Below are 56,275 nucleotides of genomic sequence, written 5' to 3' on the forward strand. Positions count from 1 at the left end.
AGGCTGCCGGCTTCCTCGAAGACAGCAAGGCCAGCCTGACCCTGCGCAACTTCTACATCAACAGTGACAACCGCAACGGCACTGCCGAACCGAGCCGCCAGGAAGAGTGGGGCCAGGGTTTCATCCTCAACTATGCCTCGGGCTACACCCAGGGCACCGTGGGGGTGGGCGTCGACGCCATCGGACTGCTCGGCGTCCGGCTGGACAGTGGCGGCGGCACCCACTACGAATCCGCCAGTCAGCAGGCCGGCACCGTGTTCCCGTCGAAAAGAAACGGCGAGGCGGTGAACGATTTCAGCAGCTTCGGTCCGACCCTCAAGGCGAAGATTTCCAGCACCGAACTGCGCTACGGCACCCTGATGCCCAAGCTGCCGGTGGTGACCTACAACGACGGTCGCCTGCTGCCCGGCACCTTCGAGGGCGGGCAGGTGACCAGCGCCGACATCGACAACCTGAGCCTGGTGGCCGGCAAGCTGGAACACACCCGCGGGCGCAACTCCAGCGACTGGCGCGGCCTGTCGATCCAGGGCGCCAACAGCGGCGCGACGGCCCGCGACAGCAACGAGTTCTACTATGCCGGCGGCGACTACAAGCTGAGCAAGGACCTGACGCTGCAGTACTACTACGGCCAGCTCAGCGAGTTCTACCAGCAGCACTTCCTCGGCCTGCAACACAGCCTGAACCTCGGCCCCGGTGTGCTGAAGACCGACCTGCGCGCCTTCGACAGCGATTCCGATGGCAAGAACGGCAGCACCTCAGGGCGAGCCGACGGCTATCTTTCCAGCGGCTACTACGGTAACCGGGTGACCAAGGGCGAGGTGGACAATCGCACCTACAGCGGAATGTTCACCTACAGCCTGTCCGGCCACAGCTTCGGTGCCGGCTATCAGGTCATGAACGGTGACAGCGATTTCCCGTACCTGAACCGGGGCGACGGTGCCAGCGGCAGCGCCTACCTGATCACCGACGTGCAGATCGGCAAGTTCCTGCATGCCGGCGAGCGAACCTGGGTGGCGCGCTACGGCTACGACTTCGCCCAGGCCGGCCTGCCGGGCCTGACCTTCGCGGCGATCTACCTCAAGGGCGACGACGTGAAGACCGCCAGCGGCGACGAGGGCGAGTGGGAGCGCGACCTGACGCTGTCCTATGTGATCCCCGAGGGCAGCTTCAAGGGACTGGGCTTCTCCTGGCGCAACGCCATGCTGCGCAGCGGCCTGCCCGCCAGCGGCTCCGGCACGCCGACCCAGCGCGACCAGGACGAGAATCGCCTGATCGTCAGCTACACCTTGCCGTTGTTCTGACCGCTCCTACAGACCGTAGGGCGGATAACGCTGGCGCGTTATGCACCCTACGGGGCGGAAGATGGACTCACACACTGGCGCCGATCTGCAGGAGCGAGCTTGCTCGCGAACGGCCTGACGCCGGGTATGCCTGCAGGATCGCGCGGGGCAGTAAGCGCTGGCCCAAAAAAGCCCCTCCGGCGAGGGAGGGGCTTGGGGCTGTTCGCGAGCAAGCTCGCTCCTACGAGAAGCCTGTCAGCCGCGCGAGGCTTTCCAGCGGCGGATCACCAGTTTTTCCAGTTCCACCGCGAAGAACACCGCGATGCCGATGCCCAGCGAGATCAGCCAGCCGCTGAAGGGCAGGGCGACGGTATGGAAGGCGGTCTGCATGAAGGGCACGTAGATCACGAAGCACTGCAGCAGGATCAGCGCCAGGGTCACGGTGAGCAGCGCGCCGTTGCGCAGCAGCGCCGTGTTCAGCGAGAACTCTTCCTGCAACCGGCAGTTGAACAGGTAGGCCCACTGCGCGGTAACCAGGGTGTGCAGGATCATGGTGCGGATGTGGTCGGTGTCCTGGCCGTTGCTGACCATCCAGGCTTCCAGCAGGAAGGCCGCGGCGGTGAGCAGGCCGCCCACATAGAGCACCCGCCAGACCGCGAAGCCGTTGAGGATCGATTCCTTCGCGTTGCGCGGCGGCCGACGCATCATCCCCGGCTCGCCGGGCTCGAAGGCCAGGGCGAAGGACAAGGTGGTGGAGGTCGCCATGTTCATCCAGAGAATCTGCAGCGGCGCCAGCGGGATCACCGCGCCGGCGAGGATCGCCATGACGATCAGCAGGCCCTGGGCCATGTTGGTCGGCAGGATGAACAGCACGGTCTTCTTCAGGTTGTCGTAGACCCGGCGGCCCTCGCGCACGGCGCCGGCGATGGTGGAGAAGTTGTCGTCGGTGAGCACCATGTCGGCGGCTTCCTTGGTCACCTCGGTGCCCTTGATGCCCATGGCGATGCCGACGTCGGCCTGTTTCAGCGCCGGGGCGTCGTTGACCCCGTCGCCGGTCATGCCGACCACTTCCTCGTTGGCCTGCAGTGCACGCACCAGGCGCAGCTTGTGCTCGGGGCTGGTGCGGGCGAACACCGAGTACTGCATGGCGAGGGATTTCAGCTGGGTATCATTGGCCTGTTCCAGCTCCTGGCCGGTCATGGCACGCAGGTCGTTGCCCATGCCGAGCATGCCGGCGATGGCCACGGCGGTGTCCGGGTGGTCGCCAGTGATCATCTTCACCTGGATGCCGGCGCGCTTGCACAGCGCGATGGCCTCGATGGCTTCCGGGCGCGGCGGGTCGAGCAGGCCGGCAACGCCGAGGAAGATCATGCCGTCCTGCACGTCCTCGTGGTCGATCACGCCGTCATCGGGCTGTACCGGCTTGTAGGCGGCGGCGAGCATGCGCAGGCCTTGCCCGGCGATGAAGCTCATCTCGCGCTCCCAGTACTCGCGGTCCAGCGGCTCCACGCCGTTGGCACCGAGTTGCTGTTGGCACATGCGCAGCAGCACGTCGGGCGCGCCCTTGAGGTAGATCAGGCTCTGGCCGGCAACGTCGCAACGGCGCGCCATGTACTTGTAGGCGGAGTCGAAGGGAATCTTGCCGAACTTCTGGAACTCGATCTCCGGCAGGTCCGCCTTGCGCGCCAGGACTTTCAGCGCGCCCTCGGTGGGGCCGCCGACCACGCCCCAGCGCCCTTCGTCATTGAGTTGCAGGCTGCTGTCGTTGCAGATGTCCACCGCGCGGATGAAGGCATCCAGCGCACCGTGCTGCGACCAGTCGAGCTCGTCGCTGGTACCGCCGAAGGTGATGCGGCCCTTGGGCTCGTAGCTCTGGCCTTCGACGCCGTAGAGACCGTTGGCGAGCAGCACGCTCTTCACGGTCATCTCGTTCATGGTCAGGGTGCCGGTCTTGTCCGAGCAGATCACGCTCATGGCGCCCAGGGTTTCCACGGTCGGCAGCTTGCGGATGATCGCCTTGTTCTGCGCCATGCGTTGCACGCCCAGCGACAGGATGATCGAGACGATGGCCGGCAGGCCCTCGGGGACCGAGGCCACGGCCAGGCTGATCAGCGACAGCAGCAGTTCGCCGAACGGGTAGTCGTGCCAGAAGAAGCCAATGATGAACAGCGCCACCATCATGCCGATGATCAGCTGGAAGATGCGTTTGCCCAGCTCGGCGATCTGCCGCAGCAGCGGGGTTTCGCTTTCGTCGACGTTGGCGATCAGCTTGTTGATGCGGCCCAGTTCGGTATTGCCGCCGGTCTCGATCACCACGCCGCGGGCGTTGCCGGCGCTGACGTTGGTGCCGGAGAAGCCGAGGTTCAGGCGGTCGGCCAGCAGCGCTTCGGTGTCCAGCGCGTCGGCCTGCTTGCCGACGGTGAGTGATTCGCCGGTGAGCATGGACTCTTCGACCTGCAGGTGGTGCACGTCGAACAGGCGCACGTCGGCGGGAATCTTGTCTCCGGGGCGCAGGATGACGATGTCGCCGGGTACCAGCTGGCTGGCGTCCAGTTCGATCTTCTTGCCGTTGCGCACCACGTGGGCGGTGCTGCTGAGCATGCCGCGCAGGGCAGCGAGGGATTTCTCCGCCTTGTTCTCCTGGAAGAAGCCGATGCCGGCGTTGATCACTGCCACCAGCAGGATGACGATGGTGTCGGTCCAGTGGCCCATCAGCGCGGTGGCCACGGCGGCGGCCAGGAGGATGTAGATCAGCACGTCGTTGAAGTGCCGGGCGAAGCGCAGCCAGAGTGGGTCGACGTCCTTGGCCGGCAAGGCGTTGGGGCCGACGCGCAGCAGCCTCGCCTCGGCTTCGTCGGGGGAGAGGCCTTCCGCGCTGGTCTGCAGATCGGCCAGGGTCTGGTCGACGCTCTTGCGGTACCAGTCGGTGGTTTGTGGTTTGCCGTCGGTGGTTTGCTGTGCAGTCATGCTCTGACTCCCGGCTCCTGCCAAGTGGGAAAGGTGATTAACTGCAGGGAAGCGTAGACCTAGGAAATCGCTGTAGGACTGTCATACCTCAAGATTCGGCCGATCCTCGCTGAACCATGGCTGAACGAAGCTGAATGGAAGATTTGCATCTGAAGATGCGGACCTTGTCCGCGATCGCGGGCGTGGCCCGCTCCTACGAAGAGCGCATCGGCGAGCTCAGGGTTATCCCTTCATGCCAACCCTGTAGGAGCGAGCTTGCTCGCGAACAGAAGGTAGGGCGGATAACGCGCCAGCGTTATCCGCCGGTGGCGCGTCTGGCGGATAACCTGTTCCAGGTTATGCGCCCTACGAAACTCATGGCCGCTCGGACCCATCCGGAGTTGGATGAAAACATCGCGGACGGAGTCCGCTCCTACGAAGAGGCCAATTCCTGTGTCCCGCCCACCCGACTGGCCTGCCGCCAGCGGTTCGGTGTGCAGCCCGCCAGCTTGCGAAAGCTGCGGCAGAAGTGGGACTGGTCGGCGAAGCCGCATTCCTGGCCGACCTGGGAGATTGGCGCGTCGCCGCTGGCCAGCAACTCGCGGGCACGGTCGATGCGCAGGCGCAGCGCCCATTCCCGTGGCGCGAGCCCGGTGGCCTGTTTGAAGGCGCGGGAAAAGTGGCTGCGCGACAGGCCGCACTGCTCGGCGACATCGGCAATGTACAGGCGGCTGAGCAGGCTGCCGGCGAGGATGTCCTTGGCCTTGCGCTCCTGCCAGGGGGCCAGGGCGAGGCGTTCGCCGGTATCTGCTCCATCGTTGCGGGGCTCAGGCAGCCGGTAGTGTTCCAGCAGGTGCTGGCAAAGGCGCTGGCTGGCCTGGTGGAGGCCGTCTCCCTGGCTTTCCAGCTCCTCCATGAGCTGCCGGACCAGGCGGTGGGTCTGGGGGGCGAGCATGGTCGCTACCTGGTGGGCAGGTGCGGGCATGGCGTCTCTCTTCTGTTAGCTTCCAGCGGCGGCGTAAAGCGGCTTCGATTAAGGAAAAACACAAGGTAAATCAAGGTGATCCGATGCTCAATCGAATTGCGCTCAGAGGCCGCCATCAAGCACATGCGTCCAATAAGATCGCTGTGTTACGTGGTCGACTGGCGAGGCCCTCGTCTTGTGCAAAGATGCCCACTCCCACAGCCCCGAGCGACCAGCCATGAACCGAAACGACCTGCGCCGCCTGGACATGAACCTGCTGGTGATCTTCGAATCCCTGATGCTGGAGCGGAACCTCACCCGCGTCGGCGAGAAGCTGTTCATCACCCAGTCCACCGTCAGCGCCGCCCTGGCGCGCCTGCGCGACCTGTTCGACGACCCGCTGCTGGTGCGCGCCGGGCGAGCCATGGAGCCCACCAGCCGGGCGCTGCACATCTTCGAGGAACTGCGCCCGGCGATGGATGTGATCTCCGCTGCGGTCAGCCGCGCCAAGACCTTCGAGCCCGAGAGCAGCTGCAACGTCTTCCGCCTGGGCCTCTCCGACGATGCCGAATTCGGCCTGTTCCCCGCGCTGCTGGCGCGCCTGCAGCAGGATGCGCCGAACATCACGGTGGTGGTGCGGCGCGCCAACTTCCTGCTGATGCCGGCGCTGTTGTCTTCCGGCGAAATCACTGCCGGGGTGAGCTATACCACCGACCTGCCGGCCAACGCCAAGCGCCGCAAGTTGCGCGATATCGGCGTGAAGGTGCTGCGCGGTGACAGCCGCCCCGGCCCGCTGACCCTCGACGAGTACTGTTCGCGGCCGCACGTGATGGTGTCGTTCTCCGGTGACCTGAACGGCGCCATCGACCTGGACCTGGAACGCATCGATCGCCGCCGCCGGGTGGTGCTGGCCGTGCCGCAGTTTGGCAGCCTGCGCGCGCTGCTGCGCAACACCGAGATGATCGCCACCGTCCCTGACTACGCGGCCTGCGCACTGGTGGAAGACAGCTGCCTGCGCGCCGAGGCCCCGCCACTGGAGATCAAGCCGGCCGAGCTCTCGCTGGTCTGGAGCGCCGCCCACGACAACGACCCGGCCGAGCGCTGGCTGCGTGAGCGGATGGTCGAATACATGAGCGCGCCGGTGCCGTGAACGGAATTCATCGGCATTTGTAGGATGGGTGGAGCGCAGCGATACCCATGCCGTTGGAGCAGGGTAATGATGGGTATCGCTCCACTCCATCCTGCGACGTGCTTTTCCAGTGGAATCCTCGAGCGGGCCTTACCCGTAAACGGCTCAGAATCGTGAGGCGAATAACCTGGAACAGGTTATTCGCCGGTTCAGTTGTGGCGAGTAACGCTGGCGCGTTATCCGCCCTGCGCAGGTGGGGCCGCAGGCTCAGAACGTGCCCTTGATCGGGTACTCGATGATCACGTAGATACGGTCGATATCCGCGCCACCCTGGGCGTCGTTGGCGCGGTGGGAGACCTGCGCGACGCTCAGTGCCAGGTCCTTGGCCGGGCCGGACTGCACTACGTAGCGAACATCCAGGTCGCGCTCCCAATGCTTCCCGCCATCACCGTAGGCGGGCTGGCAGGCGCCGCCTTCCATGGGGTTGTAGGCGCCGCCGCAAGGGGCGTGGGTGCCGTCGATGTCACTGCCGCGCACATAGCGCGCCGAGACGGTCAGCCCGGCAAGGCCGGAGCTGGCGCCGTCCCACTGGTAGCGGGCCTGCCAGGAGCGCTCGCCGGGGCCGTTGAAGTCGGCGTACTTGATGGAGTTGGCGAGGTAGATGGAGTCGCCGCCGACGAAGTCGAAGGGTGTGTCGCCGTCGATCTGCTGGTAGCCCAGGCTCAACGCGTGACTACCCAGTGCGACCTTGCCCAGCAGGCTCCAGGCCAGGGTGTCGATGTTCCCGGCGCGGGCGCTGCCGCTGTCGCCGGTCTTGTAGAGGTTGGCGTCCACCGACCAGCGACCGAAGCGGCCGTTGAGGTTGGCATAGGCCTGGTGCCAGATGTCGTCCAGCTGGCTGGCGTAGAGCGCGCCGCCCCAGGTGGCATCCGGCGCGCTCCAGGTGACGCCGGCCAGGCTCAGGCCGCCGAAGCGGGTGCTGGCGCCGTAGCTTTCGAACTCGCCGTGGCTGGAACTGGAATTCTGGTTCTTGAAGGCGGTGAAGCGCCCGGCTTGCAGGCGCAGGCCCGGCAGGCTCCGGTCGTCGAGAAACCAGCCGGTGGCGTATTCGGGTTGCAGGCGCTTGTCACCGGTGTCGAACACCGGGGTTGCCACTTCCATCTCACCCCAGGCGAGGCTGGTTTTCTCGTGCACCAGGCGCAGCGCGCCGCCGGCATCGGAGTACTCGCTCTCGCTGCGGCCGTCGCTGTCCAGCGGCAGCAAACCGGTGCCGGCGTGACCTCGGCCACCGTCGAGCTTCAGGCCAAGGAAGGCGTGGGCATCGACGCCCAGGCCGATGGTGCCGGGCGTGATATCGCTGCTGAACCTGCCGATGAAACCCTGTGCCCATTCGCGGCGCAGGCTCTGGCCGTTGGGGCCGGGGCTGCGGTAGTCGTTGTCGAGGAAGTAGTTGCGCGACAGCAGCGACCAGTCGGCGGCCTGGGCCTGGGTGCAGGCCAGCGCCAGGAGGCAGGGTATCAGCGGGCTTTTCACGGGCGCGGCTCCATCAGGGCTGTCACGAAACGGGGCAGGGGAAGGCGATAAGCGCCGGGGCCGGCGATCGCCAGGCCGGTGAAGAGAATCAGCATCCACCAGGCGAACTGGCCTTCTTCCAGCGACCATTGCGGATGGACGAACAGCAGCGCCACCAGCAGCACGGCGATCACCGGCAGGCAGGCGAGGCGCGCGAAAACGCCGAGGATCAGCAGGATCGGGCAGAGCACTTCGGCGAACACCGCCAGCGCCAGGGTCGGCACGGCGCCGAGGCCGAAGGGGTCTTCGATGTGCTGCAGCTCGCTTTGCCAGTGCAGCAGCTTGGGTAGCCCGTGTACCTGCAGGAGCAGCAGGGCGGCTGTCACCCGCATGAACAGGAGCGCCAGGGCAGGGGAGCGGTCGTGGGTCGGCATGGTGGGTTGTCCGGGGCAAAGAAAAAGGGCGGCAATGCCGCCCTTTTTCTGGCGCTCAGGCTCAGTGGCCTTCGCTGGCGTTGAACATGGACTTGGCGTAGATCAGGCCCAAGCCATAGGCGCCGCCGTTCTCGATGGCGGTCTTGACGGTCTGGTTGTAGGTTTCGCCGCGAGCCCAGTCACGCTGCAGCTCCAGCAGGTATTGCACGGAGGTCATGGGGCGGGCGCCCAGTTGGATCATTCGTTGCATCGCCATCTCGTGGGCCTCGGTGGAGACATCGCCGCAGGCGTCGGCGATCACGTAGACCTCGAAGCCCTGGTCAATGGCCGACAGGGCTGGGCCGACGATGCACACGGAGGTCCAGAGGCCGGCGAGGACGATCTTCTGCTTGCCGAACTTGTTCACTTCCACGGCGATGCGCGGGTCTTCCCAGGTGTTCATGCTGGTGCGGTCGATGACGTTGTGGTCGGGGAAGACCGACTTGATCTCGTCGAACATCGGGCCGGAGAAGCTCTTCTCGGCAACGGTGGTGAGGATGGTGGAAACGCCGAATTCCTTGGCCGCCTTGGACACCAGGGCTGCGTTGTTGCGCAGGGTCACTGCGTCGATGGACTTGGTGGCGAAAGCCATCTGCGACTGGTGGTCGATCATGATCAGGGTGTGGTCGGTGGGGTTGAGCAGGGTCTTGCCGGGAACGGCTTTGGCGATGGCGGTCATGTGAATCGTCCTTTTGGATGACGGGGTTGAATGGGGTTGAAGTGGTCGTTGGGTCCGGTCCGTTGTGGTCGGTGCCGAACCGTGGATGCATCTTTGCCGATTGGCGAAAGGCGCGGAACAGACAGCCTTGCAGGGGCACTTTGCAGTTCTGCAAGGCCTGCCCGCAGGCTGCATTTGGCGAACTATGGTGCCGCCGCCCCGGCATTTATTGGACCTGTGTGCTCAGCCCGGCTGGCGCAGAATGATGCAAATGTGCGATTCGCCGACGCGGTGAATGGGTACAGTGGTTTTTTCCTGATACCGGGGCACGCGAGACCGCCAAGCCCCGTTTGCGTGCGAGTAGAAGAATGAAAACAGTGGCCATGGTGCTGTACGACGATGTGCTGGCGCTGGATGTGACCGGACCGATGGAGGTGTTCTCCATGGCCAATCGCTACTTGCCGCCGGAGCGGCATTACCGTCTGCTGACAGTGGCGGCGAAGGCCGAAGGTGTGCGTGCCTCCAGTGGCTTGAAGATGAGCGCCGACCTGCCGCTGGAAGCGCTGCTCGCCGGTGTGGACCTGCTGCTGGTACCCGGCGGACCCGGTGCCTACAACGGCGACAACCAGATGCTCAACGCCTGGCTGCCGACAGCGGCGCGCGCCGCGAAACGCTATGGTGCAGTGTGCACCGGCGCCTTCCTGCTCGGCGCCGCCGGGTTGCTCGACGGCTACCGCTGCACCACCCACTGGAACTACCTGGAACGGCTGGCACAGCTCTACCCGCGCGCTCAGGTACAGGCCGAGCGCATCTACGTCATCGACCGCAACCTGATCACCTCCGGAGGGGTCACCGCTGGCATCGACATGGCGCTGGCAGTAGTCGCCGAGGACCATGGCAAGGAGATCGCCCTGGAGGTCGCCAAGGTGCTGTTGGTGGTGCTCAAGCGCCAGGGTGGTCAGACCCCGTTCGGCCCGCTATTGGTCTCGGTGGTGCGCGACGGCTCAGTGATCGCCCGCGCCCAGGCCTACGTGGTGGACCACATCGACGAGCCGCTGACGGTGAACCGCCTGGCCGAGCGGGTGGCCATGAGCCCGCGAAATTTTGCCCGCGCCTTCCAGCGCGAGACCAGCATGACGCCCATGCAGTACGTGCAGAGCGCGCGCATCGACCACGCGCGCAAGCTGCTGGAGAGCAGCGACCTGCCGCTCAAGCAGGTAGCTTGTCGCAGCGGCTTTGGCAGCCCTCGGCACATGCGCACGGTGTTCGGCGAGCGCATCGGCATGACACCGAGCCAGTATCGCGAGCAATTCGGCTTCGCCTGATGGCAGTGCGCCGCAATTTTCGCGGGTTGACCGTCTGGCGCACCCAAGTTGGCCGAATCCTTCCCCCCGCGGGAATTGCGCTGTCACACGGGGGCGGGAGAATACCCTGACCAATCATCAGGGGCGCGTCACCTCGGTACTGGCCAGATCGCCTGGAGGACCCGTTGTAGAGCGATCCGTCAGATCCGCAGACGTGAGCAGGACATGAGCGCAAGCACGGAAAACCGCACCGAGACCATCCTGCAGTTCGGTCGCTTCCAGTTTCACCCCTACAAGCGCCAGCTGTTGCAGGGCGATCGCCCGGTGCGTATCGGCAGCCGGGCGCTGGACATTCTCCAGGTGCTGATCCGCCAGCCCGGCGAGATCATCGGCAAGGATGTGATCATCGGGGAGGTCTGGGGCGACACCGTGGTCGAGGAGATCAACCTGCGTGTGCACATCGCGGCCCTGCGTCGTGCCCTCGGCGAAGGCCGCACGGGTGAGCGCTACATCGCCAATGTGCCGTTGCGCGGCTATGGCTTCGTCGGTGTGGTGGAGAGCGTGGTCGCTCCGGCGCGGGCGGTGACACGGCCTTGCGAGGTGCGCGCCAGCAACCTGCCGGTGCTGCTGATGGGCCTGGTCGGCCGCCAGGCGCTGCTTGAGCGGGTGGTGAAGCAGATGCCCGCCACGCGCCTGATGACCCTGGTCGGCCCCGGTGGCATGGGCAAGACGTCCCTGGCGATCCACGCCGCCGAGCAACTCGGCAAGCATTTCAACCAGGTGCGCTTCCTCGACCTGTCCGCAGATCCCGACGGTGTCTCCCTCAGCCAGAGCCTCGCCATTCTCCTGCGCGAGCCGGCCCCTGAAGCGACCCTGCTGTTGCTGGATAACTGCGAACACCTCGCCGAGCGCTGCGCCGAGGCGGTGGAGCACCTGTTGCGCCTGCACCCAGCACTGAGCATCCTGGCCACCAGTCGTGAGCCGCTGCGCGCGGAGGGCGAGCGCGTGGTACGCCTGCCGCCGCTGGAGGTACCTGTGCAGGACGATGCGCCGCTCGCGCTGGCCATGTGCAGTTCGGCAGTGCAACTGTTCGTGATGCGCGCGCGGGAGGTCTGCGACCGCTTTGAACTCAAATCCGGGCAAGTGCGCGCGATCATCGACATCTGCCGGCGGCTGGACGGCATTCCCCTGGCCATCGAGATGGCCGCGCGGCAGGTGGGAATCCTTGGCCTCGCCGGGCTGCCGGCACTGCTGGACACACCGATGCAACTGTTGATGCCCGGCCGCCGCACCGCCCCGGCGCGCCAGCAGAACCTGCGTGCGACCTACGACTGGAGCTACGGCCTGCTCGACGCTGCAGAGCAGCGCTGCCTGCGCCTGCTCGCGCAACTGGGCGAGGATTTCACCCTGGACGCGGCGGTTGCTTCCCTCGATGGCGACCAACTGTGCCGCGACTGCGCGTTTGCAGCCGTGCGCCAACTGGCGGACAAGTCCTTGCTATGGGTGGAGCAGGGTGAATGCGAGGTGCGCTACCGGGTGCCGAACACGGCGCGGGCTTACATGCGGCAGGTCGAGGTCGCCAGCGCTGCGGCCTGAGCCGCTCCTGAAAAAGCCCGACCTCCCGTTCTTCACGTCGCGCCCCCCGATGCTTTTCGTAGGACCGAGGGGGACGCCTAGTCCTTGCTCGCGAACCGCCCAGCGCTGGAGCGGCCAGGAAGAGCGTTCGCGAGCAAGCTCGCTCCTGCAGGTCGCCCATCACCACCGTAGGGCGGATAGCCCGTTCCGGGTTCCCGCCCTACGAATGCAAAAGCCTCAACCCAGCACATGCGTCCAATCGGACGGCCGTCGCCGACGCCATAGTAAGCGGACCTCAACCATGAGTCCGGGACACCCATGAGCGCCGAAACCATCGATCTGAACAGCGTGGTGACGCTGGTGGTGCACCACAAGGTGCGTTGTGAAGCCCTGCCCAGCTACGAGGCCTGGCTGCGCCGCACTGTCGCCGCCGCCCGCCGGCAGCCGGGGCACCTGGGTGTGAACGTGATCCGTCCAGACGGCGAGGGCGCGATGTTCACCACCGTGGTGCGCTTCGCCCGCGCCGGCCAGCTGCAGGCCTGGATCGACTCCCGCGAGCGCGCCGAGCTGGTCGCCGAAGTCCTGCCGCTGCTGGAAGAGGGCGATCACCCACTGATCCACAACGACGCCGAATTCTGGTTCACCCCCGAGCACGGCAACGTGCGCCAGCCGCCGAAATGGAAGCAGGCCCTGCTCACCTACCTGGTGATCAGCCCGCTGACCATGGTCATCCCGCCGCTCTGGGGGCCTGCGTTCGAGCGCTTCCCGGTGCTGGCCGGCGTGGTGCCGAGCAACCTGCTGGTGACCCTGTGCATCGTTCTCCCGGTGGTCTACCTGATCATGCCGTGGGTGACCCGTCGCTGTGCCGGCTGGCTGAATGCCAACTGAGCTTTCCCTCCCCAGGCGCCCGCGTGGCGCCCGTATCCCATCGTCCTGCATGGCAGGCAGAGGAGTTTCCATGAGCACTTTCGTTACCCGCGACGGCACCGAGATCTATTACAAGGACTGGGGCAGCGGCAAACCTGTGCTGTTCAGCCACGGTTGGCCGCTGGACGGCGACATGTGGGAATACCAGATGCAGTACCTGAGCAGCCGCGGCTACCGCACCATCGCTTTCGACCGTCGCGGTTTCGGTCGCTCCAGCCAGCCGTGGAACGGCTACGACTACGACACTTTCGCCGATGACATCGCCGGCCTGATCGAGCACCTGGACCTGCGTGACGTGACGCTGGTGGGCTTCTCCATGGGCGGCGGCGACGTCAGCCGCTACATCGGCCGTCATGGCACCTCCCGCGTCGCCGGCCTGGTCCTGCTGGGCGCCGTAACGCCGATCTTCGGCCAGTCCGCCGACTTCCCCCAGGGCGTCGAGAAGGGCGTGTTCGACGGCATCAAGGCCGGCCTGCTGCAGGATCGCGCCCAGTTCATCGCCGACTTCGCGGCGCCGTTCTACGGCACCAACCATGGCCAGAAAGTCTCCGACGGCGTGCTCACCCAGACCCTCAATATCGCTCTGCTGGCGTCGCTCAAAGGCACGCTGGACTGCGTCAGCGCCTTCTCCGAGACCGACTTCCGCGCCGACCTGGCCAAGGTCGACGTGCCGACCCTGGTCATCCACGGCGACGACGACCAGATCGTGCCGTTCGAGACCACCGGCAAGCTGGCCGCCCAGCAGATCGCGGGCGCTGAACTCAAGGTCTACGCCGGCGCACCCCATGGCTTTGCCGTGACCCACGCGCAACAACTCAACGAAGACCTGCTGGCCTTCCTGCAACACTGAGGTACCCGAATATGAGCAACGCAGACCTGATCCTGTTCAACGGCAAGCTGCACACCGTCGACCCGGAGCGCCCGCACGCCACGGCCGTGGCCATCGCCGACGGCAAGTTCCTGGTGGTTGGCACCGACGCCCAGGCGATGGCCTACCGCGACGAGTCGACGAAACTGGTCGACCTCAACCGCCGCACCGTCATCCCCGGCCTCAACGACTCGCACCTGCACCTGATCCGCGGTGGCCTGAACTACAACCTCGAACTGCGCTGGGAGGGCGTACCGTCGCTTTCCGACGCGCTGGAGATGCTGCGCCTGCAGGCCCAGCGCACGCCGTCGCCGCAGTGGGTGCGCGTAGTGGGTGGCTGGAACGAATTCCAGTTCGCCGAGCGCCGCCTGCCGACCATCGAGGAATTGAACAAGGCGGCGCCGGATACCCCGGTGTTCGTCCTGCACCTGTATGACCGCGCACTGCTCAACCGCGCCGCGTTGCGCGTCGTTGGCTACACCAAGGACACCCCGAACCCGCCCGGCGGCGAGATCGTCCGTGACAGCAACGGCGAGCCCACCGGCATGCTGATCGCCCGTCCCAACGCGATGATCCTTTACGCGACCCTGGCCAAGGGGCCGAAGCTGCCGCTGGAGTACCAGGTCAACTCGACCCGCCAGTTCATGCGTGAGCTGAACCGCCTCGGCCTGACCAGCGTGATCGACGCCGGTGGCGGCTTCCAGAACTACCCGGACGACTACCAGGTGATCCAGCAACTGGCCGACGCCGACCAGCTCACCGTGCGCATCGCGTACAACCTGTTCACCCAGAAGCCCAAGGAAGAACTGGCGGACTTCAAGAACTGGACCAGCAGCGTGACCTACGGCCAGGGTACCGACTTCCTGCGCCACAACGGCGCGGGCGAGATGCTGGTGTTCTCGGCGGCGGACTTCGAGGACTTCCTCGAACCGCGTCCGGACCTGCCCGGCACCATGGAAGCCGAGCTGGAGCCGGTGGTGCGCCACCTGGTCGAACAGCGTTGGCCGTTCCGCCTGCACGCGACCTATGACGAGTCCATCTCGCGCATGCTCGACGTGTTCGAGAAGGTCAACCGCGACATTCCATTCAACGGCCTGCCGTGGTTCTTCGACCACGCCGAAACCATCACGCCGAAGAACATCGAGCGGGTGAGGGCGCTGGGCGGCGGTATCGCCATCCAGGACCGCATGGCCTTCCAGGGCGAGTACTTCGTCGATCGCTACGGCAAACAGGCCGCCGAGGCGACGCCGCCGATCAAGCGCATGCTGGCCGAAGGCGTGCCGGTGGGCGCAGGTACCGACGCCACCCGCGTGTCCAGCTACAACCCCTGGACCTCGCTGTACTGGATGGTCAGTGGCAAGACCGTGGGCGGCCTGAGCCTCTACCCGGAAGGGCTGAGCCGTGAAGTGGCGATCCAGCTCTTCACCCACGGCAGCGCCTGGTTCTCCAGCGAGCAGGGCAAGAAGGGCATGCTCAAGGCCGGCCAGCTGGCGGACCTGGCGGTGCTCTCGGAGGACTTCTTCAGCGTCGAGGAAGAGGCGATCAAGAGCATCGAGTCGGTACTCACCGTGGTGGGCGGCAAGATCGTTCACGGTGACCGCGAGTTCGACAAGCTGGCCCCGCCGAGCATCCCGGTGGTGCCGGAGTGGTCACCGGTGGCCATGGTCCCCGGCCACTGGCGGCCGCAGGCTCCGCTGCAGCAGGCCGTGCACCAGTGCATCGGCTCCTGCGGTGTGCATGGCCACAGCCATGAGCGCGCACGCACGAAGGACGTGCCGGTGAGCGACTTCGCCGGGTTCTGGGGCGCCTTCGGCTGTTCCTGCTTCGCGTTCTGATGGAGTAACGGTGCGGTCCGCAAGGGCCGTATGCCGATCGCGGGGCATGGCCGGCTCCTGCAAGGCCACGAGCGCTTCAGCCCAACCTGCAGGAGCGGGCCACGCCCGCCAACCGCCCAGCGCCGGCCCCTCTGGCGCATCCCCTCTGTAACAAGGCTTTTCGCCATCCCCATCGATAGCCTTTTACCGTCCAAGCCAATCGAAAACTGCAATAGCAGCCTCGCCCAGTTGATCTATCTTCTGATGGGTTGTGCGAATACAAGGCGCCAACGATAGGCGCCCCCAAGGAGCCTGCAATGAGTGAAGAAAAGAAAGGTAGCTGCCCGTTCCACCAGACCGCTGGTGGTGGTACTTCCAACCGTGACTGGTGGCCGAACCAGCTGAGGCTGGACCTGCTGCACCAGCATTCTTCCAAGTCCAACCCCATGGGTGAGGACTTCAACTACGCCGAGGCCTTCAAGACCCTCGACCTGGAAGCGGTCAAGGCCGACCTGCGCGCCGTGATGACCGACTCCCAGGACTGGTGGCCGGCCGACTTCGGCCACTATGGTCCGCTGTTCATCCGCATGGCCTGGCACGCCGCCGGCACCTACCGCATCGGCGATGGCCGTGGCGGCGCCGGCCGTGGCCAGCAACGTTTCGCCCCGCTCAACAGCTGGCCGGACAACGTCAGCCTGGACAAGGCGCGCCGGCTGATCTGGCCGATCAAGCAGAAGTACGGCGCCAAGCTGTCCTGGGCCGACCTGATCGTCCTTACCGGCAACGTCGCCCTGGAATCCATGGGCTTCAAGACTTTCGGCTTTGCCGGCGGCCGCGAGGATGTCTGGGAACCGGACATGGACGTGTACTGGGGCGAGGAGACCACCTGGCTGGGCGGCGACAAGCGCTACACCGGTGAGCGAGACCTGGAAAACCCTCTGGCCGCCGTGCAGATGGGTCTGATCTACGTGAATCCCGAGGGCCCCAACGGCAACCCCGATCCGGTAGCCGCTGCCCGCGACATCCGCGAGACCTTCGCCCGCATGGCCATGGACGACGAGGAAACCGTCGCCCTGATCGCCGGTGGCCACACCTTCGGCAAGACCCACGGCGCAGGCCCTGCGGACAACGTCGGCGTCGACCCGGAAGCCGGCGGCCTGGAAAGCCAGGGCCTGGGCTGGGTCAGCAAGTTCGGCACGGGCTCGGGCGGCGACGCCATCACCAGTGGCCTGGAAGTCACCTGGACGTCCACGCCGACGCGCTGGAGCAACAACTTCTTCTGGAACCTGTTCGGCTACGAGTGGGAACTGACCAAGAGCCCGGCCGGCGCCCACCAGTGGCAACCGAAGAATGGCGCGGGTGCTGGCAGCATTCCCGATGCCCATGACAAATCCAAGCGCCGCGCGCCGTCGATGCTGACCACCGACATCTCGCTGCGCGTCGACCCGGCCTACGAGAAGATTTCCCGTCGTTTCTACGAAGATCCCGAAGCGTTCGCCGACGCTTTTGCCCGTGCCTGGTTCAAGCTGACCCACCGCGACATGGGCCCGCTGGCTCGCTACCTGGGCCCGGAAGTGCCGAAGGAAGAGCTGATCTGGCAAGACCCGATTCCGGCGGTCAACCACCCGCTGGTGGATGATGCCGACATTGCTGCGCTCAAGGCCAAGGTGCTGGCTTCGGGCCTGTCGGTCGGCGAGCTGGTGTCCACTGCCTGGGCTTCGGCCTCGACCTTCCGTGGCTCCGACAAGCGCGGCGGCGCCAACGGCGCGCGCATCCGCCTGGCGCCGCAGAAGGACTGGCCGGTGAACCAGCCCGAACAGCTGGCCAAGGTGCTCGGCGTGCTGGGTGAAATCCAGTCTGAGTTCAACGCTTCCGCTGCTGGCGGCAAGAAGATCTCTCTGGCCGACCTGATCGTCCTGGCCGGCGATGCCGGCGTGGAAGAGGCCGCGCGCAAGGGTGGCCACAAGGTCAGCGTGCCGTTCGCGCCGGGCCGCATGGACGCCAGCCAGGAGCAGACCGACGTGTACTCGGTGGGCATGCTGGAACCGGTGGCCGATGGCTTCCGCAACTTCCAGAAGTCGAAGTTCTCGGTGCCGGCCGAAGCGTTGCTGATCGACAAGGCGCAGTTGCTGACCCTGACCGCGCCGGAAGTCACCGCGCTGATCGGCGGCCTGCGTGTGCTCGGCGCCAACACCGGTGGCTCGCAGAACGGCGTGTTCACCGCGCGCCCCGGTACACTCAGCAACGACTTCTTCGTGAACCTGCTGGACATGGGGACGGTGTGGAAGCCGACCTCGGACGCCAACGACCAGTTCGAGGGCCGCGACCGCAAGACCGGCGAAGCCAGGTGGACCGGCAGCCGCATCGACCTGCTACTGGGATCAAACTCCCAGCTGCGGGCGTTGTCGGAGGTCTATGGTTGCTCGGACGGCGAACGCAAGTTCGTCCATGACTTCGTCAAGGCCTGGACCAAGGTGATGAACCTCGACCGCTTCGACCTGCCGCGCTGATCGGGCAGGGAAGAGCAAAGGCCCGCGAACGAGCGATCGTTCGCGGGCCTTGTCGTTCCAGCCGTCGCAGGATGTTCACAGGCCGCCGGCAGACTGGGCCGCTCAATCGGGAAAGGGGGGCTTTCGCCTATGCGCCGTTGTCTCGCTGCTGTACTGGGCACCTTCGTACTGGCTGTCGCCAGTGTCACCGCCAGCGCCGAGGAATCGCCCGGCCGCACGCTGAGCGAGGCTGCCGGCGTTCCCTGGCCGACGGTAATCGCTCACCGGGGGGCTTCCCACGACGCCCCGGAAGAAACCGCGCCGGCCTACCTCGCGGCCCGCGACCTGGGGGCGGATTACCTGGAAGCGGACCTGCAGCGCACCAAGGACGGCGTGCTGGTAGCGGTGCACGATGACACCCTGGAGCGCACCACCGACGTCGCCAAGGTCTTCCCGGGTCGCGAAAAGGCGCCGGTGAGTCAGTTCACCCTGGCCGAGCTCAAGCGCCTGGACGCCGGCAGCTGGTTCAACGCCGCCTATCCCGAGCGCGCGCGTTCCAAGTACGTGGGTGTACGCATCCTGACCCTCGATGAGCTGATCGACATCGCCGAAGGCGGTGGCGAAACCCCCGGCCTTTACCTGGAAACCAAGGCGCCGGGGCAGTTCCCCGGTATCGAGGAAGACCTGCGCAAGGCGCTGGAAAACCGCGGTTGGCTCAACGCCGATGGCGAACCCCAGGGCAAGATCGTGTTGCAGACCTTCGAGAAGAGCAGCCTGGAGCTGCTGCAGAAGAGCATGCCGAAGGTGCCGAAGATCCTGTTGTTGTGGGTGGGCGATGGCTACCTGGCGGCGAAGAGCCCGACGACCTTCGCCCAGTCCGGCGAGAAGATCAAAGCAGACTTCTATGCCCGCCAGGAAGTGAAATCCAGGGAAGAACTCTTCGCCTGGCTGGATTGGGCCAAGGCCAATGGCGCCCAGGGTGTCGGCCCTTCGGTGACCCTGACCGCCCGTGGCGACCAGAGCTACATGGACCTGGTGCAGCCTTGGATGAACCAGGCTGCCCATGAGCGTGGTCTGTTCGTGCATGCCTACACGGTCGATGACGCGGTGGACTTCGACCAGTTGAGCAAAGCCGGCGTGGACGGCTTCTTCACCAATCGCACCGACCAGTTGCTGCGCTTCCTTGGCCGCCCGCCGAGCCAGGGGGTGGGCGAGGTGCTGAAATCCGTTGGCTACTGAAGGAAGAGGGCGGCGTGGCTCGATCTGTAGGATGGGTGGAGCGCAGCGATACCCATGCTGCCGGCACGTGGGCCTGATGGGTATCGCTGCGCTCCACGCCATCCTAGGAAAAGCGAATGGGGGCAGCGCTGGCGCGTTGTTGCCCTACGCCTCCCAACCTGTCCAGCGAGAGCTCTACGCCAGCGGCAGGGACAGGTGCAGGCTCACGGTCGTCCCCTGGCCGGGAGGGCTTGCGAGTACCAGCTCGCCCTTGAGCAGCCCCACCAGTCGTTTGGCGACGATCAGGCCGACTGGCGCGTCCTGCAGCATCTGTCGTGCAGCGTCGGCGGCCAGTTCTTCCAGCGAGTAGACTGCCAGCGGGTCTTCCGGGGTACTGGCGATGGGGGCTGCGTTGAGACGGACGGACAGGTGCTCGTGCTCGACCTGCCCATGCAGGCCGATGCGCAGGATGCCGGCGGTGGTTTCGCGGATCAGGTAGGCCAGCAGGTAGTCGAGGATCTTGCGCAGCAGCAAGGGATCGCCCAGTACCGCTTGATCCAGCGGTGGTGCCACTCCGACCTCAAGCTTCAACCCCTTGACGCTGGCCGGCGCAGCGGCGCTGGCCAGTGCGGCGTGCAACAGTTCTTCCAGGCTCAATGGCAGGCTCTGCATCTGCTCCTCGCCACTTTCCAGGCGGGCGATCTGGCGCAGGTCGGCGGTCAGCCTGAGCAGGTCGCGGCTGGTGCCGTCGATCCACTCCAGCGCCTGGCGGTCGGCCGGCTCCAGGCTGGCGCGCTGCAGGACCATCTCCAGCAGGCCGTGCATCGCCCCTAGCGGCAGGCTGAACTCGTTGCTCGCCCGCACCAGGAAGTTGAGTTTCTGCCGGTTGCTCAGCTCGGCCTGCTGCTTGTCCGCCTCGATGGCGCGCAGGCGGTCCTGGCGGCCGGTGATGTCGGCGCTGCCGCAGATCATTCCGAGCAGCCGCCCCTGGGCGTCGCGGTAGGGCTTGCCCCAGTGGTGCAACACACGGCGCTGGCCGTGGATGCGCAGCTCGATGTCGCGGGCGAAGGCCTGTTCGGCGGCCACGGCCTGTAGGAAGTACTGGTGCAGCAGTTCGGCCTGGGCCGGCGCGTACCAATCCACGTCCATGGCTCGGGTGCCCAGCACCTCGGCCAGGTCGACGTCGTAGAGGCGCAGGAAGGCGAGGTTGGCATGCACCAGGCGGCCACCGGTATCGCGTACGTAGAGCGCATCGGGCAGGCTGTCGACCAGGCTGCGCAGCATCACCAGTTCGTCACTGGCCGGCGCCGGCTGCTCGGGTTCGGCCTGGGGGGCGGCCACCAGCGCGTTGCGCCGGGCGAAGTCGATCAGTTCCGCCAGGCTGTGCAGGTTGAGCTTGTGCTGCAGGCGCGTGCGGTAGGTGCTGACGGTCTTCTCGCTGATGGTCAGCTCATGGGCGATCTGGTGGTTGTTGCGCCCGCTGGCGAGGAAATACAGCACGGAAAGTTCGCGGTTGGACAGGCTGGCCACCCGCTCGCGCTCACCGCTGCGCACCTGGGGCAGATTGACGTTGCCCAGCAGACGCATGGGAAAGTAGCTGCGGCCGCGCAGCAGCATGGCCACGGCCAGGCTCAGCTCACGCAAGTCGTCGTGCTTGCTGACGAAGCCCGAGGCACCGCCCTGCAGGAAGCGTCCGACGATGTGCTCCGAGTCCTGGGCGCTGAACGCGAGCACCGGCAAGTCGACGCCGTGGGCCTTGAGCCGCGCCATCACATCCAGGCCGTTGAGACGGGACAGGTCGATGTCGAGGATCAACAGGTCCGCGGGGCGTTCCAGGCTCAGGCGCAGGGCGTCCAGACCGTCCTCGGCCTCGCCGGCGATGGCGTGGCCTTCGCTCTCCAGCAGCACGCGGACGGCATGGCGGGTGACCGGATGTCCGTCGGCGATCAGCACCTGGCCCATGGCATTTTTCCTTGTCGAAGTCTCGTTCAACGCTAGAGCATTTCCGCCCGCCCTGCAGAATTTGAGTAGGAAGTTTCCTACGCAACGGTAAATGCTTTCCCATCTTCGGAGCTCATCGCTCCGAGAAGAATCGCCCCCAGAGACCGGCTCACGCGCCGGCCAGACATGGATTCTGGAGGGCTACCAGATGAACACCCGCAACCTTTCGCCGACGAGCCGACACGCGCCGCCGTTTCTTCCCACGTTGCTGGCAGCGGTGATCACTTCGCTGGCGGCGCTGCCGTCGCTGGCTGAGGATTTCGATACCCCGCAGTCGTTTTCCCCCTGGGAGAACAACACCAGCGAATTGCACGACGCCCACTTCGACGTGAATGCCGGCCAGGCCGCCATTACCGTCAACGACATGGAATTCAGCATGGACGGTGGCTGGGTGCACAACACCGGCAGCGGCGGCGGTCTGCTGTTCAACCTGTGGAGTGGCAAGCAGGACGAGGTCGACCACGTGGAAGTCGACAGCGCCGGCAGCTTCGGCCTGCAGGTCAACGGTGGCACGGTGAACATCGTCGACTCCCAGGTCAGTACCCACGGTGACAACGACTACGGCCTGGACGCCCAGAGCGGCGGCCAGGTTGCATTGGTGCGCGGCGTTGTCGCTACCGACGGCGACAACGCCGCCGCGGTGCACGCCCACAACAACGGTGCGGCCCAGGTCACCGGCAGTGCGCTGAGTACCGTGGGCGACCATAGCGCCGGCGTACTACTGGACAACAACGGCACCCTGACGCTGGGGGATTCCCAGGTTTCCACCTCCGGTGATGACAGCACCGCCATCCAGGCCAACAACGGTGCTTCGCTGCAGGTCAGCGGCGCGACCCTGGAAACTGCCGGGCAGGGCAGCCATGGCGTGCACATCTCCAGCAACAGCGCCGAGAACTCCCTGAAGGACTCAAGCGTCACCACCCACGGTGCTGCCAGCATCGGGGTGATGGTCAACAACGCCAGCGGTTCGGCGCAGGTGCAGAACAGCCAGATCGTCACCGAAGGCGAGGGCAGCCATGGCCTCTACACCCGGCAGGGCACCCGTATCGACTTGTCCGAGGGTAGCCAGGTGACCACCCGCGGCGTCAACGCCGATGGCGCCTGGACGGCCGAAGGCGGCAGCATCGGCATCACCGACAGCAGCCTGAGCAGCAGCGGCGCCGGCTCGGCGGCGGTACATGCCGCTGCCTCCGGCACCATCAGCGTCGACGGCAGCCAGCTTTCCAGCACCGGCAGCGGCGGCGCGGGCATCCACCTGGACAACGGCGGGACGGTGGCCGCCAGTGCCAGCCAGATCGATTCGAGCAATGGCTCGGCCATTCTCTTCAGCCAGGGCGACCAGCCCGGCAGCCAGGCACAACTGGACCTGAGCGCCAGCCGCGTGACCAGCGATGCCGCCGTGGTGACGGCACAGACCGGCAGCGCCGGCACCTTCAATGCCACGGGCAGCCAGTTGCAGGCCGGCAACGGCGTCGGCTATGCCATCGCCGAGGGCGCCAGTTTGCAGTCCACACTGACCGACTCCAGCCTCGACGTCGGGGATTCCGGCCTGCTGGCCGATGTCGCCGGCAATGGCTCGCTGAAGATGACCAGCGAAGGCAGCGACCTGCATGGCGACACCCGTCTGCAGGACGGCGACCAGGGCCTGCTCGACATGACACTGCACAACGCCCGCTGGCAGCTGAACGCCGACTCCAGCCTGAGCAACCTGGACGTGGACGGCGCTACCGTGGCCTTCGGCGCCAATGGTTACCACACCCTGTCGATGACCGGTGACCTGACCGGCGCCGGCACTTTCGACATGAACACCGATCTTTCCAGCCTGCAGACCGACCTGATCCTGGTGGGCGGCCAGGCTTATGGTGCCCATACCCTGGTGGTCGCCGACAGCGGCAAGGAAGCGGGCGGCGATCAACTGCGCGTCGTTGGCACCCAGGGCAGCCCTGGTGTCTTCAGTCTCTACGGCGAGCATGTGGATGCCGGCGCCTACCGCTACACCCTCGAGCAGCAGGGCAACGACTGGTACCTGGTCGCGTCCGGCAAGAATGTGGTCGACCCGGTCGATCCGACCGATCCGGTAGACCCCGACCAGCCCTCCACGGGGCCCGGTGATGGCGGTGAGCCCGGGACGACCACTCCTGATCCGGGTGATGGAGGCAATGAAAACGGCAACCAGGGCGGCACGGACGGCGGCGATCAGGGCGGCAGCTCGGGCGGGAACCAGGGCGGCACCGACGGTGGCAGCCAGGGAGGCAGCGACGGCGGTGACCAGGGCTCCAACGGGGGCGGCGGCACCAGCCAGCCGGACATCATCTCCAAGGGTTCCAACGTCGCCCTGGGTATGCAGAGCGCCGCGGCCAACCTGTACTACGCCGAGCTCGGCACCCTGGTGCAGCGTCTGGGCGAACTGCGCCTGAGCCAGGACGACGGCGGCGTCTGGATTCGCGGTATCGGCAAGCGTATGCGCATGGGCGAGCACTATGGCCGGGCCTTCGAACAGAACCTCGATGGCGTCGAGATCGGCGCCGACAAGGCCATCCACCTCGACGGCGCTCGCCTGTACCTGGGCGCCATGGTCGGCGCCAGCGAATCGCGCATCCGCTTCACCGAGAACAGCCGCGGACATCTCGACAGCACCAGCGTCGGCGCCTACGCCACCTACCTGCGCGACGATGGCTGGTACCTGGACAACGTCATCAAGTACAGCCACATGGACGGCGACGTGAAGGTTCCGACCAACCTCGGCCAGCCGGTGAAAGGCGACTACAAGGCCGACGCCTACGGCGTCAGTGTCGAGGGCGGAAAACGCATCGACTTGCAGGACCAGTGGTTCGTCGAACCCCAGGTGCAGCTCAGCGCCACCCACTTCGAAGGTCCGCGCTACACCAGCAGCGACGGTCTCAAGGTGCGTGCCAGCGACACCGACTCGCTGCAGGGTCGGCTCGGCGTGCGCGGCGGCAAGGAAATCCAGCTCGACCGGGACATGCGTCTGCAGGCCTACGCCACCGCGTCCTACATCGACGAGTTGGCCGGCAACACCCATGTCCGCGTCAACGGCGAGAAGCTCAACAACGAGCTGCCCGGCTCGCGCGGCGAACTGGGGGCCGGTGCGGCACTGCAGGTCAGCCGCCAGCAGAAGGTCTCGCTGGAAGTGGACTACGCCAAGGGCGACCACCTCGAGCAACCTTGGGCCGTGACCCTCGGCTACCGCTACCTCTGGTAGGCAAAGACCCACGGGGAGGGCACTGACGCCCTCCCGTTCCCCTTCGATATTCCGTGCGGAACCGGTGCTCCGGTACCAGGGAGACGATCATGTACAGGAAACTTGCCGCCGAACTCATCGGCACCTTCTGGCTTGTCCTGGGCGGCTGCGGCAGCGCCGTTCTCGCCGCCAACTTCGGGGAGCATGGCATCGGGCTGCTCGGCGTCGCACTGGCCTTCGGCCTCAGCGTCGTCACCATGGCTTACGCGATCGGCCCGATCTCCGGTTGTCACCTCAACCCGGCGGTGAGCGTTGGCCTGATGGTTGGCGGTCGCTTCCCGGCCGCCGACGTACTGCCCTACATCCTTGCCCAGCTCGTCGGAGGTCTGCTGGCCGGCGGCGCGCTGTACCTGATCGCCAGCGGTGCGGTCGGCTTCGACGCAGCCAGCGGATTCGCCGCCAACGGCTACGGCGATCACTCGCCCGGCGGCTACAGTCTGGGCGCAGTACTGCTCTGCGAAGTGATCATGACCGCCATCTTCCTCTTCGTGATCATGGGCGCCACTGACCGTGACGCTCCGGCGGGCTTCGCGCCACTGGCCATCGGCCTGACCCTGGCGCTGATCCACCTGATCAGCATCCCGGTCAGCAACACCTCGGTGAACCCGGCGCGCAGCCTGGCCGTGGCTTTCTACGCCGCACCCTGGGCACTGGAACAGCTCTGGGCCTTCTGGCTCGCTCCGCTGGTCGGCGGCAGCCTCGGGGCGCTGGTCTATCGCGTGGTCCGTGGCCGTTGATGTCTACACTCGCTGTGGCGCTTGGCGCCACGTCGTCTGCAACCAGGAGATCGTCATGAATGCCCGTCAACTGATTCCCGCCGTTCTTGCCGCCGCACTGCTGCCCTGGACGCTGGCCCAGGCAGCCTCCCTTGGCGATGTTGCCGGTAGCCTCGGCGGCCTTGGCAACCTGTCGTCGGTGTCGTCCGGCAGCAGTGGCAACGTCGCCGGCTTGCTGGAGTACTGCGCCAAGAACAACTACCTCAACGCCGATGCGGCGACCCAGGTGAAGGACAAGCTGCTGGGCAAACTGCCAGGCAATACCACTACCAGCGACAGCGGCTACAAGGACGGCGCCAAGGGCATCCTGACCGGCAGCGACGGCAAGAGCCTCGACCTGTCCGGCAGTGGCATCAAGGAAAAGGTCACCAAGCAGGTGTGCGACAAGGTCCTCAGCCAGGGCAAGTCGCTGCTTTGAGACTGCCAATTGCCGAGGCAAGTCTGTTCGTAGGATGGGTGGAGCGAAGCGATACCCATCGAAAGGTTCCCGGCGAAGCTGATGGGTATCGCTTCGCTCCACGCCATCCTACGGGCTTGATTGCCGTCTACGAAGGGCGATGTTTTTCGTAACGTACATCCCGCTCATCCATGCGCCCGGCCAGTGTCCAGCCCTGCTTGAGGTAGAAGCCATTGGCGCGAATTTCTTCGCCGCCATCGGTCACCAGCCAGATCGTCCCGTGCTCGCGGAACAGCTGCTGTTCCGCCGCCGCCAGCAATAGCTGCCCCAGCCCCCGGCCTTCGCAGTGCGGTCGCACGAACAGCGCGAAGACTTCCCCCGACTCCAGATCCACCATGGCGAAGCCTCCAGCGATGCCGTCCAGCTCGGCGATCCAAGTGCAGGGGCCGGACTCCAGCGCGTCCTTCAGTGCCGCCGGGGTGATGCCCAGTTCGGCCAACTGGCTGCGGCTCAGGTGGTTCTGTTGCACGCTGGTGCGGATGTCGAAAAGGCTGTCGATATCGGCCACGCCGGCCGCGCGAATCCTCGCATTCATGAACGTTCCTTCCTTTGATCGATGAACGGGCGGGCCTCGCGAAAAGGCCCGCCAGGCCCGCGTCAGGACGCGGAGAAAGCCGGGTGGTAGGCGACGCTGCCAGCGGCTGTCGAACCGTCCAGCGACAAGGCCATGAAGTACTCCGGCGGTACACCCGCATAGCGGATCGCAGCGTCCTGGGCGAAGCCGAAACGCCGGTAGTAGCGTGGGTCGCCGAGCACGACGCAGCCGCGCGCGCCCAGCGCCTTCAATTGCTCAAGCCCTGCGTGGATCAGTGCGGCGCCGATGCCTCGGCTATGCAGGTCAGGTCGTACGGAGACCGGGCCGAGGCCGTACCAGTTCAGGTCCGCGCCATCGAGGGTGACCGGCGAGAAGGCGATGTGGCCGACCACCTCGCCGGCGACCGTGGCGACCAGCGACACGCTGAGCGCGCCGGCAGCGCGTAGCGCATCGACGATGGCGCCCTCGGTACCGTCGCTGTGCTCGGCCACGGCGAAGGCCGCTTCGGTCACCTGACGGATGATGGCCGCATCGTTGGGCCGTTCGGGATGGATGTCGTATTGCATGGTGCCATTCCTTGTGAAAACGACCGGGCAGCCGCTGGCGGCCCGGCCGGGGCTGTCAGCGGTTGTCCAGTTGCGGGCGTACGGCGCCCAGTCCGCTGGCGTTGATGCGGTACGGCGAACCGCCGCGCGAGAGGATCAGGCGCTTGTTCTTCAGCTTCCTGAAGACCGCCAGGGTGCAGTCGGCCAGTACGTATCCGTCACGGGTATAGCACTCGACGAAGACGATACGACCGGAGTCGTCGCGCTGGAAGGAAATGTGGCCGCCCTTGGCGAGGACGTGCAGGGTCCGTTGTTCCGATCTGGAAATGTTCATGGTGGAAACCTGATTGCAGTAGGTGCGTAGAAACCGCGGGCACAAGAGGGTGTCCGCCAGTGTTTGTGCGCATCGATAACCGTCCCGCCTGCTGGGCAAGGCGTCTGCGGTTATCGGGCTACTGCTATCTCCAACATGAATTCGGACCTCGATGGATCAGAGAGGATGCCCGTAGGTGGGCGCGGCAATTCTAGGCGCTGGGCGGGAAGGCGATCAACCCGCAGGTTGTTGCCTCGTCTTTCATCTGCTGCTGCCCGATGCGGTAAGCTGCCGGACTTTGCCAGCGTTCCATCCGGAGAACGATCCATGGAAGACCTCAACACCCTCTATTACTTCACCCAGGTGGTGGAGCAGGGTGGTTTCGCCGCGGCCGGCCGTGCGCTGGACATCCCCAAGTCCAAGCTCAGCCGGCGCATCGCCCAACTGGAGGAACGCCTGGGCGTTCGCCTGCTGCACCGCACCAGCCGGCACTGCTCGCTGACGGAAATCGGCCAGGAGTACTACCAGCGCTGCGTGGCGATGCGCATCGAGGCGGAAGGGGCTTCCGAGGTAATCGAGCGCAACCGCGCCGAACCGCGCGGCCTGGTACGCCTGGCCTGCCCGACGACGCTGCTCAACTCCTGGGTCGGGCCGATGCTCACTCGCTACATGCTCAAGTACCCGCTGGTAGAGCTGTTCATCGAGAGCACCAACCGCCGCGTCGATCTGCTCCACGAGGGTTTCGACATTGCCTTGCGGGTGCGCTTCCCGCCGCTGGAAAACACCGACATGGTGATGAAGGTGCTGGCCAACAGTACCCAGTGCCTGGTGGGGAGCCCTGAACTGCTCGAACGCATGGCCGGCGACAGCTCGCCCATGGGGCTGGGGCAATTGCCCAGCCTGCACTGGGGTGGCATGCAGCGCGAGTATCAATGGGAGCTGTTCAACGATGAAGGCGAGCGTCTGCTGATTTCGCACAAGCCACGGATGGTCACCGATGACCTGCTGGCGTTGCGCAATGCCGTGCTGGCTGGCGTCGGTATCGCCCACGTACCCCGTGTGGCGGTACGCGAGGACCTGGCCGCCGGCAATGTGGTGGAATTGCTGCCGGGCTGGTCGCCCAAGTGCGGCATTGTCCATGCGATCTTCCCGTCGCGCCGTGGCCTGCTGCCCTCGGTACGCACGTTGATCGACTTCCTTGCCGAGGAGTTCGGCGAAAGCGACATGGCCTGAAGCCAGTCCCCGGCGCGCAGCGTTGCGTTTCGCGCACCGCTGTTTTGCCGGCCCGACCGATTCTGTGCAAGGGGGCAGCGGCATAGTCTGGCGCCACTGTTTTCCCCTCAAGGAATGGTCATGAACTCCGCTTCGACTTCCCTCCCGGCTGCCCCTGCGCAACCGACCCTTTCCTCTGCCATGGTGGCCTTGCTCGCGTTCTGCTGCGGCGCGGTGGTTGCCAACCTCTACTACGCACAACCTATCGTCGAGCTGATCGCCCCGGCCATTGGCCTGTCTACCGAGCACGCCAGCCTGATTGTTTCGCTGACCCAGTTCGGTTACGCCATAGGCCTGCTGTTCCTCGTGCCGCTGGCGGACTTGCTGGAGAACCGCAAGCTGGTGATCGGCTTCACCCTGACGGTCGCGCTTTGCCTGGCCGGTGCCGGGCTGGCGAGTTCGCCTTCGGTGCTGCTGGCCTGCGCGCTGCTGATCGGTCTGACCTCGGTGGCGGTGCAGATACTCGTTCCGCTGGCCGCGCACCTGGCGCCGGAAGAGGCCCGGGGGCGTGTGGTGGGCAACATCATGGGCGGCCTGTTGCTGGGCATCCTGCTGTCACGGCCGGTGTCCAGCCTGGTGGCGGAAGTCTTCGGCTGGCGCGGGGTGTTCCTCGCCGCAGCGGTGCTGATGCTGGTGATTGCGCTGGTGATGGCGGTGGCACTGCCGCGCCGCGTACCGACCCATAGCGCGACCTACCCGCAGCTGATCGGCTCGGTGTTCTCGCTGGCGCGGCGCTACGCCGTGCTGCGCGAGCGTGCGCTCTACCAGGGTCTGCTGTTCGCTGCATTCAGCGCCTTCTGGACCATTGCGCCCATCGAGCTGATCCGCCACCACGGTTTCAGCCAGACCCAGGTCGCGCTGTTCGCCCTGGTCGGCGCAGTCGGTGCCGTCGCCGCGCCCATTGCCGGGCGTCTGGCGGATGCCGGGCACACCTTCAAGGGCACCCTCGTGGCGCTGCTGCTGGCGCCGCTCGCCCTACTGCTCGGGGCGCTGCCCGGCGCGGGGTTCTTCTGGCTGGTGGTCTGCGCGGTGCTGCTGGACTTCGCCGTGCAGCTGAACATGGTGCTCGGCCAGCGCGAGGTATACGCCCTCGACCCGCATAGCCGGGCGCGCCTGAACGCGGTGTATATGACCAGCATCTTCGTCGGCGGCGCGCTGGGTTCGCTGGTCGCCAGCCCGCTTTACGAGGCCATCAGCTGGACACCGTTCGCCATCGGTGCGGCGGTGATCCCGGCCATTGCCACCTTGCTCTTCCTGCTGCGCGGTGAAGGCCACGCCTGAGAGCACAGGCGTGCAAGGCAACGGCAGAAGTGATTGGGTACACTCTGGGATTTCCCCCTACCGGAGTCCCGCCATGGACAAACTGCAGGCCTTGTCGATGTTCGTCGAGACCGTGCGCTGTGGCGGCTACTCGGCGGCGGCCCGCAAGCTCGGGGTAGCGACTTCCTCGGTGACCCGGCAGGTGGCTGCGCTGGAGGCGGAACTGGGCGCCGCACTGCTCAACCGCACCACCCGCCACAGCAGCCCGACCCTGGCCGGTCAGGCCTACTACGACAAGGCCGTGGAAATCCTCGATGCGCTGGTGGAGGCCGATGGTCTGGTCAGTGACCGCGGCAGCGAGGCCAAGGGCCGACTGCGGGTCAGCGTGCCGGTGGAGTTCGGTCGCCGCGTCATCGCCCCGCACCTGGGGCGTCTGCTGGCACAGCATCCGGAACTGGAAGTCAGTCTGTCGCTGAACGACCAACTGGTCGACCTGCCCAAACAGCAGATCGATCTGTCCGTTCGCCTGGGGGCGACGTTGGTCAGCGACGACATCATCAGCCGGCGCATCGGCCAGTTCGACCGCTGGCTGGTGGCGAGCCCCGGCTACCTGGAACGTGCCGGCACGCCCAGGCATCCGCTGGAACTGATGGAGCACCCGTGCCTGCGCTTCGACTACGGCGGTCCGCACTCGACCTGGACCTGCAGCGACGGCCAGGAAACCTGGGCACTCAACGTGCAGGGCCGGTTGCAGAGCAACAACGCCGATGTCCTGCGAGAGACAGCGCTGGCTGGCGGCGGCATTGCCCTGCTGTCCGACTGGCTGGTGGCCCAGGACGTGCGCAGCGGATGTTTGCAGCGCCTGCTGCCGGATTACCAGGTGTACCCCGGCAGCACGGTGGGCAGCATCAATGCGCTTTACCCGCCGAGCCTGCGCGAGTCCAGCCGCATCCGCGTCTTCGTGACCTTCCTCGAGGAAGTCCTCGCGGCTCAATGACTGTCGGCACTCGGCTGGGCCGGTGGGGCGATCTTCTTCATCAGCGGCACCAGCAGCAACGTCACCGCAAAGCACGCGCCCACCAGCAGGAAGGCATCGGCAAAGGTCAGTGTCTGCGCCTCGCGCCAGGTCAGGTCCCACAGGTGTTTCAGCGCCTGCTGCGAGGGTTCGCCAGTGAGGTCCATGGACGGCGCCAGCCAGTGGTTGAGTGCTTCGTTGCCGCTGTTGAGGTGCTCGGCCAGGCGCAGGAAGTGCAGGTTGGCGCGGTCGTTGAGCACCGTGGCACAGGCGGCGATACCAATGGCGCCACCGAGGTTGCGCATCAGGTTGAACAGCCCGGAGGCCAGCTTCAGGCGCTCGGGCGGCAGCGAGCCCAACGCGAGCGTCACCGTGGGCGCCACGCAGAACTGCTGGGCCATGCCGCGCAGGGCCTGCGGGAACATCAGCTGCGCCGCGCCCCAGTCGTGGGTCAGCGGGGCGAACTCATACATGGACAGGGTGAACATCACCATGCCCAGCAGCAGGATCCAGCGCAGGTCGACTCGACGGGCGAGGGCGGCATAGAGCGGGATGCTCATGATCTGGAAGATGCCGGTGGAGAAAATCGCCAGGCCGATGTCCAGCGCGCCGTAGCCGCGTACCCGGCCGAGGAACAGCGGGGTCAGGTAGATGGTGGCGAAGATGCCGATGCCGGTGACGAAGCTGAACAGGCAGCCGAGGGCGAAATTGCGCTCCTTCAGGGCGCGCAGGTCGACGATGGGGTGCGCCGAGGTCAGGCTGCGGTCGATGAAGGCGATGCCGCAGAGGCCGGAGATCCACGCGGTGGCGAGGATGGTGTCGTCGCTGAACCAGTTCCAGCGCGGGCCTTCCTCCAGGGTGTATTCCAGGCAGCCGAGGAACAGTGCCATCAGCACGATCGCCGGATAGTCGGCGCCCCTGAGCAGCGACAGGTCGGGTTTGTCGATGCGCACCATGATCGGCACCACGATGGCGACGAACAGCCCCGGCACCAGGTTGATGTAGAACAGCCAGGGCCAGGAAGAAATGTCGGTGATCCAGCCGCCCACCACCGGCCCCAGGGTCGGCGCCAGGGAGGCGATGGCGCCGATGGTGGCGGCGACTATTACCCGTTGCTTGCCGTCGAAGTAGAGGAAGCCGGTGGTGAACACCATGGGGATCATCGAGCCGCCGAGAAAACCCTGCAGCGCGCGGAAGGCGATCATGCTCTGGATGTTCCAGGCCATGGCGCAGAGCAGGCTGGTGAGGGTGAAGCCCAGTGCCGAAGCGGCGAACAGCCAGCGTGTGGAGAGCACCTTGGACAGCCAGCCGGAGAGCGGAATGACGATGATCTCGGCGATCAGGTAGCTGGTCTGCACCCATGCAAGCTCATCTGCACCGGCCGAGAGTCCGCCGCCGATGTCGCGCAGCGAGGCGGAGACGATCTGGATGTCCAGCAGGGCGATGAACATCCCCAGGCACATGCAGGCGAACGAGATGACCTTGCGCCCGGTGGAAATGCTTTCCACCGGCACGGTGTCGTTGCTCCAGAACTGGCTGCGCGAAAGGCTCACGGCCGGGTGTCCTGGGCGACGCGTTGATCGGCCGAGCCATGCTCGTGCGCTCGGGTGTCCACTTCCACCAGCACGGAGAGGCCGGGGCGCAGGTTGCCGAGGCGACCGTCGGCGTCGTCCAGGTGCACGCGTACCGGCACGCGCTGGACGATCTTGGTGAAGTTGCCGGTGGCGTTCTCCGGCGGGAGGATGCTGAACTGCGCGCCGGTGGCCGGGGCGAGGCTGTCCAGGTGGCCGTGGAAGACCTTGCCGGGCAGGATGTCGGCCTCGATGGTCACCGCCTGGCCAGGCTGCATGCGCGCCAGCTGGTCTTCCTTGAAGTTGGCGTCCACCCACAGACCTTGCGCCGGCACTACGGCGAGCAGCTGGGTGCCGGCGGCCACGTAGCTGCCGACCCGTGCCCGACGGTTGCCGATGTAGCCGTCCACCGGGGCGCGCAGCTCGGTGTAGCCGAGGTCCAGGCGCGCCAGGTCGCGGGCGGCGACGGCCTGCTCCAGCGCGGCCAGGGCCTGCTGCCGCTGGCTGTGGATTACGTCCAGCTGGCGCCGCGCGGCGAGCAGGCTGGCGTGGGCCTTGTCGCTGTTGGCGCGGGCGGACTTGAAGCTGGCATCGGCGCGTTGCGCGGCTTCTACCGACACGGCGTTGGTGCGTACAAGGGTGGCATAGCGGCGCTGGTCGTCGCGGGTGCGTACTTCCTCGGCAGTAGCCGCATCGATCTCCGCCTGGCTCTGGCGGATCAGCGCGTCCTGCAGCGAAGCCTGGGCGTCGACATTGCCCAGCGCCGCTTCCTCGGCGTGAACTGCGCCTTCGGCCTTGGCCAGGGCGGCGCGGTAATCGCGGTCGTCGATGCGGGCGAGCAGGTCACCGGCGTGCACCAGCTGGTTGTCGCTCACCTTCAGCTCGGCGATATAGCCGGCGACGCGCGGGCTGATCACCGTCACGTCGCCGCCGACGTAGGCATCGTCGGTCTTTTCCAGGAAGCGTCCGTCGAGCCACCAGTGCCCGGCGTAGGCGCCGACGCCGAGCAAGGCAGCCGTGGCGACGGCGAGCTTGAGGGCCTTGCGCGATTTCGGTCTGGCCGTATCGACGGCCGGCGAGGCGGGAAGGGTAACGGACTGGTTCATGGCAGTGCTCGCTCAGGCGTGATCTACGTGGGGAAGGGCGGCTTGGGGACGGTGATGGACGGGGACGAGTCGGTCGCCTTCGCGGCGATGGATCTGGTGCTGCGGGCCGATAGGTTCGCCGCTGTCGGCGTCCACCAGGGCGATGTGCACCGGCTGGCCGCTGCGGGTGTCCACCAGCTCGGCGGTGCTGGCCATGCCGGCGTGGCGCTGGCCCCATTGCAGCAGGGTGAGCAGCACCGGGCGCAGGTCGCGTCCACTCTCGGTAAGCAGGTACTCGTAGCGGGGCGGGTGATCGTTGTACTGGCTGCGTTGCAGCAGGCCGCTGTCCACCAGGGCGCGCAGGCGGCGGGTGAGGACGTTGCTGGCAATGCCCAATCGTGCGAGGAACTGGTCGAAGCGGGTGGAACCGTAGAAGGCTTCGCGCAGGATCAGCACGTTCCAGCTGTCGCCAATCAGATCCAGCGCCTGAGCCACAGGGCAGGGCAGGTGTTCGAAGGTGGTTCTGCGCATGATTGAATCCATTTGAATTAAAGCCATCATCTAATCGGGCCGCCCTGTAACGGGCCTGCAAGGCGACAGGCGAGGTCTGGCTGGAAAAGATTATGGGTGTAATCTAAAGCGGTCACTTGCTTTGCGCAAGTGACTCGTCGCGGGAGGAATGGCACAGGGGATGAACGGTGTGTCGGGTGAACTTCCGGTAGGCACAAGCGTTGCCTGATCCTGCGGAACCTTACCGGAGAAGTTCAGGGGAAGTTACCGGGAAGTACCGTCCGAACAACTCTGGAAGTGGTCGGGATAATTATCCGGGAAATGGCCTGGAACGTCTGTTCCATAACTTTCCAACAGGCAAAAAAAGGCCGCCTGGGGAGGCGGCCAAACCAAAGGATGATGAAGTGGAGCAATCGGCCGGACGCTCTGGAGCGGGCATCCGGGACTCATGTTCTTCATCGGGGCGCAAGCTTAATGGCGATAGCGGCAAATGCTGAATCATTCGTCTCGATATCAACTATCGACAAGGCTGGTTGGAGGGTGGAGCAGCGGATTGTTATTTCTTCGCTCGCTCTGCCTATGGCGGGGAAACATAAGAAAGTTATTCGCACTAAAAACGATAGACCTGCCAAGACAAGACCAACAAAGGGGTAGCAGATGTCCGCGTTCCGACTCTCATTGCTCGGTGCCTGCGTCAGCGCATCGATCATCGGTATGCCGTTCCAACTGGCGCACGCCGCCGTCGTTTCCGACCAGTCCGAAGCCACCGGCTTCATCGAAGGCAGCACGGCTTCGCTGCTGATGCGCAACTACTACTACAACAGCGACCGCAAGTCCGGTGCCGGTGACCGCAAGGACTGGACCCAGGGCTTCACGCTGAACTACAGCTCCGGCTTCACCCAGGGCACGGTCGGCTTCGGTGTCGAGGCTTTCGGCAACTGGGGCATCCGCCTGGATGGCGGCGCTGGCACCTCCGGCACTGGCAACCTGCCGGTGCGTGACGATGGCTCGCCGGAAAGCGAATACGGCCGTGCCGGCGGCGCCGTGAAGCTGCGCGTGTCGAAGACCGAACTGCGCTGGGGCGACCTGCAACCTACCGCGCCGGTGTTCGCTGCCGGGGGTACCCGGCTGTTCCCGCAGACCGCCACTGGCTTCAACGTGCTCAGCAGCGAGATCGCCGGGCTTGACCTGGACGGCGGCCACTTCACCGGCGGCAACGGCCCGGTGACCACCAACGGCGACCACGGCATCTGGGCCTCCTACGCCAACGTCGAGGCCAGCAGCATCGATTACGTGGGTGGCAAGTACGCGGTCAACGACACGCTGAACTTCTCGCTCTATGCCTCCAAGCTCGAAGACGTGTGGCGCCAGTACTACGGCAACGCCAACTACACGCTGCCGCTGGCGGACGACCAGTCGCTGAACTTCGACTTCAACATCTACCGCACCAACGACGACGGTAGCGCCAAGGCCGGCGAGATCAGCAACACCACCTGGTCTGCCGCCGCCGCGTATACCTTCCTCACCGCCCACACCCTGACGCTGGCTTACCAGAAGGTCCACGGCGACACGCCGTTCGACTACGTGGCCTTCGGCGTCAACGGCCCCGGCGATACCGGCGACTCGATCTTCCTCGCCAACTCCATCCAGTACTCGGACTTCAACGGTCCGGAGGAAAAGTCCTGGCAGCTGCGCTATGACCTGGCGATGGCCACCTACGGCATTCCCGGCCTGAGCTTCATGGCTCGCTACGTCAACGGCCACGGCATCGACGGCACGAAAATGGCCGCCGATAGCGAGTATCGCGGTTATGGCTACGGCGAGGACGGCAAGCACCACGAGACCAACCTGGAAGCCAAGTACGTGGTGCAGTCCGGGCCGGCGAAGGACCTGTCGTTCCGTCTGCGCGAGGCGATTCACCGCGGCAATGCCGACCAGGCCGAGGGCGACGTCAACGAGTTCCGCCTGATCGTCGACTACCCGCTGTCGATCCTGTAACGCCAACGCAGCACCTTGCTGGGTGCTGCCCTGGGAGCTCTTCGTAGGAGCGAGCTTGCTCGCGAATGGATTGCCCGGCCGCTCCAGCATCAAGCGGTTCGCGAGCAAGCTCGCTCCTACAGGACCCGACGTCACGCGCAGATATTCCCGGTTTGCAGGGCGGTCTTCTGCGAGCCTGGAATGCGGGCGGGGCGCTACAATCGGCGCTCCGTTCCCGCCCCGCGAGAAGAGTCGATGTCCGAAGAAGAGCGCCGCACGCAACTGATCGATGGCCCGGTGGGCAAGCTGCAATTGCTGATCGACCGGCCGGGCATGCCGGTGCGGGGCATCGCCCTGATCAGTCATCCGCAGCCGCTGCTGGGCGGCAGCCCGAAGCACCGCGTGCCGCTGACCCTGTCGCGCAAACTGTGCAGTGCTGGCTGGCTGACCGTGCGGCCGAGCTTCCGGGGGGTGGAGGGCAGCGAAGGCGCGTACGCCGAAGGCATCGGCGAAGCGCAGGATATGCTCGCGGTGATCGCGTATCTGCGTAATGAGTATCCCGGCCTGCCGTTGGCGCTGGTGGGCTTTTCCTTCGGCGCCTATGTGTTCGCCCGCGTGGCCAGCGAGCTGTCACCGCCAGCGGATGCCATCGTGCTGATGGGTTTGCCGGTGGGCACGGTTCCCGGCGGCCGCGACTACCAAGCGCAGGCGGTGCCGGCCGAGTGCCTGCTGCTGCATGGCGAGGCGGACGAGATGGCGCCGCTGACCAACCTGCTGGCCTGGGCGCGGCCCCACCAGCGCGAAGTGCTGCTCTATGCCGGCGCCGACCATTTCTTCAAGGGTTGCCTGGAGAAGGCCGTCGAGAGGGTGCTCCAGCACCTGCAGCGCACGGTGACCTAGACAGGATCAGAGGTCCTTCTTGATTTCCTTGTCCAGGTGCTTGTCTTCCTTGTGGCGCTCCTTGTCGAGGTGGTCATCGGTCTTGTCCACCTCGTGCTTGTCGTGCTTGTAGCCCTTGTCGATCTCCTTGGCGTCGTGGTCGACACCCTTGTCGAGATCGCGGTGCAGCTCGCGCACGTCCTTGGCGACATCGCCCTCGGCCTGGGCATACCCAGCCAGGGCACCCAGGAGTGCGAGGCAAGTGGCGAAAGTGAGCGTGACAGGTTGCATGGCGTCGGCCTCCGTTGGTGACGCGGAAAGCAGCAAGTCTAGTTCCTGATGGCGCGTGCGCGGTTCTCCGTGCGCAGGGCGTGCAGCGTCCAGAGGCCGCCGCAGAAATCCACGGCACCGAACAGCACCACTATGGGCTCGCACAGTTGCAGCAGGGCGAAGATCGCGAAGCTGGCCAGCACCAGGGCGCGGGTATACACCGAGGCGAGGAACAGCGGCTGCGACTCGCTGCGGGCGGCGGCGAGGTAGTAGACGCCGATGTTGAACGCCAGGACGCCGACGATGCGTATCCACACCTCCGACGTGGCGGCGATGTGGAACAGGCCGAGCAGCAGGTTGGGCAGCAGCATCAGTGCCAGGCCCAGCAGCATCAGGTAGCAGCCGAACCATTTGAGGGTGAGGGCGGGTCTGGACATCGATCGGAGTTCCTTGCAGAGGTTGGCGGGGCGCAGCGCCCCGCGGGGTCGAGGGTCAGCGGGTGCCGCGGCGGCGCAATGCCGAGGGGCTGAAGTACTCGCCGTCCGGCAGCGCCTGGGTGAAATCGATGCTGGCCGGCTCTTCGTTGTCGAGGTTCATCGCCACGTAGCGGCGCGCCTGCAGGTCGTGGAAGACGTCGATGGAGGTCCAGGTGGTGGGCAGCTCGTAGTAGCTGCGCAGGTAGGCCATGGACACGCGCCACAGCTCGCCTCGGCCGTCGTACTGATCCACTTCGGCGGCGCCCCAGCTGTCTTCGTCGAGGAACAGCACGCGCTTGGAGTAGATGTGCCGCGCGCCTGGCTTGAGCGTGCCTTCGACCACCCACACACGGTGCAGCTCGTAGCGAGTGTATTGCGGGTTGAGGTGGTTGGGCGTGAGCAGGTCCTTGTACTTCACCTCGCCGCTGGCCAGCCGGAAGTTGTTGTAGGGGATGTAGATCTCGCGCTTGCCCAGCAGCTTCCAGTCGTATCGGTCCGGCGCGCCGTTGTACATATCGGTGTCGTCGGCGGTGCGCAGGCCATCGGACGAAGCGATGGGCGTGTCGTACGCGAGGCTCGGTGCGCGACGTACGCGGCGCTGGCCGGCGTTGTAAGCCCAGGCCTGGCGCGGCTCCTTCACCTGGTCCAGTGTCTCGTGCACCAGCGCGGCGCTGCCGGCCAGGCGCGCCGGGCTCTTGGTGAAGGCGAGGAAGTAGAACATGCGGTTGCCCAGACCTTCGAAATTACCGCCGGGTTGGTAGTACTTGAACAGTGCTTCCTGCTGGGTCACCACCGGCGAGTAATCGCCGTTTCGTTGCACGGCGGCCTCGGCGGAGCGGCGCACGATGAAGGTGCCGCGATAGCGGGCGATGTGGTTCCACACCGCCTCCACACCGCTCTGTGGAATCGGGAAGGGAATGCCACCGAAGGCATCGACGAAGCCGTTGCCGTTCTCGGCCAGCCTGGCGCTGGTCGCATTCTTCAACGTGTTGTCGTAGACCCACTGCGGCGCCGAGCCGCTGCGGCGGGTCGGGTACACCGGAATCTGGAAGGTGTCCGGGTAGTTGTCGAACATCGCCAGTTGGCCGGGCGTCAGGTTGGCCTTGTACTGCCCCAGGTTGGCCTTGGTGATGGTGAACAGCGGCTTGTCCGCCGCGTACGGGTCAATCGGATGCTGGCCGGGCTTGAAGCCGGCCGGGGCCTGGGTGATGCCGCCGGTCCAGGCGGGGATGCTGCCGGCGGCGTTGCCGGCCTTTTCCGCGCCCAGCGGGGTGAGGGTGGATTGCAGCCTGGCCGCTTCCTGCGGGGAGACCGCCGCCAGCGCTCCGCTGGCGGTGAGGGCCAGCGCCACGGCGCCGGCCAGGGTACGGATGTTGCCCATGGTGAATCTCCGCTCAGAAGGAGTATTTGACGTTGAAGCCGACGTTGTCGCGGTCGCGCGCGGCGTTCTCCTGGCCGGCGCCGTAGAACTCGGTGTACTGCAGTTCGGCTTCCAGGCTGTTCAGGTAGGTGGCCTTGAGGCCCAGGGTGTAGGCCTTGCGCCCGGCGATGAAGTTGCCAGCCTGCTGCGAGTTGCCGCTGAAGTCGTCCTTGTAGACGGCGTAGGGCGAGAGGTTGACCCCGGCGAACACATCGTTCCAGGTGCCGGTCAGCAGCAGGGTGGCGCCGTAGGCATTGCGGTTGACCTGGTCGCTGCGGTCGAAGCCGGAGACGTACGCGCCATTGCTGCGCCCGGAGTAGTAGCGTGTGCTGCCGTCATACGCGGTGTATTGCAGGCTGCTGCCGCGCAGTTGCTCGGCGGCCACTTCGAACACGCCCATGAACGAGTCGAAGGACAGCGACGGGCCGAAGTTGTAGATCGTGCCCAGCGAGCTGTTGAAGGACTCGACGCGCTCGTAGTCGTGGACCGCGCCGCCGAGGCCGACCATCTGCCCGCCGACATTGACCTTCTGCCCGTCGGCGATCTTCCCGGCCTGGGCGAGCATGTCGCCGAGCAGGTCGTTGGTGGTGGCCACGCCGATGGGCAGGTTGGGCCGGTAGGCGATCTCGCCGAACAGCGAAGCGTCGCCCAGGGTAGTGTTGAAGCTCAGGCCGTACATGCGGATGTTCTCCACATATTCGCGGCGGGCGTTGGCCTGGTTGGCCATGTCCACTGCGGCGGCGGCGTTGATCAGGCCGAGCATCTGCCCACCGCTTTGCACCAGCGCGTCGTAGGACGGCGAGCCGACCAGCTGCGCCAACTGGTCCATGTCCAGCCCGGCGTAGCTCTTGTTCAGGTCGGCATAGATCACCGGATCCTTGGCGTGGTAGTTGACGAAGTAGAAGCCGAACTCGGTGGAGTTGAGCTGCTCGGCGATGTAGTGGAAGGCCACGCCGAACTGGCCGTCGTTCTTGGCGTTGATGTCCTGGCCGATGTGGCTGACCTTGAAGTAGCCGTTCTGGTCCAGGTAGTCGGTGCCCTGCAGGCCGGCGAAGTGGCTGGCCGAGAGCATCGGGTAGAGGCTCTGGAAGGTCGGGTCGGACAGCGCCTTCACCCGCGTGTAGCCGGTGTTGCCGCCGTCGGCGAAGAGGTCGGTTTCGGAGAAGAAGGTGCCGGCCGGGTCGAGGCGGGTTTCCTTCCAGTTCCACTGGTAGAAGGCGTCCATCGACAGGTTGTCGGTGAGGCCGACGTTGAAGCTGACTGCCTCCACGGGCATCAGTACTTCCTTGAGCTCCGAGCCGGGCAGGCGGAACTTGGCGGCGTCCACCGGGTTGGTGGTGTTGATGCCACCGCGGTAGAACACGCCTTCGCCCCAGTTGAAGACCTGGTTGCCCAGGCGCGCGCTCAGCGGATGGTCGGCGATATCCCAGTTGCCGTAGAGGTAGGCATCGAGGATTTCCGCGCGGTGGCCGGCGGTGTCGCGGGTAGCGTCGGTGAAGTGGTCGTTGTGCGGGTAGCTTTGCGACGGCTGTGGCGGCTCGTTGTGGTCGTAGTAGTCGTTGCGCTTGTCCATGATCTGCGTGTCGTAGAACGCCGAGCCGCGCATGAACAGACCGTAATTCTGGTAGGTGGCCTCCAGGTCCGAGGTGATCTTGTACACCTCCGAGGCCAGGCCGGTGCTGAAGTTGCGGTTGCCGTCGTTGCTGTTGACGTCGTTGTTGGTCTTGTCCTGACCTTGCACGCGCCACAGCGCGCCGTAGGACACGGTGGTGTCCAGCGAGCCACTGAGCTGGTTGTCGAGGAAACTGAACTCGACGGCCTTCGACTGGCCGCTGAGCATCAGGGGTAAAACGCAGGCAAAGGCGGACCCGGTCTGCAAGCGACGCTTGCGGGATCTGGTGGTCATGTGAGGCTACTCCAACGACTGGTTCTTATTGTGTGTGTCATCAGACGGGGCCTCGTGGCGGCGCCCCTTCGGATAGTGCTCTGCGAAGGCAATGGGCGTGTTGCGTTCACGCCGGGCGTAGGTCTCCAGTAGTCGGTATCGCCCTTGCTCAGCGGGCGAGGGAAGCTGGCTTGCCAGGCAGCCAGCGCGTGCCGCGCAACCGCGCGAGCGTCCAGCACAATGTCGCCAGCATCAGCGTGAGGTGATAAAGGTCCACGCGCGGGATGCCTTGCCACTCGCCCCGACCGGCGATACCCAGGCCGGCGAGAACGAACAGCAGGGCACCGGCCATCGCCAGCGGCCAGCGTTGCGACCGGCCGGGCCAGGCGATGGCGATGAGCGCCAGGAGGTTGCCGGCCAGCGCCAGGTTGTCCGGCAGCCAGAGCATCAGCGCGGCGAGGGCGGCCAGTAGCAGATGGCGGGTGACGCCGTGCAGGCTGCCGATGGCGATCAGCAGCAAGGCGATGCGTCCGGAAAGGCTGGTCATCGCCTGGTGCGCCGGCCGTGTCGCTTCCAGGCCGCCATAGACCAGCGCGCCGAGTAGCGCGGTGACGGCGATCAGGGCGAACCCGAGGGTACGCCAGCCGTGTTTATTCTTCAGGCTGTCCACCGCTGCCCAGAGGCTGGCGGCGCACAGCAACAGCTCGCAGATCACGCTGGTATTCATCTCAGGCCTCCAGCGGTTGCGGCTGGCGCAGCGAACGCAGCAGCATGCCGAGCAGGCCCAGCGTTGCGCCCACGAACAGCGCCACTGCCCAGGCCACCGGCAGGCCCCATTGCAGGTGCGCAAGGGCCGCCGGAATGGCCAGCGATCCCAGCCACAGCAGCTGCCAGCGCCCGTTGCCCGGTGCGTTCTCCAGGCTACGGCCGAGTACCCAGAGGGAAGCGATGATCCACACCGCGCCGAGGATTTTCCCGGCCAGCGGCAACTGGTAGGCAAAGGCCAGGAAGCCCATGCCCAGCACCATCAGCAACAGCATCTGCAGCAGGCAGTAGAAGGCCGTGGCGGCGGAAATGCGCGGGCGGTAGAGACGGAACGCGCTGATGTCATGGGGCGGCTTCGGATCGAGCCTTTCGGCGGCGGCCGGGCGCCAGCCGGGGCGGGCGAACCAGACGCGGATTCGGTCTTTCCAGTTATCGGCCAGGCGGGCGTCGGCGAGCAGGTCGCGGTACTTGTGGAAGTTCGCCTTGAGCGGATCGAAGGTCTTCAGCTGGCCGTGGATGCCATAGATGATCGGTTCTTCCGACTCCGGGCGCTCCTTGGCGAAGGTGCCGAACAGGTGGTCCCAGAGCATCAGCACGCCGCCGTAGTTCCTGTCCACGCAGTACTCGTTCTGGCCATGGTGCACGCGGTGGTTGGACGGCGAGGCGAAGCAGTAGTCGAACCAGCCCAGGCGGCCGATGTGGCGGGTATGGATCCAGAACTGGTAGCCCAGGATCACCGCGCCGGCGACGATGAACACGGTCGGCGGAATACCGATCAGCGCCAGCGGCCAGTAGAAGAACCAGTTGGTCAGGAAGCCGGTGCTGGTCTGCCGCAACGCGGTGGAGTAGTTGAACTCCTCGCTGGAGTGGTGCACCACGTGGGAGGCCCAGACCAGGTTCACCTCGTGGCCCATGCGGTGGTGCCAGTAGTAGCAGAGGTCGTAGCCGAGCAGGCCGATGGCCCAGACCCACCAGTGCGAGGTGGAGAGGTCGAACAACGCCAGGTACTGGTAGGCGAGCAGGTAGACGCCGAAGTTCAGGGCACGCACGAACAGGTTGATGACCTGGCCGCTGAGCCCCAGCGAGGCGCTGGACAGGCTGTCGGCCAGGGCAAAGGTCTGGCGCCGCCGCCAGAAGCTCCAGAGCAGTTCGACCAGCAGCAGCACGAGGAATGCCGGCACGGCGTAGACGATCATGTTGGGCATGTTCTGCCTCCTTCTTATGATGCGAGGAGGCTAACGCGCTGCCGAGAAGCGGGCGTGATGCAGGGCGCCAGAGCGCATGTCGCGCGACGTCAATCCTCTCGGAATTCGGACGGGTGATGAGGTGGTATAGCGGCGGCCTGGGTTGACTCACGTAGGGCGAATAACCGCTTGCGGTTATCCGCCGACTTTCATGTGCACAAGGCCTGCAGGCCGGCGGATAACGCTTGGGGCGTTATGCGCCCTACGTCAGTGCGCGGCACCGGAGCTCAGGCGCTGCGCAGGGTCTTGCGGAAGTCCGCCGGGGAGATGCCGCGCGACTGGCGGAAGGCGTGGCTGAAGGCACTGGCCTGGGAGAAGCCGAGCATCAGGGCGATCTCCATGACGCTGGAATCGGTCCGCCGCAGGTAATGATCGGCCAGCTCCATGCGCATGGTTTCCAGCACCTGGGAGAAACTTTCGCCTTCGGCGGCCAGCTTGCGCTGCAGGGTGCGTGGCGACATGGCCAGTTCGCTGGCGAGTGCTTCCAGGCTGACCTCACCGCCGGGCATGTGCTCGATCAGCAGTGCCCGCAGGCGCCCGATCACCGAGAGCGGTGCGTAGGAGCGACCCAGTTGCAGGTCCGCCTCCAGCAGCAGGCTCTTGTGGGTGCGCGGGTCGGCGCCCTGGATGCGTGCAGCGAGCATCGCCTCGGGGAACACCAGTGCGTTGCGCGGGGCGTTGAACTGTACGGGGCAGCCGAAGAACTCGTCGTACAGGGCGGCGTCGCCCTGCGCGGCGTGGATCATCTGCACTTCCAGCAGCGGCGCGCTGCTGCCGATCAGCCAGCGGCCGAAGGCCGTCCAGCCTGCCAGCACGGCGTCCTGCTGGCAGGCGCAGTAGGGTTCCAGTTCGGTGATGCGCTGGTCTTCCAGCAGTACGCGGCCGTCCCCTATGACGATGTGTGTCTGGCTCGACGGGCTGTCGAAGACGATCTTGCCGAAGCGGCGGATCATGCTCATGGACTCGCCCAGGGTGGCGCTGGTCATCGATACCGCACCCAGAACGCCATAGCTGCCGGGACGCACCGCTGCGCCCACCAGCAGGCCGAAGTGCGGCAGGCCGCTCATGCGTACCGACAGTTCCAGCAGGGCCCGCAACTGGTGCATGGGGATACGCAGGATCGGGTCGGCGAGGCGTTCGCGCTGCAAGCCGATTTCGTTCAGCAGCAGTTCGCCGTCACAGCCGTATTGCTCGGCGGTGTTCAGCACGTGATTGACGAAGGCGGCACTGGCGGTGGCGGGATGCATGGCGTGTGGGGCGGTCCGGTGGTCCGGTTGGAGAGCGGGTGCAATCTAGCAAGTCGGGCGCCGCCGAGGCCAGCGGCGTCCGTCGGCACGCTCAGACGCGGCCGCTGACCGGAATCCCGGCGCCGGTGATGGCGGCGGCCGCATCGCCGAGCAGGAAGAGAATGACGCCCGCCAGCTGGTCGGCTGTGACCCAGCGACCGAAGTCCGCCTCGGGCATGGCGGCGCGGTTCTGTGGCGTGTCGATGATGCTCGGTAGTACCGCGTTGACCGTGACGCCCTGGTCCTTCAACTCCTCGGCGAGGCTTTCGGTCAGGCGCAGCACGCCGGCCTTGGAGGCGGCGTAGGCGCCCATGCCGAAGCCGGCCCGGCTGGCAGCGCCGGCGCCCAGGTTGACGATGCGCCCGGCGCTGGACTGGCGGATCAGCGGCAGCAGCGCCTGGCAAGCGCACAGGGCGGTGCGCAGGTTGAGGGTGTAGAGGCGGTCCCAGCACTCCACGTCGCCTTCGGCCAGGGTCTGCCAGGCAAAGCCTCCGGCGACGTTCACCAGCGCATCGAGCCGGCCGAAACGTTCGTCGATCAGGCGCGCAGCCGCCTGGGCATCGGCCAGCGAGGCGAGGTCGATACCGGTCAGCAGGAGGGCGCCGTCGGGGGCGCGGAAGTCAACGGGTGGAGTCTCGGCCCGGTCGATCAGCACAAGCTGCGCGCCGGCTTCGGCGGCCTGGATGGCCAGCGCCGCACCGAGGTTGCCGAAGGCTCCGGTGATGGCGATGACGCGCGGGGAAAGCGATGGATGCATGGTGAATAGCGCTCGGTGGTTGGCGTTCTTGTGGGTATGGTGCGAACGCTAATCACCCTGCCGCCGCGCGGCATGTTCCTGCACGTCAGTTTGGATGCGCCAGCGCGTCATCTGCATGAGCGCAGGGTTCAGGCCAGGCCGCGCAGGTAATCCCAGGGATAGATGCCACGGTCGTGGCCGTCGTCGAACACCAGTTGCACGCCGTAGCCCTGCAGGTTCAATTGCTGCAGGCCGACGCCAGCCTTCACCAGGTCGATGCGCCCTTGCAGGCGCGCTGCCCGGCATTGCGAGCAGGGGCAGGCGCCGCGCAGGCGGGCGAAGGCGATGCACTGTTCGACGCCGTCGCTCCAGCGGATGCGCAGCTCACCTTCGGCGCTGGAGCGGTGCAGGGCGACTGGGGTGTTCATGCCGATTGCCCCAGCGGCGGCTTTTGCTCCAACTGAGAGAGTGCGATGCGCACGGCCTTGCGGACTTCCGGGTCGCCGTCGTTCTCGGCGTTGCGCAGCGCCTCCACGGCGTCTCCGCTACCCAGCTCGCCCAGGGCCAGCGCGGCCTCCTTGCGCAGGTTGCTGATGCCGTGGCCGAGCACGACCGTCAGGCCTTGCAGCGCCGGTAGGTAACGTAGTTTGCCCAGCGAGCGGGCGGCGCGCAGGCGCACCTGCCAGAAGTCATCCTGCAGCGCCTTGACCAGTGCTTCGCCGGCACCCGTCAGGGCCAGTTTGCCGAGGGTGCCGGCGGCTTCTTCGCGTACCTGCCAGGCCGGATCGGCCAGCGCGGCTTGCAGGGCCGGCAGCACGCTGGCATCGATGGCCAGGCCGAGGGCGCCGGCAGCGGCACGGCGGACTTCAGCGTCCGGGTCGTCGCGGGTCAGGCGCGCCAGGTGCGGCAGGGCGTCGGTGCGCTTGAGCCAGCCGAGGATGCCCACGGCTTCGCGGCGGACGCCGGCATCGCTGTCGCCCAGCGCAGTCAGTGCAGGTTCGGCGGCATCCTCCAGGCGCAGTTCGCGCAAGGCGCGCAAGGCGCTGCGGCGGACGAAGATATCGCTGTGCGTAGCCCACGGCAGCAGGCGCACGCCGGCTTCGCGGGTCTTCAGTTCGCTCAGGCTCTGGGCGGCAGCCTCACGCACGTCGTTGTCGCTGTCGGCGAGGGCCTGGCAGAGGGCGTCCACCACCTCGGGTTCTTCCCAGGCTTCCAGCAGGCGTGCGGCCTCGGCGCGGACATTGGCGGCTTCGTCACCGGTCAGGGCGGCGGCGAGCCAGGGCAGACCATCGGGGTCCTCCAGGTCGGCCAGCTCGATCAGGGCGATGCGGCGCACGCCGGGGTCGGCATCCTGCAGGCGCGGTTGCAGGTCGAGGATGTCGGGGTTGTCGGTGCTGATGTTGTAGGAGGGGTTGAAGGCAGTCATATGGCGAATCGCGGTATCCGTTGAGGAGTGGGCAGGCCCAGGGGCGTCAGGCGTGGCAACTGGCGGCCGTCTTCGTGGCGCAGCAGTTCCAGGCAGTGGCGCTTGAGCCGGGAGAATTCTGGCGTGGTGAGCAGGTCGGCGTGGCGCGGGCGCGGGAAGTCGAGACGGATGTCTTCGAGGATGCGTCCGGGACGCGGGCTCATGACCAGGATGCGGTCGGCAAGGAACAGCGCCTCGTCGATGTCGTGGGTGATGAACAGCACGCTGGTGCGCAGGCGCGTCCAGATGTCCAGCAGCAGTTCCTGCATCATCATCCGTGTCTGTGCGTCGAGGGCGCCGAAGGGTTCGTCCATCAGCAGCAGGCGCGGCTGGTTGATCAACACGCGGGCGATTTCCACGCGCTGCTGCATGCCGCCGGAGAGCTGCGACGGCCAGCGCTCGGCGAAGCCGTTCAGGCCCACCAGCTGGAGCATCTCGTCGGCCTGGCGATGGCGCTCGGAGCGGGCCACGCCGCGCATCTTCAGACCGAAGGCGACGTTATCGCGCACGCGCCGCCAGGGCAGCAGGGTGTGGTGCTGGAAGACCATGCCGCGTTCGGGCGAGGGACCGGCGACGCTGGCACCGTCCACTTCCAGCTTGCCGGCGCTGGGCGTCAGGTGCCCGGCCAATGCGCCGAGCAGGGTGGACTTGCCGCAGCCGGACGGGCCCAGCACGCAGACGAATTCGCCCGGCTCGATGGAGAAGCTCAGGGACTGTACGGCCTCGAAGGCATCGCGGCCGTTGCCCAGGTGGATCGACAGGCCGTCGACGCGTACGCGCCCCGGTGCGCTGGCGGGCAGGGTCATGGCTTGCCTCCGGCCTGGCGCTGCCAGGGTGTGACCAGGGCGCCGATCTGGCGCACCAGCAGGCTGCTGGCCATGCCGAGCACACCGATCAGCAGCATGCCGACCACGATGTCGGGGTAGTTCTGCAAGGTGTAGGACTCCCAGGTGTAGTAGCCGATGCCCCATTGCCCGGAGATCATCTCGGCGGTGACCAGGCAGAACCACGAGGTGCCCATGCCGATGGCCAGGCCGGTGACGATGCTCGGCGCAGCGCCCGGCAGCACCACTTCGCGCAGCAACGCCAGGCGGCCGGCGCCGAGGCTGCGGGCGGAGGCGAGCAGGCGTGGGTCCACCGCTTCCACGCCGTGAATGGTGTTGAGCAGGATGGGGAACAGCGCACCGGTGAAGGTGATGAAGATCATCGACAGCTCGGAGCTGGGGAACATCAGGATCGCCAGCGGAATCCACGCCACCGCGGGGATCGGCCGCAGCACTTCCAGTGGCGGCAGCAGGCTGTCGCGGGCCCAGCGGCCGCGGCCGATGAGCAGCCCGAGGAGAATGCCGGCGAAGGCCGCCAGCAGGTAGCCGGCCAGCACGCGCAGCAGGCTGCTGCCCAGGTGGCGACCGAGCTTGCTCGATTGCGCGAGGCTCCAGGCAGCATCGAGTACGTCACGCGGGCCAGGCACGTTGGCGAAGGTGACCAGACCGAGGTTCACGTGCCGTGCGCTGAGCACCTGCCAGAGTCCGAGGCAGACCAGCAGCGAGACCAGGCGCAGGCTCCAGCGGGAGAGAGTGGTGGTGTTCATCATCGTTCTCCGTCGAGTCCCGGCGCACGGGGCGCCGGGGATCTACCCGAGTGGCTGACCTCAGCGGCTGGCCACGGCCTGCTGGCTGGCGGCGGCGAAGTCGGCGACTTCTCCGCCGTGTTGACGGGCGAAGGCGTCGGCCTGTTCGCGCAGCAGGAAGGCATCCAGCGCGCCATCCTTGCCGCGCACGAACCAGGCCTGCCCGGCGAGCAGCTTGATACCGCTGTCGCTGGCCTGGGCGTACACCGCGCGGATGTCCTTGCCCTGTTGCTTGAGCTCGGCCAACTGGCCGAGCGCTTCCCTGGCGGTCGCGTAGCTACGCACCTTCGGTTCGCCGCGTACCCAGATCTGGGTGACGTGGCGGGTGTCGGCGATCGGCTTGCCGGTCAGCGCATCGTTGCCCAGCAGCGGCTGCTGCGCGTAGTTCTTCAGCGCAACGTCGTAGTCGGCGTCGGAGGCCTTGAAGGCCGCACGGATATAGCGGTCGTCGACGAACTGCTCGACGTTCAGCCCGCGGTCGGCCTTTTTCAGCAGCTTCAGGGTGTCGATGGCGGTGGCCACGGCCTGGCGGTATTCCGGCTTCCAGGTCAGGTCACGGGTTTGCAGGCCTAGCGGGCCGTGGAACAGGTAGTTCACCTCGGCGGGGATGCCGGCGACCTTCTCGATCAGCTCGCTGTATTTCTCCGGGTCCTTCGCCAGCAGCTGGTTGGCCTCGTAGGTTGCGCGCAGGTAGGCCTCGACGATTTCCGGGTACTGCTGCGCGTAGTCGGCTTCCACCAGCGCGCCGTGGAAGGTCGGCGCCTTGGCTTGCGATCCGTCATAGATCTTGCGGGCGATGCCACGGCTTTCGAACAGCTCGGCAAAGGGCACGAAATCGGCGTGGGCGGCGATCTTGTTGGCTTGCAGCGCGGAGCCGGCGACTTCCGGCGGTTGCGCGATGATGGTGACGTCCTTTTCCGGGTCCCAGCCCTGGGCGGCGATGGCGCGCAGCAGCAGACCGTGGGCGGTGGAGGCGAAGGGCACGGAGATGGTCTGGCCCTTGAGCTCGGCCAGCGACTGTACCTTGGATGAGGCGGGCACGACGATGCCGTTGCCGCTGCCCTCGATGCTGCCCGACAGCACGCTGATGAACAGGCTGCGCTTGCCGGCGGCCTCGTGGGCGACGCCGTTGAGCGAGCCGGGGAAGTCGGCCATGGCGCCGAAGTCGAGCTTGCCGGCGACCATCTCGTTGGTCAGTGGTGCGCCGCTGGTGAAGTTCTTCCACTGCACATCGTACTGCGCGTCCTGGTACTTGCCGTCGTGGGGCAGGTACTTGTCGAGCAGGCCGAGTTCGCGGATCAACAGGCCGCCGGCGGCGCAGTTGATGGTGGTGTCCTGGGTGCCGATGGCTACTCGGATGGTCTCGGCTTGAGCGGTGGTAACGCTGGCAATGGCGAGCGCGAGGCCGGCCAGGGTGGTGCGCAAGGTCATGGGTGTTCCCCTCGAATCATGAGTGTTGGAATCGTCTCCGCCGCAGGCCTTGCGGTGGGAAACGAGGGGCAGTGCATCAGGCGTCCGGCGGTGGGGCCGGATGGCGTTTCTTATGTGAATGATGGGTATCGCTTCGCTCCACGCCATCCTACGAAGCACCCGTAGCCTGGGTGGAACACAGCGATACCCGGGTTGAGCGCAAGCTCAACGCAGCAGGTAGGGAATCTCGACGCGCACCGCACCGGTCGGGCAGTCCTTCTCGCAGGGCATGCAGTACCAGCATTCGTCGAAGGCCATGTAGGCCTTCTGGGTAGCGGGGTTGATTGCCAGCAGGTCCATTGGGCAGACCTCGACGCAGACGGTGCAGCCCTTGTCGGCGATGCACTTGTCCTCGTCCACCGTCACCGGGGCGCTGGAGCGGAAGAAGATTTCCTGGGGTTGGTAGGCCATGGCACGCGGTCCTCATCGTGTTGCTTTGCCGGCCGTCATGGCGGCGGGCTGATTCTGTTCGGTGTTCCTGGGTGGTTCTGGTGCTCGGGCCTTCCCTCACCCCAGCCCTCTCCCAGAGGGAGAGGGGCCGTTCGGTGAGGGTGGAAAGCACCGAGTCAGCCGGCGAGCAACGATTCATTCGCCGCTCAGGACAGTCCCCTCTCCCTCTGGGAGAGGGTTAGGGTGAGGGGCTTTTCAGGCTGCTAGTCCAATCTTTCAAGCCGCCTCGCTCTTCACCCGCAGCTTCTCGTAAGCCTGCTGCTCGTCCTCATCCAGCGCGATCACATAGGGCTCGATGGGCTTCTTGAAACTGGTCATCGCACCGTCCTCGCCTTTCTTCAGATGGGCGTGGCAGAACCAGTCGGCGTCGTTGCGCAGCGGGTAGTCCACGCGGTGGTGGTACAGGCCCCAGCGGCTTTCGGTGCGGAACAGCGAGGCGCGGGCGGCCATCTCGGCGCAGTCGCGGATCACGCTGACTTCCATGGCGCGCATCAGCTCGTGGGGGTTGTTGGCCTTGAGCTGGTCGAGGTCGCGGGCGATCTCGGCGAAGCGCTGCAGGCCGATCTCCATCTTCTTCGTCACCTTGGGCGGTTGCAGGTAGTCGTTGACCATGCGTCGCAGCTTGTACTCGACCTGCGCTGGCGGCAGGCCGTGCTCTCGCTTGAGCGGGGCGAAGACGCGCTCGCGTTCGCGTTCGACCTGGGTGGCATCGACCTCGCTGAACTCGCGGCCGGCCACGTATTGCGCAGCATTGGCGCCGGCGAACCAGCCGTAGGTGAAGGCGCCGAGCATGTAGTTGTGCGGCACGGCGGCCATGTCGCCGGCCGAGTACAGGCCCTTGACGCTGGTTTCGGCCTTCTCGTTGACCCAGACACCCGAAGCCGAGTGGCCGGAACAGAAACCGATCTCGGAGATGTGCATCTCCACCATCTGCTGGCGGTAGTCGGTGCCACGGTTGGCGTGGAACTGGCCGCGGCTGGGGCGCTCGTTGCTGTGGAGGATGTCTTCGATGGTCTGGATGGTTTCCTCGGCCAGGTGGTCGAGCTTGAGGAATACCGGGCCGTTGCCGCCTTCGAGTTCCTGGTGGAACTCCCACATCATCTGGCCGCTCCAGTAGTCGCACTCGATGAAGCGCTCGCCCTTGCTGTTGGCGGTGTAGCCACCCAGCGGGCCGGTGACGTAGGCACAGGCCGGGCCGTTGTAGTCCTTGATCAGCGGGTTGATCTGGAAACACTCCAGATTGGAAAGCTCCGCCCCCGCGTGGTAGGCCATGGCATAGCCGTCGCCGGCATTGGTGGGGTTCTCGTAGGTGCCCATCAGGTAGCCGGACGAGGGCAGCCCCAGGCGACCGGCAGCGCCGCAGGCGAGGACCACGGCCTTGGCGCGGATCACCTGGAACTGCGCGGTACGGCAGTCGAAGCCGAGCAGGCCGTTGACTGCGCCATCGGCGTCGGTCAGCAGGCGGGTGACCACCAGGCGGTTGGTGATCTCGATGCGCGCACGCTTGAGCTGCCGGTACAGCACCTTCTTGATGTCATGGCCCTCGGGCATGGGCAGCACGTAGGCGCCCATGTGGTGGACCTTCTTCACTGCGTAGTCGCCAACTTCGTCTTTCTCGAACTTCACGCCCCAGCGGTCCAGCTGCTGCAGGGTCTCGAAGCTGTGGGTGGCGTAGGCGTAGACCGCCGCCTGGTTGACGATGCCGTCGTTGGCGACGGTGATTTCCTTGGTGTACTGCTCGGGCGTGGCGTGGCCGGGAATGATGGCGTTGTTCAGGCCGTCCATGCCCATGCTGATGGCGCCGCTGCGCTTGACGTTGGCTTTGTCCACCAGCAGCACGCGCAACTCGCGGTTGGCTTCCTTGGCCTTGATCGCGGCCATCGGGCCGGCGGTGCCGCCGCCGATCACCACGATGTCGTAGGCGAGTTCCTTGTCCTCGGGAATCTGGGAGAGGTCGAACTGGCTCATTGCTGCGGTCCCTTGTGGCGGTCGATGCGCAGGCGGTACTGGAAGGCATCGCCACGGTAGTAGAGGTGTTCGTAGTCCAGCGGCGCGCCGTCGGCGGTGTGGGTCAGGCGCTCGATGCGCATCACCGGCGAGCCTTCTTCCACTTCCAGCGCGCCGGCCAGTTCGGCGTCGGCGAGGATGGCGTCGATGGCCAGATCGGCGTGGCCCAGGGGCAGGGCGCAGTCGTTCTCCAGGATCAGGAAGATGTCGCGGCTGACCAGGTCGGCCTTCTCCAGGCGCTTGCCGACGTGCTCGGGCAGCCAGGTGATCTCCAGCGACACCAGCTCGCGGTTGACCAGGCGGGCACGCTTGATCTGCACCACGTTCTCGCCCTCGGCGACTTGCAGGCGGGCGGCGACCTGGGCATTTGCCGGCACGGTCTTGAAGCTGCGCAGGCGGTTGATCACCTCGTAGCCGCGCTGGGTCATGGACTCACCCAGGCCTTGCAGGGTGCTGACGTTCTGGAATGCCTTGGGCTTGGCGACGAAGGTGCCCTTGCCATGGATCTTGAAGATCAGCCCCTCCTTCTGCAGGTCGCCCAGCGCCTGGCGCACGGTGATCCGGCTGACCTCGAAGGCCTTGCCCAGTTCGGCCTCGGACGGCATGCGGCTGAGCGGCGGATAGGTGCCGTCGAGGATGCGCGTGCGCAGGATTTCCTTCAGCTGGCTGTAGAGAGGAACGGGAGAGAGGGGGAGTAGTTCGGCCATAGTTCATAACTTGTTATGACGAGTTGCCGAAAGGATAAAAGGAATAATTGATTCAGGACAAGAAACGATTTCGCATAAGCATAGAAAGCACTGGGTAACGGAATCTCATAGGGCGGCTGTTTTGTAGGAGCGAGCTTGCTCGCGAACAGATTATCCGGGTACTCCGGCATTAGGCGGTTCGCGAGCAAGCTCGCTCCTACAGGTTCAATGGCACTCGCACAGAAACTCCTGCTCCGTAGGGCGCATAACGCACCAGCGTTATGCGCCCTACGCTGGCTTCAGAACGGCCGGCTGCCGGACAGGCTGATGCGCTTCAGGCGGCGCTTCTCGCTGGCCGGGAAGGCGTTGCGCCCGTGCAGCACGGCCTGGTTGTCCCACCAGACGATGTCGCCGACCGACCATTTGTGGCTGTAGATCAGCTCGGGTTTCTGCAGATGCTCGCGCAGCTTCTCCACCAGCGCCGCGCCCTGCTGCGGATCGGCGCCGGGGATTTCCACCTCGGTGTGCACGGAGAGGAACAGCACGCGCTTGCCGCTCTCCGGGTGCGTGCGCACCAGCGGGTGCTCGGTGCCCTGGATGGGCTCGATGTCCGGGGTGCGGTAGCGCACGAAGGTGCCGTTGTAGCCGCCGCTCTTCAGGCGGATGAAGGGGTTGTAGTTGATCAGCCGCAGCGGATCGATCTCGGCGCGGGTCGCCTCATCGAGTGTCTGATAGGCGCGAGCGAGGTTGGTGAACTGGGTTTCACCGCCTGTCCTGGGTACCTCCAGGGCATAGAGGAAAGAGCCGGACGAGGGGATCGGCGTCCACTGATGGTCGACGTGGGCCGGCAGGGCGAAGTTGCCCAGCTCGCCGTCCTCGGTGTTGGCCACCTTGACGATGTCCGGGGCCTTGCCATCGGCGCCGGAGGACAGCACCGGGACGTCCGCTGGGGGTTGGAACACCGCGCCGAACAGGGTGGCGAAGCGCAGGTACTGCTGATCGTCGAGTTGCTGGTCCTTGAAGATCAGGATGTGGTGCTCGCGGTGGGCCTGCTTGATCGCCAGGATCTGTTCCGGCGTCAGTGGCTCGCGGGCGTCGAGGCCGCGTACTTCTGCGCCCAGTGGGGCGTCGAGGGGGACGATGGCGAAGGGTTCCGGGGTGGATTGCTGGAGGGCGTTGGATTGGGTCATCGGGATAGTCCTGAGTGGGGGGATTCCCTCTCCCCAGCCCTCTCCCTGAAGGGAGAGGGGGTATTCGAGTGAAGTGTGCCAGCGGTGTTTTCCTGAAGAATCGGTATCAGGAATGGACCCTGGCCACGCTTCACGCCGATCCAGTCCCCTCTCCCTTCAGGGAGAGGGTTAGGGAGAGGGGCTTTCAGCTTTGGGTGTTACGGCTCAAACCTTCTTGATCGTCCGGCTGCGCTGCCCGTCGACACCCACCGGCACATCGCCGTCGAGGGTCACGCGGCGCACGATGCGCGGTTGGGTACCGTAGTCGTCCACGGCGTAGTGCTGGGTGGCGCGGTTGTCCCAGATGGCCACGTCGCCCGGCTGCCAGCGCCAGCGCACGGTATTTTCCAGGCGGGTGACGTGGCTCTGCAGCACGGCGAACAGGTGCGCCGAATCATGCTGCGAGAGGCCCTTCAGGCGCTTGACGAAGTGCCCCAGCAGCAGCGTCTTCTCGCCGCTGACCGGATGCATGCGCACCACCGGGTGCTCGGTCTCGTAGACGGTGGAAGTGAAAATCTTGCGATATTCCTCCAGGCGCGCCGGGTCGACATTCGGTCGCACGCTGGCGTAGTCGTATTCGTTGCTGTGTACCGCCCAGAGGGAATCGGCCAGCGCCTTGAGCTCCGGCGCCAGGTCGTCGTAGGCAGTGGCAGTGTTGGCCCACACGGTGTCGCCGCCAGACTCCGGGGCCACCACGTTGCGCAGGATCGAGGCCTTGGGATAGGCATCGACGAAGGTCACGTCGGTGTGCCAGGAGTTGGCGCGGCGGCCCTGGGCGCCGTCCAGTTCCAGCAGATAGTGCGTGCCTTCCTGCACCGGGACGGTGGGGTGTGCCACGGGATTGCCGAGGAGCTTGGCGAACGCCTCCTGGCCCTGGTCGTCGAGGTGCGTCTGGTCGCGGAAGAAGATCACCTTGTGCTTCACCAGTGCGGCCTGGATGGCGTCGGTGGTGGCGGCGTCCAGCTCGCCGGACAGCTTCACGCCGCGAATTTCGGCGCCGATGCGCCCGGCGACCGGGTGGATGTCCAGGTTGGCGAGGTCCTGCTTGATAGCTTGTGCTGCGTTGCTCATCTCATCGTCCTCTTGCTGTGGCAATAGCGCCGCGCCCGTCAGCGCGGCGGATGGGGATCAGAAGTCGTATCGAACGGAGGCGCCCAGGGTGCGCGGCTGCCCTACCGAGGCGGTGTAGGAGCCGTTGATGCTGGCAAAGGCGGCCAGGTAGTAGTCCTTGTCGAAGGCGTTCTTCAGCCAGACCGAGGCGTCCAGCTGGCCGTCGCCGAGGTCCTTGCGCAGGCCGACGGAGAAGTTCGCCAGGCCGTAGCCGTCGATCTTCGAGAGGTCGGAGTTGTCCAGCGTGCCCTCGGCCTCGGAGCGGTAGGAGTAGCTGCCGGTCACGTAGGGGCGGATGCCGTCGTCGAGGTTCCAGGCGTATTCGCCATTGAGGTTGGCGATCCACTTGGAGGCTCCGACCACCCGATCCCCAGTGAGGTCGCAGGTGGCGGGTGCATTGGCTTGAGTGGAGACTTCCGCCGGGCACGGGGCGTCCTTGAACGACAGGTAGGTGACGTCGTTGTAGGAGCCGTTGAAGTTCAGCGTCAGGCCACGGATCGGCAGGGCGGTGGCTTCGAACTCCAGGCCGCGCGAACGCACGCTGCCGGCGTTGGAGAGTACCGAGACCAGCTGGGTCGAGCCCGGCGGCTGGTACAGGGTGGTCGCCTGGTAGCCGTGGATGCCGGTCCAGAACAGGTTGGTGTTCAGTTGCAGGCGGTTGTCGAACAGAGTCGTCTTGATCCCCAGTTCGGCGTCATTGGCGCGCTCCGGGCCGACCAGCAGGGAGTCGGCGCCGGCCGTTGGCGCACTGGCCACGGCGAGGTTCACACCGCCGGACTTCTCGCCGTGGGACAGCGAGGCATAGCCCAGCAGGTCGTCGGTGAACTGGTAGCTCAGGCTCAGCAGCGCCGAGGGCGCGAAGCTGTAGAGGCTCAGGTCGCCCGAGTCGTAGGCGCCCAGCTGGTTGCGCCGCACCACCGCGCCGACGCCGGTAACCGGTGCGCCACCCACCGGATCGAAGCGTTCGACCTTGGCGTCCTTTTCCTCGTAGGTGCCACGCAGGCCGGCGGTGAAGTCCAGCTTGTCGGTGAGGTGCCAGGTACCCTGGGCGAACAGCGCGAAGCTGTCGGTTTCGATCTTGCCGTTGGCCTTGGAGTAGGTGTTGTTCAGGGCGTTGAGGTTTGCCCCGAGCAGGTAAGGATCGGCGAGCGGGCCGTAGTCGGTGAAGGTCTTGTTGCCCAGGTTCTGGTTGAACGCGTAGGCGCCCAGCACGTAGTCGAAGAAGCCACCCGTAGGCGAGGCCAGGCGGATTTCCTGGGAGAACTGGCGGTCGTGGACTTCGACCCCGGTGTTGTTGATTGCCGAGACGTTGAGCTGCTCGTCGTTGGCCGGGGTGAAGTGCCAGTAGCGGTAAGCGCTGATGGAGGTCAGCTTGTAGCCGCCATTGAGGTTCCAGTTGGCCTCCACCGAACTGCCGCCCTGGTGCACGCTGACGTGCTGGCGGCTGTTGATGTTGACCTTGTGCCGGTCCGGATCGCGAATCGGCGAGGCGCCCACCGCGGCGGCGCGCTGCCAGAAGCGGTCGGCGGCG

At 66.0% G+C, this 56,275-nt stretch carries 47 protein-coding genes and 1 pseudogene (2 of these 48 only partly in view); 17 read left to right on the forward strand and 31 right to left on the reverse strand.

Annotated elements, in window-relative coordinates:
- Positions 1–1,301, forward strand: partial view of an OprD family porin gene (locus ACKI1H_RS18815; protein WP_440465908.1) — the 3' portion only. 67 nt of this gene lie to the left of the window's left edge; 1,301 of the gene's 1,368 nt are visible here — the last part of the coding sequence; the start codon falls outside the window, past its left edge; it ends in the stop codon at positions 1,299–1,301.
- 234 nt (positions 1,302–1,535) lie between these two features.
- On the opposite strand, the gene ACKI1H_RS18820 is transcribed toward ACKI1H_RS18815, so the two are convergent.
- Together ACKI1H_RS18820 and ACKI1H_RS18825 are read right to left on the reverse strand one after the other, a co-directional pair.
- A complete protein-coding gene (locus ACKI1H_RS18820; protein WP_440465909.1) occupies positions 1,536–4,247 on the reverse strand; it encodes a cation-transporting P-type ATPase in 2,712 nt (903 codons plus the stop codon).
- A gap of 412 nt (positions 4,248–4,659) precedes the next feature.
- Positions 4,660–5,211: an AraC family transcriptional regulator gene (locus ACKI1H_RS18825; RefSeq protein WP_138525426.1), complete on the reverse strand. Its 552-nt coding sequence runs from the start codon at positions 5,209–5,211 to the stop codon at positions 4,660–4,662.
- A 217-nt stretch (positions 5,212–5,428) separates the two neighbouring features.
- On the opposite strand from ACKI1H_RS18825, the gene ACKI1H_RS18830 reads away from it, so the two are divergent.
- A complete protein-coding gene (locus ACKI1H_RS18830; protein ID WP_440465910.1) occupies positions 5,429–6,340 on the forward strand; it encodes a LysR substrate-binding domain-containing protein in 912 nt (303 codons plus the stop codon).
- Positions 6,341–6,586: 246 nt separating this feature from the next.
- Here the strand turns inward: ACKI1H_RS18830 and ACKI1H_RS18835 are convergent, their stop codons facing one another.
- The 3 genes from ACKI1H_RS18835 to ACKI1H_RS18845 all read right to left on the reverse strand — a co-directional run bounded on the left by ACKI1H_RS18835 (position 6,587) and on the right by ACKI1H_RS18845 (position 8,983).
- Positions 6,587–7,852, reverse strand: a complete 1,266-nt coding sequence (locus ACKI1H_RS18835) for an OprD family porin (protein WP_440465911.1) — start codon at positions 7,850–7,852, stop codon at positions 6,587–6,589.
- The gene (locus tag ACKI1H_RS18840) at positions 7,849–8,265 is read right to left on the reverse strand and encodes a DoxX family protein (protein ID WP_138525429.1); all 417 of its coding nucleotides are present in this window, start codon (positions 8,263–8,265) and stop codon (positions 7,849–7,851) included. The genes ACKI1H_RS18835 and ACKI1H_RS18840 overlap by 4 nt, the downstream gene beginning before the upstream one ends.
- A 61-nt stretch (positions 8,266–8,326) precedes the next feature.
- Positions 8,327–8,983 (reverse strand): hydrolase, encoded by a 657-nt coding sequence (locus tag ACKI1H_RS18845; protein WP_440465912.1) that lies wholly within the window; start codon positions 8,981–8,983, stop codon positions 8,327–8,329.
- A gap of 347 nt (positions 8,984–9,330) precedes the next feature.
- Between ACKI1H_RS18845 and ACKI1H_RS18850 the strand changes: the two genes are divergently transcribed.
- The 7 genes from ACKI1H_RS18850 to ACKI1H_RS18880 all read left to right on the forward strand — a co-directional run bounded on the left by ACKI1H_RS18850 (position 9,331) and on the right by ACKI1H_RS18880 (position 19,178).
- Positions 9,331–10,287: a GlxA family transcriptional regulator gene (locus ACKI1H_RS18850; protein ID WP_440465913.1), complete on the forward strand. Its 957-nt coding sequence runs from the start codon at positions 9,331–9,333 to the stop codon at positions 10,285–10,287.
- 204 nt (positions 10,288–10,491) lie between these two features.
- Positions 10,492–11,862, forward strand: a complete 1,371-nt coding sequence (locus ACKI1H_RS18855) for an ATP-binding protein (RefSeq protein ID WP_440465914.1) — start codon at positions 10,492–10,494, stop codon at positions 11,860–11,862.
- 297 nt (positions 11,863–12,159) lie between these two features.
- Entirely contained in the window at positions 12,160–12,729 is a 570-nt protein-coding gene (locus tag ACKI1H_RS18860) for an antibiotic biosynthesis monooxygenase (protein WP_138525432.1), read from the forward strand.
- 70 nt (positions 12,730–12,799) lie between these two features.
- On the forward strand, positions 12,800–13,618 hold the full coding sequence (locus ACKI1H_RS18865) for an alpha/beta fold hydrolase (protein WP_440465915.1): 819 nt from the start codon (positions 12,800–12,802) through the stop codon (positions 13,616–13,618).
- A gap of 11 nt (positions 13,619–13,629) precedes the next feature.
- A complete protein-coding gene (locus ACKI1H_RS18870; protein WP_440465916.1) occupies positions 13,630–15,471 on the forward strand; it encodes an amidohydrolase in 1,842 nt (613 codons plus the stop codon).
- Positions 15,472–15,767: 296 nt separating this feature from the next.
- Positions 15,768–17,960: a catalase/peroxidase HPI gene (katG, locus tag ACKI1H_RS18875; protein WP_440465917.1), complete on the forward strand. Its 2,193-nt coding sequence runs from the start codon at positions 15,768–15,770 to the stop codon at positions 17,958–17,960.
- Positions 17,961–18,089: 129 nt separating this feature from the next.
- Positions 18,090–19,178, forward strand: coding sequence for a glycerophosphodiester phosphodiesterase (locus ACKI1H_RS18880; protein ID WP_440465918.1), 1,089 nt, complete (start codon positions 18,090–18,092; stop codon positions 19,176–19,178).
- Between the two features lie 174 nt (positions 19,179–19,352).
- Here ACKI1H_RS18880 and ACKI1H_RS18885 read toward each other — a convergent pair whose 3' ends face one another.
- Positions 19,353–21,119 (reverse strand): response regulator, encoded by a 1,767-nt coding sequence (locus ACKI1H_RS18885; protein WP_440465919.1) that lies wholly within the window; start codon positions 21,117–21,119, stop codon positions 19,353–19,355.
- A gap of 187 nt (positions 21,120–21,306) precedes the next feature.
- Here ACKI1H_RS18885 and ACKI1H_RS18890 point away from each other — a divergent pair, with 187 nt between their 5' ends.
- The 3 genes from ACKI1H_RS18890 (at position 21,307) to ACKI1H_RS18900 (ending at position 25,614) form a co-directional block, all read left to right on the forward strand.
- Positions 21,307–24,381, forward strand: coding sequence for an autotransporter family protein (locus ACKI1H_RS18890; protein WP_440465920.1), 3,075 nt, complete (start codon positions 21,307–21,309; stop codon positions 24,379–24,381).
- Positions 24,382–24,470: 89 nt separating this feature from the next.
- Positions 24,471–25,157: an aquaporin Z gene (aqpZ, locus tag ACKI1H_RS18895; RefSeq protein ID WP_138525439.1), complete on the forward strand. Its 687-nt coding sequence runs from the start codon at positions 24,471–24,473 to the stop codon at positions 25,155–25,157.
- 55 nt (positions 25,158–25,212) lie between these two features.
- Entirely contained in the window at positions 25,213–25,614 is a 402-nt protein-coding gene (locus ACKI1H_RS18900; protein WP_138525440.1) for a DUF2501 domain-containing protein, read from the forward strand.
- Between the two features lie 127 nt (positions 25,615–25,741).
- Here ACKI1H_RS18900 and ACKI1H_RS18905 read toward each other — a convergent pair whose 3' ends face one another.
- The 3 genes from ACKI1H_RS18905 to ACKI1H_RS18915 form a co-directional block, all read right to left on the reverse strand.
- A complete protein-coding gene (locus ACKI1H_RS18905; RefSeq protein WP_440465921.1) occupies positions 25,742–26,188 on the reverse strand; it encodes a GNAT family N-acetyltransferase in 447 nt (148 codons plus the stop codon).
- Positions 26,189–26,250: 62 nt separating this feature from the next.
- The gene (locus ACKI1H_RS18910) at positions 26,251–26,754 is read right to left on the reverse strand and encodes a GNAT family N-acetyltransferase (RefSeq protein ID WP_440465922.1); all 504 of its coding nucleotides are present in this window, start codon (positions 26,752–26,754) and stop codon (positions 26,251–26,253) included.
- Positions 26,755–26,809: 55 nt separating this feature from the next.
- Positions 26,810–27,067 carry a YjhX family toxin gene (locus ACKI1H_RS18915; protein ID WP_138525443.1) on the reverse strand — a complete coding sequence of 86 codons (258 nt, stop codon included), beginning with the start codon at positions 27,065–27,067 and terminating at the stop codon, positions 26,810–26,812.
- 306 nt (positions 27,068–27,373) lie between these two features.
- Here ACKI1H_RS18915 and ACKI1H_RS18920 point away from each other — a divergent pair, with 306 nt between their 5' ends.
- The 3 genes from ACKI1H_RS18920 to ACKI1H_RS18930 all read left to right on the forward strand — a co-directional run bounded on the left by ACKI1H_RS18920 (position 27,374) and on the right by ACKI1H_RS18930 (position 30,575).
- Complete coding sequence (locus ACKI1H_RS18920; RefSeq protein ID WP_138525444.1) at positions 27,374–28,279, forward strand: LysR substrate-binding domain-containing protein; 906 nt, start codon at positions 27,374–27,376, stop codon at positions 28,277–28,279.
- Between the two features lie 120 nt (positions 28,280–28,399).
- Positions 28,400–29,599 carry an MFS transporter gene (locus tag ACKI1H_RS18925; protein ID WP_440465923.1) on the forward strand — a complete coding sequence of 400 codons (1,200 nt, stop codon included), beginning with the start codon at positions 28,400–28,402 and terminating at the stop codon, positions 29,597–29,599.
- 73 nt (positions 29,600–29,672) lie between these two features.
- Entirely contained in the window at positions 29,673–30,575 is a 903-nt protein-coding gene (locus tag ACKI1H_RS18930) for a LysR family transcriptional regulator (protein ID WP_440465924.1), read from the forward strand.
- Here ACKI1H_RS18930 and ACKI1H_RS18935 read toward each other — a convergent pair.
- The 3 genes from ACKI1H_RS18935 to ACKI1H_RS18945 form a co-directional block, all read right to left on the reverse strand.
- On the reverse strand, positions 30,569–32,056 hold the full coding sequence (locus ACKI1H_RS18935) for a DHA2 family efflux MFS transporter permease subunit (protein ID WP_440468888.1): 1,488 nt from the start codon (positions 32,054–32,056) through the stop codon (positions 30,569–30,571). The two genes, ACKI1H_RS18930 and ACKI1H_RS18935, sit on opposite strands and share 7 nt — an antisense overlap.
- An 86-nt stretch (positions 32,057–32,142) precedes the next feature.
- Complete coding sequence (locus tag ACKI1H_RS18940; protein ID WP_138525447.1) at positions 32,143–33,270, reverse strand: HlyD family secretion protein; 1,128 nt, start codon at positions 33,268–33,270, stop codon at positions 32,143–32,145.
- A gap of 12 nt (positions 33,271–33,282) precedes the next feature.
- Positions 33,283–33,780: a winged helix-turn-helix transcriptional regulator gene (locus tag ACKI1H_RS18945; RefSeq protein WP_138525448.1), complete on the reverse strand. Its 498-nt coding sequence runs from the start codon at positions 33,778–33,780 to the stop codon at positions 33,283–33,285.
- Positions 33,781–34,416: 636 nt separating this feature from the next.
- Between ACKI1H_RS18945 and ACKI1H_RS18950 the strand changes: the two genes are divergently transcribed.
- Both ACKI1H_RS18950 and ACKI1H_RS18955 read left to right on the forward strand, forming a co-directional pair.
- Positions 34,417–35,757 carry an OprD family porin gene (locus tag ACKI1H_RS18950; RefSeq protein ID WP_440465925.1) on the forward strand — a complete coding sequence of 447 codons (1,341 nt, stop codon included), beginning with the start codon at positions 34,417–34,419 and terminating at the stop codon, positions 35,755–35,757.
- Between the two features lie 234 nt (positions 35,758–35,991).
- Complete coding sequence (locus tag ACKI1H_RS18955) at positions 35,992–36,636, forward strand: alpha/beta hydrolase (protein WP_440465926.1); 645 nt, start codon at positions 35,992–35,994, stop codon at positions 36,634–36,636.
- 6 nt (positions 36,637–36,642) lie between these two features.
- Here the strand turns inward: ACKI1H_RS18955 and ACKI1H_RS18960 are convergent, their stop codons facing one another.
- The 19 genes and pseudogenes from ACKI1H_RS18960 to ACKI1H_RS19050 all read right to left on the reverse strand — a co-directional run.
- On the reverse strand, positions 36,643–36,906 hold the full coding sequence (locus ACKI1H_RS18960) for a hypothetical protein (RefSeq protein WP_138525450.1): 264 nt from the start codon (positions 36,904–36,906) through the stop codon (positions 36,643–36,645).
- 38 nt (positions 36,907–36,944) lie between these two features.
- On the reverse strand, positions 36,945–37,322 hold the full coding sequence (locus ACKI1H_RS18965; protein ID WP_440465927.1) for a hypothetical protein: 378 nt from the start codon (positions 37,320–37,322) through the stop codon (positions 36,945–36,947).
- Positions 37,323–37,377: 55 nt separating this feature from the next.
- Entirely contained in the window at positions 37,378–38,742 is a 1,365-nt protein-coding gene (locus ACKI1H_RS18970; RefSeq protein ID WP_138525452.1) for a DUF1329 domain-containing protein, read from the reverse strand.
- Positions 38,743–38,755: 13 nt separating this feature from the next.
- A complete protein-coding gene (locus ACKI1H_RS18975; protein ID WP_440465928.1) occupies positions 38,756–40,687 on the reverse strand; it encodes a DUF1302 domain-containing protein in 1,932 nt (643 codons plus the stop codon).
- 148 nt (positions 40,688–40,835) lie between these two features.
- Positions 40,836–41,393, reverse strand: a complete 558-nt coding sequence (locus ACKI1H_RS18980) for a hypothetical protein (protein WP_440465929.1) — start codon at positions 41,391–41,393, stop codon at positions 40,836–40,838.
- A 1-nt stretch (position 41,394) separates the two neighbouring features.
- A complete protein-coding gene (locus ACKI1H_RS18985) occupies positions 41,395–42,636 on the reverse strand; it encodes a sterol desaturase family protein (protein ID WP_440465930.1) in 1,242 nt (413 codons plus the stop codon).
- Between the two features lie 266 nt (positions 42,637–42,902).
- A complete protein-coding gene (locus ACKI1H_RS18990; RefSeq protein ID WP_138525456.1) occupies positions 42,903–43,922 on the reverse strand; it encodes an AraC family transcriptional regulator in 1,020 nt (339 codons plus the stop codon).
- A 91-nt stretch (positions 43,923–44,013) separates the two neighbouring features.
- Entirely contained in the window at positions 44,014–44,718 is a 705-nt protein-coding gene (locus ACKI1H_RS18995; protein WP_440465931.1) for an SDR family NAD(P)-dependent oxidoreductase, read from the reverse strand.
- Positions 44,719–44,846: 128 nt separating this feature from the next.
- Positions 44,847–45,125, reverse strand: a complete 279-nt coding sequence (locus ACKI1H_RS19000) for a DUF971 domain-containing protein (RefSeq protein ID WP_440465932.1) — start codon at positions 45,123–45,125, stop codon at positions 44,847–44,849.
- Positions 45,122–46,123 carry a HEAT repeat domain-containing protein gene (locus ACKI1H_RS19005; protein WP_440465933.1) on the reverse strand — a complete coding sequence of 334 codons (1,002 nt, stop codon included), beginning with the start codon at positions 46,121–46,123 and terminating at the stop codon, positions 45,122–45,124. The genes ACKI1H_RS19000 and ACKI1H_RS19005 overlap by 4 nt, the downstream gene beginning before the upstream one ends.
- Entirely contained in the window at positions 46,120–46,968 is an 849-nt protein-coding gene (locus ACKI1H_RS19010; RefSeq protein ID WP_440465934.1) for an ABC transporter ATP-binding protein, read from the reverse strand. Before ACKI1H_RS19010 ends, ACKI1H_RS19005 begins: the two co-directional genes overlap by 4 nt.
- Complete coding sequence (locus ACKI1H_RS19015) at positions 46,965–47,753, reverse strand: ABC transporter permease (protein ID WP_440465935.1); 789 nt, start codon at positions 47,751–47,753, stop codon at positions 46,965–46,967. The genes ACKI1H_RS19010 and ACKI1H_RS19015 overlap by 4 nt, the downstream gene beginning before the upstream one ends.
- Positions 47,754–47,813: 60 nt before the next feature.
- Entirely contained in the window at positions 47,814–49,223 is a 1,410-nt protein-coding gene (locus tag ACKI1H_RS19020; protein WP_440465936.1) for an ABC transporter substrate-binding protein, read from the reverse strand.
- Positions 49,224–49,427: 204 nt separating this feature from the next.
- Positions 49,428–49,673, reverse strand: coding sequence for a 4Fe-4S dicluster domain-containing protein (locus tag ACKI1H_RS19025; RefSeq protein ID WP_024767017.1), 246 nt, complete (start codon positions 49,671–49,673; stop codon positions 49,428–49,430).
- Positions 49,674–49,928: 255 nt separating this feature from the next.
- Positions 49,929–51,680 (reverse strand): fumarate reductase/succinate dehydrogenase flavoprotein subunit, encoded by a 1,752-nt coding sequence (locus ACKI1H_RS19030; RefSeq protein WP_440465937.1) that lies wholly within the window; start codon positions 51,678–51,680, stop codon positions 49,929–49,931.
- The gene (locus ACKI1H_RS19035; RefSeq protein ID WP_440465938.1) at positions 51,677–52,426 is read right to left on the reverse strand and encodes a GntR family transcriptional regulator; all 750 of its coding nucleotides are present in this window, start codon (positions 52,424–52,426) and stop codon (positions 51,677–51,679) included. Before ACKI1H_RS19035 ends, ACKI1H_RS19030 begins: the two co-directional genes overlap by 4 nt.
- A 278-nt stretch (positions 52,427–52,704) precedes the next feature.
- Positions 52,705–53,595 (reverse strand): TauD/TfdA dioxygenase family protein, encoded by an 891-nt coding sequence (locus ACKI1H_RS19040; RefSeq protein WP_440465939.1) that lies wholly within the window; start codon positions 53,593–53,595, stop codon positions 52,705–52,707.
- A gap of 204 nt (positions 53,596–53,799) precedes the next feature.
- Positions 53,800–54,705 (reverse strand): TauD/TfdA dioxygenase family protein, encoded by a 906-nt coding sequence (locus ACKI1H_RS19045; protein WP_440465940.1) that lies wholly within the window; start codon positions 54,703–54,705, stop codon positions 53,800–53,802.
- Between the two features lie 57 nt (positions 54,706–54,762).
- Positions 54,763–56,275, reverse strand: a pseudogene (locus tag ACKI1H_RS19050) (TonB-dependent receptor); its annotated part runs 831 nt beyond the window's last position; the annotation flags it as partial.

The organism is Pseudomonas sp. YH-1 (assembly GCF_051990045.1).
Lineage (GTDB): Bacteria > Pseudomonadota > Gammaproteobacteria > Pseudomonadales > Pseudomonadaceae > Pseudomonas > Pseudomonas nicosulfuronedens.

What these genes read in the sequence shown, in the direction of transcription:
- ACKI1H_RS18820 (WP_440465909.1), bottom strand. Translation starts at nt 4,247, where the DNA reads ATGACTGCACAGCAAACCACCGACGGCAAACCACAAACCACCGACTGG.
- ACKI1H_RS18825 (WP_138525426.1), bottom strand. Translation starts at nt 5,211, where the DNA reads ATGCCCGCACCTGCCCACCAGGTAGCGACCATGCTCGCCCCCCAGACC.
- ACKI1H_RS18830 (WP_440465910.1), top strand. Translation starts at nt 5,429, where the DNA reads ATGAACCGAAACGACCTGCGCCGCCTGGACATGAACCTGCTGGTGATC.
- ACKI1H_RS18840 (WP_138525429.1), bottom strand. Translation starts at nt 8,265, where the DNA reads ATGCCGACCCACGACCGCTCCCCTGCCCTGGCGCTCCTGTTCATGCGG.
- ACKI1H_RS18845 (WP_440465912.1), bottom strand. Translation starts at nt 8,983, where the DNA reads ATGACCGCCATCGCCAAAGCCGTTCCCGGCAAGACCCTGCTCAACCCC.
- ACKI1H_RS18850 (WP_440465913.1), top strand. Translation starts at nt 9,331, where the DNA reads ATGAAAACAGTGGCCATGGTGCTGTACGACGATGTGCTGGCGCTGGAT.
- ACKI1H_RS18855 (WP_440465914.1), top strand. Translation starts at nt 10,492, where the DNA reads ATGAGCGCAAGCACGGAAAACCGCACCGAGACCATCCTGCAGTTCGGT.
- ACKI1H_RS18860 (WP_138525432.1), top strand. Translation starts at nt 12,160, where the DNA reads ATGAGCGCCGAAACCATCGATCTGAACAGCGTGGTGACGCTGGTGGTG.
- ACKI1H_RS18865 (WP_440465915.1), top strand. Translation starts at nt 12,800, where the DNA reads ATGAGCACTTTCGTTACCCGCGACGGCACCGAGATCTATTACAAGGAC.
- ACKI1H_RS18870 (WP_440465916.1), top strand. Translation starts at nt 13,630, where the DNA reads ATGAGCAACGCAGACCTGATCCTGTTCAACGGCAAGCTGCACACCGTC.
- katG (WP_440465917.1), top strand. Translation starts at nt 15,768, where the DNA reads ATGAGTGAAGAAAAGAAAGGTAGCTGCCCGTTCCACCAGACCGCTGGT.
- ACKI1H_RS18880 (WP_440465918.1), top strand. Translation starts at nt 18,090, where the DNA reads ATGCGCCGTTGTCTCGCTGCTGTACTGGGCACCTTCGTACTGGCTGTC.
- ACKI1H_RS18885 (WP_440465919.1), bottom strand. Translation starts at nt 21,119, where the DNA reads ATGGGCCAGGTGCTGATCGCCGACGGACATCCGGTCACCCGCCATGCC.
- ACKI1H_RS18890 (WP_440465920.1), top strand. Translation starts at nt 21,307, where the DNA reads ATGAACACCCGCAACCTTTCGCCGACGAGCCGACACGCGCCGCCGTTT.
- aqpZ (WP_138525439.1), top strand. Translation starts at nt 24,471, where the DNA reads ATGTACAGGAAACTTGCCGCCGAACTCATCGGCACCTTCTGGCTTGTC.
- ACKI1H_RS18900 (WP_138525440.1), top strand. Translation starts at nt 25,213, where the DNA reads ATGAATGCCCGTCAACTGATTCCCGCCGTTCTTGCCGCCGCACTGCTG.
- ACKI1H_RS18905 (WP_440465921.1), bottom strand. Translation starts at nt 26,188, where the DNA reads ATGAATGCGAGGATTCGCGCGGCCGGCGTGGCCGATATCGACAGCCTT.
- ACKI1H_RS18910 (WP_440465922.1), bottom strand. Translation starts at nt 26,754, where the DNA reads ATGCAATACGACATCCATCCCGAACGGCCCAACGATGCGGCCATCATC.
- ACKI1H_RS18915 (WP_138525443.1), bottom strand. Translation starts at nt 27,067, where the DNA reads ATGAACATTTCCAGATCGGAACAACGGACCCTGCACGTCCTCGCCAAG.
- ACKI1H_RS18920 (WP_138525444.1), top strand. Translation starts at nt 27,374, where the DNA reads ATGGAAGACCTCAACACCCTCTATTACTTCACCCAGGTGGTGGAGCAG.
- ACKI1H_RS18925 (WP_440465923.1), top strand. Translation starts at nt 28,400, where the DNA reads ATGAACTCCGCTTCGACTTCCCTCCCGGCTGCCCCTGCGCAACCGACC.
- ACKI1H_RS18930 (WP_440465924.1), top strand. Translation starts at nt 29,673, where the DNA reads ATGGACAAACTGCAGGCCTTGTCGATGTTCGTCGAGACCGTGCGCTGT.
- ACKI1H_RS18935 (WP_440468888.1), bottom strand. Translation starts at nt 32,056, where the DNA reads ATGTGCCTGGGGATGTTCATCGCCCTGCTGGACATCCAGATCGTCTCC.
- ACKI1H_RS18940 (WP_138525447.1), bottom strand. Translation starts at nt 33,270, where the DNA reads ATGAACCAGTCCGTTACCCTTCCCGCCTCGCCGGCCGTCGATACGGCC.
- ACKI1H_RS18945 (WP_138525448.1), bottom strand. Translation starts at nt 33,780, where the DNA reads ATGCGCAGAACCACCTTCGAACACCTGCCCTGCCCTGTGGCTCAGGCG.
- ACKI1H_RS18950 (WP_440465925.1), top strand. Translation starts at nt 34,417, where the DNA reads ATGTCCGCGTTCCGACTCTCATTGCTCGGTGCCTGCGTCAGCGCATCG.
- ACKI1H_RS18955 (WP_440465926.1), top strand. Translation starts at nt 35,992, where the DNA reads ATGTCCGAAGAAGAGCGCCGCACGCAACTGATCGATGGCCCGGTGGGC.
- ACKI1H_RS18960 (WP_138525450.1), bottom strand. Translation starts at nt 36,906, where the DNA reads ATGCAACCTGTCACGCTCACTTTCGCCACTTGCCTCGCACTCCTGGGT.
- ACKI1H_RS18965 (WP_440465927.1), bottom strand. Translation starts at nt 37,322, where the DNA reads ATGTCCAGACCCGCCCTCACCCTCAAATGGTTCGGCTGCTACCTGATG.
- ACKI1H_RS18970 (WP_138525452.1), bottom strand. Translation starts at nt 38,742, where the DNA reads ATGGGCAACATCCGTACCCTGGCCGGCGCCGTGGCGCTGGCCCTCACC.
- ACKI1H_RS18975 (WP_440465928.1), bottom strand. Translation starts at nt 40,687, where the DNA reads ATGACCACCAGATCCCGCAAGCGTCGCTTGCAGACCGGGTCCGCCTTT.
- ACKI1H_RS18980 (WP_440465929.1), bottom strand. Translation starts at nt 41,393, where the DNA reads ATGAATACCAGCGTGATCTGCGAGCTGTTGCTGTGCGCCGCCAGCCTC.
- ACKI1H_RS18985 (WP_440465930.1), bottom strand. Translation starts at nt 42,636, where the DNA reads ATGCCCAACATGATCGTCTACGCCGTGCCGGCATTCCTCGTGCTGCTG.
- ACKI1H_RS18990 (WP_138525456.1), bottom strand. Translation starts at nt 43,922, where the DNA reads ATGCATCCCGCCACCGCCAGTGCCGCCTTCGTCAATCACGTGCTGAAC.
- ACKI1H_RS18995 (WP_440465931.1), bottom strand. Translation starts at nt 44,718, where the DNA reads ATGCATCCATCGCTTTCCCCGCGCGTCATCGCCATCACCGGAGCCTTC.
- ACKI1H_RS19000 (WP_440465932.1), bottom strand. Translation starts at nt 45,125, where the DNA reads ATGAACACCCCAGTCGCCCTGCACCGCTCCAGCGCCGAAGGTGAGCTG.
- ACKI1H_RS19005 (WP_440465933.1), bottom strand. Translation starts at nt 46,123, where the DNA reads ATGACTGCCTTCAACCCCTCCTACAACATCAGCACCGACAACCCCGAC.
- ACKI1H_RS19010 (WP_440465934.1), bottom strand. Translation starts at nt 46,968, where the DNA reads ATGACCCTGCCCGCCAGCGCACCGGGGCGCGTACGCGTCGACGGCCTG.
- ACKI1H_RS19015 (WP_440465935.1), bottom strand. Translation starts at nt 47,753, where the DNA reads ATGAACACCACCACTCTCTCCCGCTGGAGCCTGCGCCTGGTCTCGCTG.
- ACKI1H_RS19020 (WP_440465936.1), bottom strand. Translation starts at nt 49,223, where the DNA reads ATGACCTTGCGCACCACCCTGGCCGGCCTCGCGCTCGCCATTGCCAGC.
- ACKI1H_RS19025 (WP_024767017.1), bottom strand. Translation starts at nt 49,673, where the DNA reads ATGGCCTACCAACCCCAGGAAATCTTCTTCCGCTCCAGCGCCCCGGTG.
- ACKI1H_RS19030 (WP_440465937.1), bottom strand. Translation starts at nt 51,680, where the DNA reads ATGAGCCAGTTCGACCTCTCCCAGATTCCCGAGGACAAGGAACTCGCC.
- ACKI1H_RS19035 (WP_440465938.1), bottom strand. Translation starts at nt 52,426, where the DNA reads ATGGCCGAACTACTCCCCCTCTCTCCCGTTCCTCTCTACAGCCAGCTG.
- ACKI1H_RS19040 (WP_440465939.1), bottom strand. Translation starts at nt 53,595, where the DNA reads ATGACCCAATCCAACGCCCTCCAGCAATCCACCCCGGAACCCTTCGCC.
- ACKI1H_RS19045 (WP_440465940.1), bottom strand. Translation starts at nt 54,705, where the DNA reads ATGAGCAACGCAGCACAAGCTATCAAGCAGGACCTCGCCAACCTGGAC.